This window comes from Pseudactinotalea sp. HY160, assembly GCF_009372055.1.
In the GTDB taxonomy this organism is placed as follows: Bacteria; Actinomycetota; Actinomycetes; order Actinomycetales; family Beutenbergiaceae; genus HY158.
Window position 1 is genome coordinate 1 of sequence record NZ_WHMT01000022.1, and the last position, 47,681, is coordinate 47,681.

Sequence of the window (47,681 nt, forward strand, 5' to 3'; positions counted from 1 at the left end):
CAACGGGCGCCTCGAACACCTCCGCGGCTCCGCCCTCGGCTTCCGCAACCTCACCAACTACATCGCCAGATCACTACTCGAGGCCGGCGGATTCAGACCCCAACTACACCCTGGATTGTGAAGAGCCGATAATGCCCGCCATACGATTCGATAGTCGACGAACCCGTACTCGTGGGCGACGACGTTGTGCATGCCCTTGATGTTCGCCCACTCGATCTCGGGATGGGCATCGATGAAGGCAGGGGAGTCTCGGTCGAGTCGAGCGACAGCCTCACCGAGGCGGTGGAGGAGCGCTTCGGCCACCAACTGCGTCGGCCGGTGAGCGTAGAAGTTCTGCTCGCCCAGCAGGGTGACGTACTGCTCGACCTCGGCCGCGAACTGCAGCATGTCGCCCAGTGTCCGCGCCGTGCTGTCGGCTCCACTCACAGCGGCACGACGCCCTGGATCCGCTCGACACCGCGGGCGCCGTCGGAGATGACATCGACCCGGACGCCGAGAAGAGTCTCCAAGGCCCGAGTCAGACCGACCTGGTCATAGAGGGTCGCATCGTCGGTGAAGTGGACAAGGAGGTCCAGATCGGAGTGGGTGTTGTCGGTTGCCGTGGCGACAGAGCCGAACACCCGAACATTCGTGGCGTGGTGTCGAGCCGCCAGCGCGACGATGTCGCCTCGCATCTCGGCAACGAGATGCGAGGGGTGATGCAGCCGCTGCCCGTAGTCCTCGAGCACGCCGAGGATGCCGTCGTGTTGCCACACGCGGTTGCGGCGGAAGCCCGTGCGTTCGGCGAGTACGCCGCGTTCGGTCAGTTGGCCCAGGGCGCGCTGCGCCGTCACCTCGTTCAGGCCGAGCCGGGTGACCAGGAACGTGCTGGTGACGACCGGATGGGCGATGAGATGGGGCAGTACCGACCAGGCGCTCGCGTTCGTGCGGAGTCCGGCGAGCATGTCACGGGCGGCGTCGATCTGTCCGGCGAGGTCGTCGATGAGGCGGGTGCCGGTGGTGGCCGCGTAGCGGCCAGCCAGGGCGAACCGTTCGACGATCGGCCGGGCATCGCCCTCCCGGAAGCTCGTGAGCGCGTCGAAGTAGCCGGCCGTGTCCGTGAGAAGGCCGGCCGAGATCGGCGCCGTCGTGCTCTGCAGGATCCCCGCGGCGCGCAGCATGGCGTGCACGAGGGCGCGTCCCGTGCGGCCGTTACCGTCGGTGAACGGGTGGATCGTCTCGAACTGCGCGTGGGCGATCGCCGCCTGGGCGATGACCGGCAGGTCGGCGCGATCGACGAAGTGCATGAGATCGGCGATCGCGCCGGGCACCAGCTCCGGCTGTGGCGCCACGTGCGCCGCGCCCCGCGGGCTGACCGAGGACGTGCCGATCCACACCAACTGGCGACGGAATCGTCCAGCGTGGTCCTCCCAGCCTGGTTGTCGCGCCATGAGCGCGGCATGCATTCGCAGGATGGCATCCACGTCGAGCCGGTCCGCGAGATCGAGAGCGGCCTCCATGGCCCGCACGTTCGCCACAACGAGCGCCGCATTGGCGCTGGTGGACTGGTCCACCTCCGCCATCGCCAACTGCCGGGCGCTCACAGTGAGGTTCTCGATCTGGGAGGAGAAGGACGATTCGCTGCGAAGGAGCACGGCACTCATCGGACCGAGCGTCGGACTCGATGCGCCGAGAGTGGCTGCGGCATACCTGTCGAACCGCGTGAGATCGGTGGCCGCCTCCTCGATTTCTGCGGTGAGATCAGCTGCGATCGCCGGACGATAGTCGATCAGAGAAGGCGGCACGCTCGATGAATAGAGGCCCGATCCCGCCCGTAGACGCGCCCGTGACGTCATCCCGTCCGGCTCCGCAAGCCACTCGTGCTCTTCGTCACCCGTGGCAGGGACCGGCAGCGGCTCGTCGGACGGACGCTTCAGCATGAGATCAGTTTACTTACACTTAAGGGCTAAGTGTAAGTATGTCGATCCTGTACTTCCAGTTCGCGCGCGACGCCTCGACCATCGGAGCGGCCGGGCGCGGCTCCTGGAGTGACGTTCCGATACGGGCCGGGACGTCGGCCCCCGGGCCCGCGGGTCGTCCTGCGGTCCGCAGGCGTCAGGCGTTCGCGACCGTGAAGCGGGCGTTGCGCACGGACGGCTCCTCGATCTCGTCCAGCACCGCGGCGGCCAGCGTCCCGGAACTGACGTAGTCGCCCACCGGCTCGTCGCCCCCGATGCGCCGCTCGGCGCTCGCCTCGCCCGGACCGATCTCGGGCGAAGGCGACACGATCACCCAATCGAGCCGGGCGCCGTCCGCACGATACAACTCGAGCACCTGCGAGGCCGTGCGCGACTCCTTGACGTACGCCTCGGGAAACCCGGGGGAGTCGACGAGGCGCGCACCGTCCTCACCGCGCAGGCTGCCCGCACCGCCGAGGACGACCAGCCGCGCCGAGGGCGCCGCCGCGATGATGCCCCGGTGGGCCTGCAGGTACGGCTCGTGCGGGCCGCCCGTGCGATCCGGCGGCACGGACACCACCACGACGTCACTGCCGGCCGCGCGCCGCACGAAGTCGCCGGTGTCGGCCAGGTCGCCGCGCTCGTACGTGACGCCCTCGACCGGATTCTCGGGCGCATGCCGCGAGACGCCGGTGACCGAGTGCCCCCGCCGCGCCGCCTCCCGGGTGATGTCCCGACCGATCATGCCGGTCGTTCCGTAGATGGTGATGGCGCTCATGCGTGTCTCCGCGTGTGGATGGATCGTTCACCCACACGAACAGGTCGACGCCGCGATTTCTTCCGGGCGCATGGGGTCAGCTCGACCGGGGCCTCGCCGGCCGGGGCGCGGTGGCGATGACCCGCACGGCCGGGTCGCACTCGACCCGAAGCGCCCGGTCGTCACCGCCTGCCGCCGTGAGGGTCAGGGCGCGGCCGCCGACGCGCAGGCCGGCCACGCGCGATGCCACGGCGCCGCCGTGGCCGCCGTGGCTGCCGACCATCCTGATGGTCCCGTGTGGCACGTCGGGCACGAGACCCCACGGCGCGGTCGCCAGCACCACCCCCGCGGCGGCCGCCCACGCCTGCGGGCGGCACGAGGCCGGGTACGGCACCGGCCGCCCTTCCCCCGAGAACAGCTCGGGAAGGCGGTAGTCGAAGGCGGGTGCGGCGCTCAGCAGCAGGGTCGCCAATTCCGCTGCATGCAGCGTGAAGCCGGCCCGGGACAGGTTCATCACCGCAATCGCCGTGTCGTGAGACCAGATGCTGCCGCCGTGATAGCTCAGTGGCCAGAAGCCCCCCTGCCCCTGCGCGAGGGTCCGCAGCCCGGTGGGAGCGGCCAGCTCCGGCCCGAGGAGCCGGTCGGCGACCGCCTGCTCGTCGGCCGGGCTCAGGATGCCGGTGCCGATGAGATGACCGATATTCGAGGTCAGGGAGTCGACGGGGCGCTTCGCGCCGTCGAGCGCGATGGCCGGGTAGCGCCCCCGGGCGTCCTCGACCCAGAACTGTTCGTTGAAACAGCGCCTCAATCCCTCGGCCCACGTGCGCCAACGGGTTCCGTCCCGCCCGAACGCCTCGAGCAACTGCGCCCCTCCGACGGCCGCCTCGTAGGCGTATCCCTGGACCTCGACGAGTGCGACGGCGCCGTCGGCGAGCGTGCCGTCCCGGAACCGCACCGAATCGGCGGAATCCTTCCACCCCTGGTTCGCCAGGCCGGTGCCGGACTCGTCGAAGTACTCCAGGAAGGAGTCGCCGTCCGCATCCCCGTGGTCGACCTGCCATGCCAGGGCCGCCTCGAGGTTTCCCAGTAGCGGCTCGATCTCCTCGCTCGGCATCCCCCAGCGCCACGCATCGACCAGCAGGTTGATCCACAGGCTCGTCGCGTCGATCGTTCCGTAGTACTCACTCGGCAGCTGCGCACCGGTGTCGAGGTGCTGGCTCGCCGCCCGGATCTCGTGCATGATCTTTCCCGGCTGCTCGGCCGTGGCCGGGTCGTCTCGCGTGCCCTGCCGGCGGGCGAGGGTCCGCAGCGTGCCCCCCGCCAATTCCGTGCCCAGCGGCAGCAGCATCCGGGCGGTCCAGAGGCTGTCGCGGCCGAAGAGGGTGAAGAACCATGGGGCGCCGGCGGCGACGAAGACGTCGTTCGGCGCGTCTCGGGTCGACATGACCAGCCCGGAGAGATCCTCGAGGGAGGTGCTCAGCAGTCGCGCCAGGCGGTGGTCCGGGCCCTCGACCGTGGCCGCGAGCGGCGGCATCCAGGCCGGCGCCGTCACGACGGATCGAGCATCGTCGGCGCGGACGGCCCACGTGATGCCCGTCTCGCCTCGCGCCGGTATCCGAACGCGCCACGTGGCCACCGCGCCGACCTCGGAGCGTTCGAGGGTGGCACCCGGGCAGTCGACGGCCACGATCAACCCGTCCCGCCGCCAGGCGACCTCGCCGTCGGTCGCGGGTTCCGGGCGAACCGGCGGGCCGCCCCGCCCCTGCTTGACCAGCGACATGTCGGCCAGGTCGGTGGCCAGGTGGATCGTGACCACGGCCTCGAGATCCTCCGGCAGCGCCGAGCTGAGCACGATCCGCTCCTCGACTGTTCGCCGTGAGACCGACCTGATGCGGTCGCATCGGACCTCGGGATCCGCTCCGGGACCGTCGATATTCCGTGGCACGTAGACGATCCGCGCCCGGTCGGCCCCCTCGATCGTCGAGAAGACGTGTTCGGGTTCCGCACCCACCCCGTCGGTGCCGATCTCGAGCCGGGCCTCGTTCAGGACCCGGGTGTCGGCGCAGTACACGCCGTCCACGTGCCCTCCCGGGCCGATCTGCCCGTCCGGACCCGACCACGCCTGCATCGGCGCCTCGAGCACCGCGAGCCGGTCGTGAAGAAGTGGTTGTAACGGCATGGGGCTCTCCTCTTGACAGTCGGTGGATCGGGTTCGGACCATAGAACTAGTTTGAGCGTTCAAACCGGCGACTGGCCATCGCAACGGCAGACGAAAACGACCCGCTCTCCCGACCCCACGGTCGGGGGGCGGTGTCCGGTTCGGCGACGGGCGAGCAAGGAGGCAGAGCATGGTTGCTCCACGCGTCACTGTGGCCACGGTCGCTGCTGCGGCGGGGGTCTCCCGTCAGACCGTGTCGAACACGCTCAACTGCCCCCAGGTGGTCCGGCCCGACACCCGCGATCGGGTGTTGGCCGCCGTCGAGCAGCTCGACTACCACCCCTCCCTCGCCGCTCGCCAGCTCAAGACGGGTCGATCCCGCGTCTTCGGGTACGGGCTGCGGACCACCCGGGCCTCGAGCCCGGACCCGATCGGGGACCGCTTCATTCACGCCCTCGCCTCCGCCGCCCAGGCCCACGGCTACCGGATCCTGCTGTTCGCGACCGTCGACGACCTGGATGAGATCGCCCACTATCGGAAGTTGCGCCTGCAGGCCGACCTCGACGGATTCGCCGTCACGAACACCCATCGAGACGATCCGCGCGGGAATTGGCTCTCGAAGTCCTCGACACCGTACGTCACCTTCGGCCGGGCATGGACGGACGCCGCATCCCCGCATCCGTGGGTCGATGTCGACGGCGCGGCGGGGGTCGCGCTCGCGGTCGGCCACCTGTGGGAACTGGGCCACCGGCGGATCGGCTTCCTGGGATGGCCCCAGGGCTCCGGGGTGGGTGACGACCGATTCCACGGATGGCGCTACGCCCTCCTCGCCCGCGGGGTCCGGCCCGGCGAGGCGTCACCCTGGCACCGCGCGTGCGAGAACGCGACCGATGCGGCAACGGCGGCCGCGCGCGATCTGCTATCGGCCGTGACGGCCGTCGTGTGCGTCTCCGACATCGTCGCCCTGGGAGCCATGACCGCACGATCCGAACTCGGGCTGTCGACGTCGATCGTCGGGTTCGACGACTCCCCGGTCGCCCACGCGATCGGCCTCACCTCGATCGCCCAGCCACTGACCCGGGTCGCGGACGCCGTCCTCGAACGGCTCATCCACCCGACGATGCCCAACGCGCTCATCGAACCCAGCCTCACCCGACGTTCGTCAACATCCCCGGTCCAGTCCGGCGGCTGAGCTATCACCCGAACGGAGAGAAAGATGAAGACACGAACATGGCTCTCGACCCTGACCCTCGTGAGCGCCGGCGCGCTCGCCCTGACCGCCTGCGGCGGCGGGGGAGGGTTCGACGACGACAACGGCGGCGGCGGTGCCACGGAGGGTTCGAGCGGCTCGGGCGGTGGCTCGCTCACGCTCCTCATCGGTTCATCCGGTGAGGCCGAGACGAAGGCCGTCAAGGACGCCGCGGCCACCTGGTCCAAGAGCTCCGGCGTGGATGTCACCGTGCAGGTGGCCGCCGACCTCAACCAGCAGCTGAGTCAGGGTTTCGCGGCAAGCTCGCCGCCCGACCTGTTCTACCTGAGCACCGACCAGGTCGCCGCCTATGCCAACAACGGCTCGCTCGCCGCGTACTTCGACAAGCTCGACAACACCGCGGACTTCTACCCGAACCTGGTCTCCGCGTTCACCGTCGGCGGCACGACCTACTGCGCTCCGAAGGACTTCTCCACTCTCGCGCTCGTGATCAACACGGACATGTGGAAGGACGCCGGGCTGACCGACAGCGACATCCCCACGACCTGGGACGACCTGTCGAACGTCGCGGCGAAGCTGACGACGAGTGATCACGCCGGCCTGAGTTTCACCCCCGAATGGGCGCGAATCGGCGCCTTCATGGCCGAGGCGGGCGGGTCCCTGGTCAACGACGACGGCACCAAGGCCACCGTCGATTCCCCCGAGAACCTCAAGGCCCTGAAGTACGTCCAGAGCCTGCTCGAGAGCGGCAACGCCAAGTTCGCGGCCGACCTCGGCGCCGGGTGGGGCGGTGAGGCGCTCGGAATCGGCAAGGCAGCGATGGTGATCGAGGGCAACTGGATCGTCGGCGCGATGGCCAGCGACTATCCCAAGATCAACTACAAGGTGGTCGAGCTCCCCGCCGGCCCGGCGGGGAAGGGCACGTTGCTGTTCACGAACTGCTGGGGCGTGGCGACGGGCGGTGACGTCGCCGATGCCACGAAGTTCGTCGAGTTCCTCACCAGCGCCGATCAACAGATGGCCTTCGCGAAGGCGTTCGGCGTCATGCCCTCGATCCAGTCGGTTCGCGACCAGTGGGCGAAGGAGTTCCCCGACCAGGCGGCCTTCATCGCCGGCGCTGACTACGCCGAGTCGGGTCCGGTGAACGAAGGCGCATCCGTCGTCATCTCCGACTTCAACTCGCAGCTGCAGGGACTTCCCGGCGCCGACCCCGCGCAGATCCTCAAGTCGGTGCAACAGAACCTGGCCGCGACACTGGATTAGCCATCCCCGGTTGCCGGGCCCCTCGGTGAGCCGATCGGCCCGGCCCGCAGCCTCGGCGCCGTGCGGATCGCGCGCACGGCAGGAAGGGGTCTCGACATGAGCGATGCGCATGGCTCCACGAGAAGCGGCAGGATCCGCACCCCGGGAGCGTGGTCGAAACGAAACCGGCCCCAGGCGATCTCCGGGTGGATCTTCATCGCCCCCGCGGTCGTGCTGCTGCTGCTGTTCCTCGTGCTGCCGATCATCATGGCCGCGTGGGTGAGCGTGTCCGACTGGAGCGGCCGCGGCAGCCCCTTCAGTTCGAACGTCTCGTTCGTCGGGGCCGACAACTACGCCACCCTGACGACGCAGGGAGGGCTCGCAGAGAAGGACTTCGCGGTCTCGCTGCGGAACAACGTCTACTACGTGATCCTCGTCGTGCCGATCCAGACGGCCCTGTCGCTGAGCCTGGCGGTCATGGTGAACCGGCGGCTGCTGCGCGCTCGCGGATTCTTCCGGACCGCGTTCTACTTCCCGTCGGTCACGAGCTCGGTGGCGATCACCGTCCTGTTCTTGTTCCTCTTCTCCCCGGAGGGCGCCGTGAACAAGGCGCTGTCGTACCTGAGCGTCGACGGCCCCAACTGGATGTCCGAACCGCGCGGCCTGGTGCACCTCCTCCTCGGGGCCTTCGGCGTCGATCACAGCCCCGCCGCCCTCCAGGCGAGTCCGCTGCTGGGTCTGTCGTGGTGGGAGTGGATCGCCGGGCCGAGCGTGGCGATGACGGTGTTCATCATCATGGCCATCTTCACGACCTCCGGCACGTTCATGCTGCTGTTCATCGCGGCGCTGCAGAGCATCGGGGAGGAGATCGATGACGCGTCGCGCGTCGATGGCGCCACGGCCTGGCAGCGCTTCAGCCGGGTCACGGTCCCGATGCTGCGCCCGACCCTGTTCACGGTGATCACGCTCGGCCTGATCGGCACGTGGCAGGTGTTCGACCAGATCTACACCGGCACGAAGGGTGCCCCCGCCAAGACCACGCTGACCCCCGCGTATCTCTCCTATGAGGCCTCCTTCGAGCGGCAGCACTGGGGCGAAGGCGCCGCGATCGCGTTCATCCTCTTCGCGATCATCGTCATCATGACGATCGTGCAACGCGCGACCCTGCGCGAGCACACCACCGTGCCCCGACGGCACCGGTTCGTGTTCGGCGACGGGACCACGATCGCCGACCGCAAGAAGCAGTCGAAGGCCCCCGGCACGGAGGAGGACGGTCATGTCTGACGTCGTTGCGCCTCGCTCGCACCAGCAGCAGCACGCGGGCTGGAGTCTGCGCCCGCATCTGGGCACCTATATCGCCACGCTCGTGCTCATCGTGCTCGCCGTGATCTACATCTATCCGTTCGTCGTCAACGTATTGACGTCGTTCAAGTCGCAGCCCGAGGCGGTGGCCAATCCACTCGGACTGCCCCACACGTGGACGGTCGCCGCCTATCAGCGACTCTTCTCCGCGTCCGACTTCCCGCTGTGGTTCAGGAACTCCGCGATCGTGGCCGTGGTCGTCACCGTGGGCCGGGTGTTCTTCGACGCCCTGGCCGGCTACGCGCTGGCACGGCTCCGCTTCCCCGGCCGGGGCACGGTGTTCGCCACGCTCGTGGCCATCATGGCCGTGCCGAGCGTGGTGCTCCTCATCCCGAAGTTCCTGGTGCTCAAGCAACTGAACATCTACAACACGTACGCGGCCCTCATCATCCCGCTGCTCGTGGACGCCGCGGGCATCTTCATCATCAAGAACTTCTTCGAGTCCATCCCCGTGAGCGTGGAGGAGGCCGCCCGCATCGACGGCGCCAGCACGTTTCGAATCTTCTGGTCGGTGGTCCTGCCGATGGCGCGGCCTGCGATCATCACCATCGTCATCCTCTCGTTCCAGGGGTCGTGGAACGAGTTGTCGCACTTCATCATCGCCTCCGACAGGCCGGACCTGTTCACTCTGACGAAAGGGGTCGCCCAACTCTCCTCGGGTGCGCTGTCCGCGGGCACGCAGTATCCGATCAAGCTCGCCGCCGCGGCCATCATGACCATTCCGGTGGCCGTCGCGTTCTTCGTCTTCCAGAAGCGGATCATGAACGTCTCGAGCGGGGCGGTCAAGGAATAGGCGGAATGGGTGGAATGGGCGGCCGCCCGGCTCACGCCCCGGGGGCGCGGGGTGGGTGGTCGCGGGCCGCTTCGGCATCGGCGGCCGCCTCGGCGTAGTGCGCCACGAATTGCCCGAGCAGCGAGGTGAAGTTCTCCCGGTCGGCCGGGTCGAACCGGGCGAGCGCCGCCTCGTAGGTGTCGAGCTGGTGCGAGATGGACCCGGTGAACGAGCGCAGCCCCGCATCGCTCGGCCGGACCTGCCGGGGGCGGATCTCGATCGACTCGACGAGGCCGTCGGCGGCGGCCCCGTTGACCTGCCGGTTGACCGTCGACTGTTCGAGCCCGAGCTCCTCGGCGATCTCCCGGAAGGTGCGTGGTCGCCCGTCGGCCAGCAGCCAGAGCAGGCGCCGCTCGGCCCGGGTGAGCGATGCCTGCCGCTCGACCACCCGCCGGGTGGCGTCGAGGCGGTGGAACTCCGCGGCGACGTGCCGGCCGGGGTGCGCGTCGAAGAGGGTCTGGGGCGTGGGCGTGCCGGGGCCCGCTCCGGCTGCGTTCGTGACCATCGTTCCTCCGTGTTGACGTGCGGCTTCGCGTGGGGCTACCTTATCCACGGTTCTATGTAGGTTACATACTGTAAGGATCTTCATGGGGTCACGCACCCAATCCGCCACCCGGCCCTCCTCCCTCGTCATCGCGGTCCTGTGCTTCGGCAGCATGGCCGGAGCGCTCATGCAGTCGCTCGTCATCCCGATCCAGTCGGAGCTGCCGGCACTGCTGTCGACGAGCGCGAGCAACGCCTCCTGGGTCGTGACCGTGACGCTGCTCGCGGGAGCCATCGCGATGCCCGTGGCCGGCCGCCTCGCCGACATGTACGGCAAGAAGCACGTGCTCGTGACCTCGGCGGCCGTCCTGCTCGTCGGCTCGCTCATCACGGCCCTCTCCTCGACCCTCGCGCCGGTGCTCGTGGGGCGAGCCCTCCAGGGGGCGGCGATGGGATACATCCCGGTGGCGATCTCGCTCGTGCGCGAGGTGGCCCCGCCGCACCTGCGCACCGGCGCGGTCGCCGCGGTGAGCGCCACCCTCGGCGTGGGCGGCGCGCTCGGGCTGCCGCTGGCGGCATGGATCGCCCAGTCGTATTCCTGGCACGGCCTCTTCTGGGTGTCGGCGGCCCTGGCGGTCCTCGTGCTCGCCTTCTCGTGGCTGCTGGTGCCCGCCACGGGCTCGGCCCGGTCGGGGCGTCTGGACGGCGTGGGGATCCTCGGTCTGAGCGTCGGCCTGGCCGTCCTGCTCGTCGGTGTGTCGAAGGGATCGGGATGGGGGTGGGGCTCTGCGACGACCTGGGGCTGCATCGGCGGCGGACTCGCCGTGCTCCTCGCGTGGGGCGTCTACGAGCTGCGACGGCGCAGCGCGCTGGTCGACTTGCGCACGATGGCGCTGCGGCCCGTGCTGTTCACCAACACCGCCGCCGTGCTCATCGGCTTCGGGATGATGGCCCAGAGCATCGTGGTGCCGCAGCTGCTGCAGGCGCCCGAGGCGACCGGCTATGGACTCGGCCAGAGCATCCTGGCCGTTGGGCTGTGGATGGCCCCCGGCGGCCTCATGATGATGGCCATGGCTCCGGTCTCGAGCCGAATGATCCGCCGATACGGCGCCCGGATCACGCTCGCGGTGGGGGCCGTGGTCCTCTCGGCGGGCTATTTCATGGCGCTGTTCCTCATGGGATCGCCGTGGCAGCTCATGCTCGCCACGATCGTCGCCTGTTCCGGGGTGGGGATCGGATACGCCGCGATGCCCACACTCATCCTCGACAACGTTCCCGCCGGCGAGGCGGGCTCGGGAGTCGGCGTCAACAGCCTCATGCGCGCGATCGGCACGACCACCGCGGGCGCCGTCATGGCGGCGCTGCTCACCAGCCAGTTGCAGGAGCTGGCCCCCGGCGGGCCGTCGATTCCGACGAGCGGCGCCTTCCAACTGTGCTTCCTCGTGGGCGCGGTCGCCGCGCTCGCCGGGGCGGCGATCACCCTGCTCGTTCCGCGCGAGGCCGGGCGACGGGCGGTCCCCGGTCCCGGCGCGGAACAGGAACTCCCCATCCGGAAAGCGGGCTCCCCGGAGCCCGCCCGCAGCTGACCATCCGCCGCGACGCCAACATCGCATGTCGACCTCGTGACGGTCTCGAGCGTAGCGGGCACTCCTCGGGTGGCCTCATTGCGGCGAGGTACGCCAAGCCCCTGGAGGACGGTGCGCAGTGCCGCGTTCACTTCCGTGATGTGAAGCCCTACTACGCGCCTGGCCAGCCGGATGATCTGCATGGGTGTAGGTGCCCACCGTCTCGTGGCACAGGCGACCGTTCTCGATCATGGGGCGGGTGATCTCCCACGTGTGTGGCCTGACCGCCGCGATGGTGCCATCGGGTAGCTCGACGGCGACTCGGGTGCCATGTTCATCGACGGACTCGCCGATAATCTGGGAGGGTGATCGCCACAACCAGGTGCGCAAGGGGGCGTAGCTGCATCGGTCGACGTTGGCTGCCGAACGCGGCATCAAGCCGCCGCCCGAGGGGTTCCGCATCGTGCTCCTGGACTCGAGCACCGACCCCGCGCGGCTCACCTTGACCTCCTCAGTCAGGTTGTCGAACTCCCCGCCGGTCATGCGGTCGGCGAGGTAACGACCATCGAAGTCGACGGAAAGCAGGTCAATTTCGTACTCGCAGGAGAGGAATGAGCCCGACTGCACCGTGTACGGGTTGCGCTTCTCACCGTGGCCACCCTCGGGGTGGCTCCTGGCGCAGCCGTGGTGGGAAGGAGCTCCGATGCTATCCGCCGGTGGGATCCTCGGTGGCCGAGGGGGAGGTCATGGCTGCAAGGCCGCGAGAGGGACCACTATGACGCCGTCATCCCGTTGATAGGCGAACTGGCCCGTCGTGACCACCACGAGCGCGGCCGGAGGGCGCTTGACGCGAGTGGATGCCAGCCGGAGCAGATTCGATGCCGCCGTATCGATCGCCGCGGGCCCGAGTTTGACTTCAAATCCAGCCCATGTGCCGTCTGCTTCCTCGACCACGAGATCACATTCGAGGTCGCCGTCGCGTTCACGGTAATGGCTCACGGTCGCGTCGCAGGCCTGGGCATAGACCCGCAGGTCGCGTGTGACCAACGACTCGAAGAGGAATCCAAGCGTCTCACCGTCGCGTTGCAGGCGGCCAGCGTCGGCTCCCAGAAGAGCGACCGCGAGCGAGGGGTCGGCCAAGTGGCGCTTGGGTAGGGAGAGCAGACGGGTGCGCGAGCGCAGATCGGGGCTCCACGCAGGTAGATCCTCGACGAGGAGGAGGCGCTCCGCCGCACTGCGATAGGAGTCGGCGGTGTCGCGCGCCATCTCCCCCTCCCCTCCGCGCACACGCCGTGCGATGGCGGCGAGCGTGGCGGTCTGCGAGGTGACCTGGGCGTAGGCGGTGAAGAAGCGACGCATGCGAGCGGGGTCACGCCGAGAGCCAGTGATCGCGGGAATGTCGACCTCGATGGCATCGCGCACATAATTGCGAACGAATCTCGCAGCCGTCTCGACCGAGGTAGCGCGGACCTGGGGCCAGCCGCCGCGCACGATTGCGTCCACGTAGTCCGTAATCGTGACGGGGCATCGCTCGGGCGTGAACTCGTCGTGCATCAGCCCTCGTAGACTGACTCCGCCGTGGCGGAACGACTCGAACAAGGTAAGTGTACGCATCGAGATGTGTCCGAATCGCCCCGATCCACTGTGCCTGCGCACGTCGTCCGTGGGTGTTGAGGATCCGGTCAGGATGAATTGTCCGGTTCGCCCGCGATCGTCCACCTCATGGCGCACGGCGTTCCAGAGTCCTGGAACCGTCTGCCACTCATCCAGAAGGTGAGGGGTCGGTCCGGGGAGAAGCAGCCGTGGGTCTGCGAGTCCCGCGGCGCGTGCTGAGACGTCCTGGTCCAGGTGGATCCAGGAGGCAGCCCGCTGGAGGGCTGTCGAGGTTTTTCCGCATGCCTTCGGCCCCTCGATGACGACGGCGCCCATCGTATCGAGTTCGGTGTCGAGTTCGCGGTCCACGATCCTCGCGACATACTCTGCGGGCATCGATTCCTTCACAATCTCTAGACGTGGTTGGCAGGGCTGCCACCAGCATAGATGGTCGATCGTGGACGATCCAGCTAGCAGATCGCGACCATTCCAGCTAGCAGATCGCGACCGTTCCAGATAGCAGATCGCGACCATTCCAGCTAGCAGATCGCGACCGTCTGTTCGAGCTCCGGGATCACGTCGGAGGACGCTTGAAACTGCCCTCGACCGGATACCACTCGGGTTCGAGATGGATCGCATGATCGGTGCCGATCACAGTGAGCCCGACTCCGACCGCGAGGGGCGACACGATGTCATGCACCGTCCCCAACGATCATGGTCTCGACGGGTAGCGCGCGGGCACTGGCCGACCCGGCCGGCACGGAGACCAGACCAGCCCGGAGGCCTCGACGATCGATGCGGTCCCACAAACGACCCTGCTGACGGTGTCGGACCTCGCGCATGGCACGCCGCCGTCGTGACCGTTGACGAGCGTGCGGCCCGCCCGCACCGCCGGGTGTGCCAGAGGGCCGATCAGTAGGGTTATCGCCTCCAGGCGATCGAGCGCGATAACTTGCTGCCATGCTGCCCTGGGCGGCGCCGATAGGCTCGCCCACAACCGGAAGCGATGGAGGCACCGTGCGGGAATCCGACTGGGAACAGCTCGCGCTCGAGCGGCTCGCCGAGGAGCACCTCGGCTGGCAGCCGCTCTCCGGGCGTGAGATCGCGCCCGGGGCGAGCAGCGCCGTCGGTCATCCCGGCTACGCGGCCCTCGGCGCACAGTCGCAGCGCGAGTCGTGGGCCGAGCTCGCGATCCCGTCGCGGCTGCGGTCGGCGCTGCGGCGGCTCAACCCCGAGGTTCCCCGCCAGTACCTCGACCAGGCCGCCGCCGAGATCCTGCGCGCCACCTCGGCCGATGCGATCGCCGAGAACGAGCGGATCCACCGCTACCTCACCGACGGCTACCGCCTCACGTATATCGACGAGGGCCGGGAGCGCTCGCCCTCGATACGGCTCATCGGATCCGCGCCGGGGCAGAACGAATGGCTCGCGGTCAACCAGGTCACGGTGATCTCGGGCGAGGTCGAGCGCCGGTTCGACCTCGTGCTCTACCTCAACGGCATGCCCGTGGTCGTGATGGAGCTGAAGAACGCGAGTGCCGGCGACGACATCGCCACCGCGCAGGCCCAGATCGCCACCTACGTCCGGGAGCTGCCGAGCGCCTTCCGGTTCTGCGTGCTCACGGTGGTCTCCGACGGTGTGACCGCCCGCTACGGCACCCCGTTCACCCCGCTCGAGCACTACGCCCCGTGGAATGTCGACGCGACCGGCGCGGTCGTCGCCCCCGGCGGCCCGCCCGATGCGAGCGAGGGCCTCGACGGACCGCAGCAACCACTCCTGCTCGATCTCGACGTCGACCGCGACACCGCCCTCGACGTGCTGATCGACGGCCTCTTCGACCACGCCCGCTTCCTCCAGCTCATGCGGTCCTTCGTCGCCTTCGACTCCGGCGAGGACGGCCTGACCAAGCGCATCGCCAAGGCCCATCAGTACTTCGCGGTGACCAAGGCGGTCGAGGCCACCGTGGCCGCCGTCGCCGGTGACGGCCGGGCCGGCGTCGTGTGGCACACGCAGGGCTCGGGCAAGTCGATGGAGATGGAGCTGTACGCCGCGCTCGTCGCCCGCCGTCCCGAACTCGAGAACCCGACGATCGTCGTGGTGACCGACCGCACCGAGCTCGACGGCCAGCTGTACGCGACGTTCGCCCGATCCCAGCTGCTGCCCGAGCAGCCGCGCCAGGTGCGGCGTCGCTCCGAGTTGCGCGAGGCCCTCGGTTCCCGGCGCACCGGCGGCATCTACTTCACCACCCTGCAGAAATTCGGTCTCACCCATGAGGAGCGGGACGCCGGCGCCGCCCATCCGATGCTCTCCTCACGCTCGAACATCCTCCTCATCGTCGACGAGGCGCACCGCAGCCACTACGACAACCTCGACGGCTACGCCTGGCACCTGAAGAACGCGCTGCCGAACGCGACCCTGCTCGCCTTCACCGGCACCCCGATCGACACCGCCGACCGGAACACCCGCGAGGTCTTCGGGGACGTCATCGACACCTACGACCTCACCCGCGCGGTCGAGGACGGCGCCACCGTGCCCGTCTACTTCGAGTCGCGGCTCGTCAAGGTCGGCCTGTCCGAGGACGTGACCGCCGAGGAGATCGACGCGACCGCCGACGAGGTCACGACCGGGCTCGACGACGCCGAACGCGAGCGTCTCGAACGCTCCGTCGCCGTGATCAACGCCGTCTACGGCGCCCCCACCCGCATGCGCGAACTCGCGGCCGACCTCGTGACCCACTGGGAGGCGCGACGTGACGCCGTTGCGGAACTGGTGCGGGCGTCGTCCACAAGCGAGGGAGCACCCGGCAAGGGCCTCATCGTGGCCGCCACCCGCGAGATCTGCGCGCGGCTCTACGAGCAGATCGTCACGCTGCGCCCGGACTGGCACCACGACGACCTCGACCGGGGCCGCATCAAGGTGGTCTACTCCGGCACGCCCGCCGACGCGCCGCCGATCTGCGAGCACGTGCGCCGCGAGTCCCAGAACGACGTGATCAAGCGGCGCCTCAAGGATCCGGACGACGAACTCGAGCTCGTAATCGTCAAGGACATGATGCTCACCGGCTTCGACGCGCCGCCGCTGCACACCCTCTACCTCGACCGGCCGATGCGCGGGGCGCTGCTCATGCAGACCCTCGCCCGGGTCAACCGCACCTTCCGCGGCAAGAACGCCGGGCTGCTCGTGGCATACGCACCGATCGCCGAGAACCTGCGGGACGCGCTCGCCGAGTACACCGAGCGCGACCGGGACTCCCGGCCGGTCGGGCGCACGGTCGAGGACGCCGCGGGGCTCGCGCGGGCGCTCGTGCTGCAGCTGCGCGACCTGCTCGGCGGCTCCGACTGGCGCGCCCAGCTCGAGCGGGTGGGCGTCGACGGGCGCGGCTACGCGAGCGCCGCACTCCAGGTCGTCGATTGGCTGCGCAGCCCGCGCACCCCGGGCAACCAGGTGCCCGCGGGGCAGGAGACCCGCCAGGAGCGGTTCCGCCGGCTCGCCGGGCGGCTCACCCGGGCGTGGGCGCTGTGCGGCCGCAGCGAGGGCCTGGCGGGTCTCGCGGCCGAGGCCCGCTTCTACGAGGAGGTGCGCGTGTGGATGGGCAAGGTCGACGCCGAGGACCGGCACGCGCGCGGTGAGCCGATTCCGGACGACGTCGCTCGCCTCCTCGCCGATCTCGCCGCCCGCTCCTTCACCTCGGGCGAGGTGCTCGACGTCTACGAGGCGGCCGGCCTCGGCGTGCAGCGCATCGACCAGCTCGACGCCACGTTCCTCGCCGGTGCCCAGCGAAGCGCCACCCCGCAGGTGACGATCGAACTGCTCCGGGCGCTGATCGAACGCGAGAGCCGGGCGGCCACCCGCGGGAACACCATCCGGGCGCGGGCCTTCTCCGATCGGCTCGAGGCGATCATGGTGCGCTACACGAACTCGAACCTCACCTCGGCGGAGGTCATCGCCGAACTCGTGCAGGTGGCGAACGAGGTGCGCGCCGAGAAGGACCGCGGCCGGCTCTTCGACCCGCCCCTGAACCCGGACGAGCTCGCGTTCTTCGACGCGGTGGCCACGAACGACGCGGCCCTGGAGCTGCAGGGGGAGGGGGTGCTGGCACAGATCGCCCGCGAACTCGTGCGGATCATGCGCCGGGACGTGAAGACGGACTGGGCGGTGCGCGACGACGTCCGCGCGACCCTGCGGCGCAACGTCAAGCGGCTGCTCATCAAGTACGACTATCCGCCGGACCGGCGCGAGGACGCCGTGGTGGTCGTGCTCGAGCAGATGGAGGCCCAGGCCCGGCGCCGGGCGGCGTGAGTGGGCGGGGTGGGACCGGTTCGAGCTACTGCGTCCAGCAGGGAAGCTCCATGAGGCCCGTGGACTTCAAGGGAGCGAGCCCGTCGTCCATGATCGGGCGAGAGGTCATGGCGTGGTGTCCTCGGGACGTTCGTCGTCCAGGTCGCTGAGATCGACGGAGACCATGGGTAGGTCTGCGGCGGACAGCCACGGTGGCCGAGGGGTCCGAGGGATGATTCCGGCGGCTGAGAGCTCATCGGTGGCCGCTTCGAGGCTGATTCCCCTGAGGGTCGCAATGGCCTGTGCGCTGATGACGCCTTCGCCGTAGCCGTTGATCGCGCGAGCGAGGAGCCGCTGCGGTGAGCGTAGCCGGTCGGCATCGTTCTGTAGCGAGGCGTATTGGTCGCTCCAGCCGAAGCACGTTGCCAGGTGGAGCGTCGACAGCGTCATCCATTCGTGCTTGGTGGATTCATCGATATAGCCGCAGCTCTGAAGAGCGATGGCTGCCATCGCCGGAGAGACCAAGAACGACTGGACGACGGTGGAGAGATCTCGTGCGGCTACGCTGTCGCGATCACCGAGGAGTTCCGCGACACCTTGAAGGGGTACGAGGAGGTGGCGCGCGAACGCGTCAGCCCGGACCTCTTGTGGTGACCGGCTCGTGAGGCTCGGCGTGCCGTCCCAATCATCGAAGACAACGTGGGCGAGCTCGTGGGCGAGGGTGCTGCGCTGCCGCATGGGATTGCGGGTGCGTGCGATGCCGATGAACGCGACGCCGCGAACCGGATCGCGCATGGTGAGGCCGTGCTCGTCGGGCGTCGCGTCGAGGATGGTGACGTCGTGTGGGGTGGCGCGCTCGATGAGCGCGACGAGATCCCCCAGGGGTTGGAAGCCGAGGTGGTGCTCGGCGCGGAAGGCGGCCGCTGCCGCTCGGCCCTGCTGTTCGCTTGTCATGGTCCCCCCGGGTCAGCGTGTCGTCGAGATCGCCTGGTCGTCCAGGTAGGCATCGAGTTCGATGAAGTGCAGCAGTCGTTGCCGCATGCCCTCCATGGTGGCCCCGTTGGTGGAACGGGCCGCGCACTGCACACGGTTCGCGACGGCCGTACCCGTCAGTTGCGTGACGGTACAGCCGGTGGCGGCGGCAATCTGGATCAACTCGGTCATCTTCGGCGCCCGTTTGCCGGTCAGGATGCGGTTGAGGGTCGATTGGGAGATGCCCGTGCGGTTCTCCAGGGCGCGCTGAGAGAGGCCGGCAGCCGTGCGGGCGCTTTCGATGGCTGCGTTCACGGTGCTCGTGTTCATGCGCTCCGCCTACTGAATCAAATTACGTAGAGCGATTCATTCTAGCGGCAGCGGGCGACGGGTTCCACCCTGGGTGTGGACATGATCGGCGAGATGGAGTACCGACAGATCGGGGGTGTCGCGGTCGACGCGTGCGTGTTACGGTACGTGGACCTTCTGACAACGCTGTCAAGCCACTGGCCGGGCAGCCGGCACGCTAGGACCCCCGTGATCTTCACCCGCACAGCCCATGCATCCGCGAGCCTCGTGCTCGCCGCCGCCCTCGTCTCCGGCGGGGCGATCTCGGCGAGCGCGGCGCCCGAACCGGCGATCACGCCCGCGGCCACCCCCGTGACCGACGTGACCTCGCTGGTCGACCCGTTCGTCTCGACCGAGGACGACTACGGCCAGGACCTCCCGGGCGCGCAGGCGCCGAACTCGCTCGTCAAGATCAACCCGATGACGACCCCCGATCGCTCGCACACCGGTTACGACTACGCCGAGGACCAGATCGCCGGGTTCACGCACACGAACCTCGACGGCGTCGGCGGCAGCGGCGCGGGCGGCGACCTGCTCGTCGTCCCGACCTACGTCGACTACACGCAGCGGCCCGACCGCGCCTCCTACGCGAAGACCTACTCCCACGACGCGGAGGAGGCCTCGCCCGGGTACTACCGGGTCGACCTGACCACGACCGAGGGAACCGACTCCGACGTCAGCGATGCCCCCGGCGCCGACCCGATCGTGGCCGAGGCGACGACGGACACCCGCGCCGGCTGGGATCGCTTCACCTTCCCGGAGGCGGGCACGGCCTCGCTCGTGCTCGACCTGGCCAACAACTTCACCGACCGGCGCGACGCGACCCTCGCGGTGACCGAGCTGCCCGATGGCCGGGCCGCGCTCTCGGGGGAGGTCGTCGGCTACTTCAACGGCTACGAGTACCGGCTCTTCTACTACGCGGAGTCGACCGCGCCCACGGCCGCCGTGCGCACGTGGGGCGGCAACCGGATGCTCAGCACGACCTCGAAGAACCGGGCCGGCACCGACATCGGCGCGATCCTCGACTTCGACGTCGAGGCCGGCGAGCAGGTGGGCCTGCAGGTGGCGATCTCGACGATCAGCGCCGAGCAGGCCGCCGTCGACTTCGGCGTCGAGATCGCCGATCGCACTTTCGGCCAGATCCGCACCGACACCCGCGCCGCCTGGGAGGACTTGCTCGGCCGGGTGGCGATCTCGACCAGCGCGACGAGCGACCCGGACGGCACGCTCGCCCGGCTGTTCTACACCCACCTCTACCGGATGCTGGCCACCCCCGTGAACGCCACGAGCACGAGCGGGACCTACCGCTCCCTCGACGGCACGATCCGCCAGGCGGAGGGGTACACCCACTACGACGGCTGGGGCTTCTGGGACGACTTCCGCAAGTACGGGGCGCTGGCGATCGCCTACCCCGACCTCTACGCCGACATGGCCCAATCGATCGTCGACCTGTTCGCGGGCCTCGGCGACAGCGGCGCGAGCAGGCTCGGGAGCCTGACCCACGCGGTGCCGACGGTGCGATTCGAGCGAGCCGCCGTCGTCCTCGCCGACGCGATCGCGAAGGGAGCGCAGCCGACCGGGCTCGCGCAGGCCTGGCCGGGGCTCGTGACCGAATCCCAGGGACGCTACGCGGACGAGTCGAACGTCGAGCTCGGGTACATCGCGAACGAGATGGACGAGACCCTCGGCACCGCCTACGACGACTGGGCGATGTCGACCATCGCCACGGCGCTCGGGTACACCGACGAGGCCCGCGCCTACCGCGACCGCGCGACGAACTGGGTCAACATCTTCTCCGAGAATGCGGTCGAACTGCCCGGCGGCACGACCGTGGGCCTCAACCTGCCCCGGCGCGCCGACGGCACCTTCGCGGACATCGACCCGGAACGGTTCCAGGCAGGCAACCTCTACCAGGGCACCGCCTGGCAGTACCACTGGTACATGGCCCCCGACATGGGCGGCCTCATCGACCTCATGGGCGGGCGGGAGAACACCCTCGCCGCGCTCAGCTACATGTTCGGCGAGCAGGCGCCCGACGACGGGTCGCGGATGCTCCACTCGAACGCCAACGAGATCGACCTGCAGGCCCCGTACCTGTTCAACTACGTGGGCGCGCCGTCGAAGACCCAGCACTGGGTGCGCAGCATCTACACGGAGAAGACCTGGAACCGGTACATCGCCACCGGGTCCACGAGCTACGCGCCCTCCTCCGGTGGCGAATTCACCCCGCCGGTCAAGACCCGGGTCTACTCGCTCGACCCGCAGGGCTTCCTGCCGACCATGGACAACGACACCGGCACGATGTCGTCGATGTTCGTCGCCGCCGGCCTCGGCCTCTTCCCGGTCAACCTCGGGTCGGACCAGTACCAGATCGGCAGCCCGTTCTTCGAGCGCACGACGATCACCTACCCCTCGGGCTCGAGCTTCACGATCTCGGCCGACGGCGTCTCCGCGGACTCCTACTATATCCAGTCGGCCCGGCTGAACGGCGCCGCCTTCGACCGCACGTGGGTGACCTACGACCAGCTCATGGCCGGCGGCGAGCTCGCGTTCACCATGGGCTCCGAGCCGTCCGACTGGGCGGCCGACGGCATCGCCCCGCCCTCGCTGAGCGATGTCGTGGACAGCTCGATCTACGAACCGGACTCCCCGGTGTCGCTCGACTCGCGCGAGTTCCACGAGGCGCCCGCCGGCGACGGGTCGATCGGCAACTCCCTCACCCTGAGCCTGGCGGACGGCGCGTTCGCGGGCGCGGACGGCGACGACCTCGCCGCCGGCGGGGCGATCGAGGCGAGCGGCGTCCCGGCCGGCCTCACCCTCTCGGCGATCCGGGTCGACGACCGCACGGTGCAGCTCTCCCTCACGGGCCGGGCCGCCGCCTCCACCCCGCTCGACAGCACCGACGACCTGCGTCTGAGTGTGACCGATGCGGCGTTCGCGCAGCGCCTGGACGACGCCCCGCCGGCCCTCGATCTGCGGGTCACCTTCGCCGGCGTCACCGTGAGCGCGGACCGGCTGACCATGCGGGCGGGCGCCGACGGCGCGCTGGAGGAGTCGGTCGTGCTCACGATGCACGGCGCCCGCTTCGCCGGCGCCGAGGGCCGCGATCTCGTGGCCGACGGCGACCTCACCCTGCCCGGATTGCCCGAGGGCCTCGAGGCCGCGGCCGAGAAGACCGGACCGAGCACCCTGGACCTGCGCGTGCACGGCACGATCGAGCGCGGCGCGAGCTTCGTGCTCCGCTTCGCCGACGGCGCGTTCGAAGCCACGCCGGCGCCGTCGATCAGCGGTGACGGCCTCGGGCTGCGCGCCTTCACCGTCGCCCTCGACCGGCAGTGGCACGCCCAGCTCGCCGACCTCTACGAACGGGTGCGCCTGATCGAGAAGGGCAACTACGCGTCGTCCACGTTCGCCGGCTTCGAGGCGGCGCGGACCGCCGCCCGAGACCTGCTCGCCGCCGAGGACGCGAGCGAGCAGGACCTGCGCAGCGCGTTCTACGACCTTCAGGGGGCCGTGGGGTCGCTGTCGATCGCGCAGTCGCCGCACCGCCGGCTGCAGGCCGAGAGCAGCGACGACTGGTCCGGCGGCGACCTCAAGGCCGAATCGAGCACCGACTCCAGCGGCGTCCCGCTCGGGAACCTCGGCGGGGTGCGCGACGGCAGCTGGATCGCCTACGGCGACCTGGACTTCGCAGGCGCCCCACCGGAGACGTTCACGATCCGCTACGTGAACAACAGCGGACGCGGCCCCGCCGACTCGCGCGTGGCGCTGCGCCTGGATGCCCCGGACGGCCCGCTCCTCGACGAGGTCGCCCTCCCGTCGTCGGGATCGAGCTGGAGCGACTACACCACGGTCGAGCACACGCTGACCGACCCGTCGCTGCTCGAGGGCTCCCACACGCTCTACCTGGTGTTCGAGGGTTCGACCACCGAGGCGCGGCCGTGGATCGGGAACATCGACTGGGCGCAGTTCTCGAGCCCGGGCGACGGCTCCGAGGCGCAGACCGCGCGCGTCGAGGCCGAGGCGTTCACGGACTCGAACGGGAACGGTCTCAAGACCGAGACGAGCACCGACGACGCCGGCAACACGATCGGCAACGTCGGCGGCACCTGGGACGGCGGCGTGCTCACCTACGACGACGTCGACCTGTCGGCCCGCGAGTTCAGCACCCTGTCGGTGCGGTACGCGAACAACTCCGGGCGCACCGGTCCGGGCGCGCTGATCGAGGTGCGACTGGACGACGCGGCGAACGACCCGATCGCGACGATCCCCCTGCCCACCACGGGAACGAGCTGGAGCGCCTACCGCACCGTGACCGCGGCCCTGCCCGCGGAGGTCACCGGCGTGCACACCCTCGTGATCACGATGCGCGCGCGCACCGACTCCGGGCATCCCTACGTGGCGAACTTCGACTGGTTCGAGTTCGGCGGGGCGGACCTGACGGAGCTGCGCCAGGCCGTCGAGGCCGCCCGCGACCTGCTGCCGCAGCGCGACAGGTACATCGCGGTGGACTTCGGGGTCTTCGAACGCGCCCTCCAGGACGCCCAGGTCACCCTCGAGGATCCGACCTCGCTCCAGCCGGAGGTCGACGACGCGCTCTGGGTGCTGAACGCGGCCCAGGAGCAGCTTGAATGGGTGGTCGTTCGGGAACTGGCCGAGGTCGTGGACGCGGCCGAATCGCTCGACACGACCGCGTACACGCGGGAGAGCGTCGAGGCGTTCGAGGACGCGCTCGCCCAGGCCCGGGGTCTTGCCGCCGGCGCGTCCCACGCGGACTACACGGCGGCCCTCGACGGTCTCGTCGCCGCGATCGACGGGCTCGTCGAGATGACCGTGCCGGCCCGGCCGGCCGCGCCGGCGGCCGAGCTGACGGCGCCGACGACGATCACCGTGCGCTGGTCCGGTGTGAGCGACGACGGCGGCTCCGCCGTGACCGGGTACCGCGTCTCGCTCTCCGGCGACGCCGATGCCGCGACCGTGACGGTCGACGCGGGAACGACCTCGGCGGACTTCACCGACCTCGTTCCCGGGGCCACGTACACGGCGACCGTCACGGCGCTCAACGCGCTCGGGGCCGGTGCCGAGTCGCCGGCCTCCGCGGCCGTGACGACCGAGGCGGCGCCCACCGATCCCACCGACCCGACGGATCCGGACCCGACGGACCCGACCGATCCGGACCCGACGGACCCGACGGACCCGGACCCGACGGATCCCACCGACCCGGGAACGACCGATCCGACCGATCCGACACCCGGCGGCCCGGGCGGCGATGCGGATCCGTCCGACTCGTCCGATCCGTCCGTGCAGCCGTCGGGCGATGCGGGTGATGGGGACGCGATGCCGGATACCGGCCTGCCCGCCGGGCCGCTCGGGATCGCGACGGCCGCGCTCGTGCTGGCGGGTGCCGTGCTGCTCACCATGCGGCGCCGGAGCCACCCCCGCGGCCGATAGGGCGGCACCGCGCCATCGCACCGGATGAGGTGAGGATCGCCCCCTCGAGGATCAATCCTCGAGGGGGCGTTCTTGTGAGCGGTTTGTGAGCGGCCGCTGGAAGAGTGGGCCGCTGCTGCGCCGGGCCCTGCCCGGAGTCGATGACGGCCCTGCCCGGAGTCGATCGCGAAGGCATCCGGCGCGGCCGCCGACCCCATTCAAGGAGAGCCACACATGACCGCAACCCGTCCACGACGCGCCGCCCTCGCGGGTGCCGGAGCCTGCGCCGTGCTCCTCGCCGGATCCGTGCCGACGGCCGCCGCCCCCGGTGATCCACTCCCGGACGGGCAGCGGATCACGGCCCTGACCCAGATCGTCATCGACACCGAGGGGGACGAACTCGAGCCCGCGGACGCGGTGACCCGGCTCTTCGACCTCGACTCCGTGACGGCGGCGTCCGTGGCCGCGGGCGGTCCGATCACGGGCTGGTCGAGCGGCGGCTGGGTGATCGGCGGGGGGCTCGACGTCGACGAGGACGGCCAGGGGTACGCGGTACTCCAATCCGCTCCGGTCGACGCGCCGGACGACCTTCTGACCACCCAGATGCTGGCGGCCGGCCCCGACGAACCGCCGACCGGCGACCCCGAGACCGACCTGTACCGAGCGCCGGCAGTCGTCCCGGTGGATGCCACCGACGGCACCTTCGGCACGCCCATCGCCATCGTGTACGACTCCGCGCTCGGCGACCGGGACGGCCTGCGGCTCGAGGGCTGCCTCGGTGCCGACTACACCGGCGGCCTGCTCCGCGCGATATGCATCGGGTACGGAACCCTGGACGATGGCGCCGACGTCGTGGAGATCGGTGTGATCGACCCCGTCACCGGCGAGTTCACGCCCGAGACCCGCGTCGCGAACCATCTCGGCTACGACTACACCTGGGTGCAGGACCTCTCGACGAGCCCCACCGGTGAGATGCAGCTGCTGTTCGTCGCCCTCGAGGAGGACGGCCAGGTCGAGTCCATCTCCCACAGGCTCGCACCGGTCGATCTCGGGGCCGACGAGGTCGCCACCTCGGGCCACCGAGAGATCCTTCAGGGCGACGAGGACTCCATGTTCGCGATCGAGGCGATCGACTTCGATGCGGCCGGCCAGTTGTGGGCGCTCGGATCCACGGTGGCCGGCGAGGTGGAGGTCCACACCGCGCTCGGCACCATCGACCCCGCGACCGGTGCCATGGAACTCGTCGACGACGTCTCCGGCCCCGCGGACCGGCCCGGCGACAGCTTCCTCGGCGTGAGCGTCTGGGGAGCCGAGCCCACCGACCCGGACCCGACCGAGACGGCCGACCCGGACCCGACGGAGACGTCCGACCCGGACCCGACCGAGACCACGGACCCGACCGAGCCCGACCCGGCGGAGACGACCGAGCCGGACCCGACCACGGACCCGGCGGAGACGACCGAGCCCGACCCGACCACGGACCCGGCGGAGTCGAGCGACCCGGACCCGACCGCGGCCACGCCGGACGAGGAACTGGCCCGGACGGGCAGCGAGCCTGCCCTGCCGGTCGCGCTGGCCCTCGCGGCGATCCTCGGCGGCGGGGCGATCCTCGCGGCGGTGCGGCGCCGGGCACGCGCGAACTGACGCACCCCGAGGTGGGTGACGGTCCGGCGCCGCTCGTGGACACCGCGCCGACGGCGGTGGGACGATCGTGGGTATGAGGCGCAGCGGGAGCGTGCCGGACCGACTCGTGCGCGATGTCGCGCGGGTCTGTGCCCGCGCGCAGGATCCGCTGGACCTGCTCGAGTGGGTGGCGGCCCGGATCCGCTCCGACGTGCCGTATGCCGCCGCGGGCTGGATCCTCGTCGACCCGGACACGATGCTCATGGACGGCGTCTACGGTGAGGGCGTCGACCGGCACACCCATCTCGAGCTCATCGAGGCGGAGATGAGCGAGACCGAGGACGTCAATCGGTTCGTCGAGATGGTCGATCGGGGAGTCCCGGCCGCCTCGCTCAGCCGTACGACCGGCGGCGACCTGAATGCGAGCCGCCGGTGGCGCCGCGTCTACCGGCCGCGCGGCTACGGCGACGAGCTGCGGGCCGTCTTCGCGTGCGGCTCGGACGCCTGGGGCCATGCGTGCCTCGTGCGGCGCCGCGACGAGCCCGACTTCACGGCGGCCGAGGTCGGGCTCCTCGCCCGCGTGGCCCCGCATGTCGCCGACGGAATCCGCACGGGCCTGGCCGTCGGGGCGGTCGAGGCGCCCGCCGACGGCACCCCGGAACTCATCGTGCTCCGGGACGACGGCTCGGTCGAGTCGATGACGCCGATGGTGTCCACGTGGTTCGGCGACCCGGAGGACGAATCCCTGCGGAGCACGATGGTGCTTCACCAGGTGGCGCGACGGGCCCGGGCGCTCGTCGGCGACGGCGCTGCCGGCCCCGACCCGGCAGCCGTCGATCCCGCCGGTCTCGACCCGGCCCGGGCGTGGGCCCGCACGGCGGCCGGGGAGTCCGTCATCGTGCGCGGCGCGCGGCTGGGTGGGGAGGGGCCGGGGCGTACCGTGCTCGTGCTCGACCCCGCCACGCGCGGCGACCTGGCACCGCTCGTGATGAGGCTGCATCAGCTCACCCGTCGGGAACGCGAGGTGACCCAGATGTTGCTCACGGGCAAGACCACCCGGGCCATCGCGGCCGACCTGTGGATCACTCCCGAGACGCTGCGGGGCCACGTGAAGAACGTGCTGGCGAAGCTGGCGGCGTCGAGCCGCGTCGAGCTCGTCGCGATGCTCTCTCCCGAGCCGCGATCTCGGATGCGGCCCGCCGAGCCAGCCGGCCGGCGTAGCCCGTGATCCCCGGCCTGGCGACGTAACCGACGAACCGCAGTCCCGGCGCGGATTCACGCCCGGTGCGTTCGACCGGTTCGCCCCGCTCGTCGAGCACGCCGAACCGGCCGACGAGCGGTTCGAGGCCGGTCCGGTACCCCGTCGCGGCGATGACGACGTCCGGGCGCAGTCGCCGCCCGTCCGCGAGTCGGGCGTGCTCGCCCTCGAGGGAGTCCACGGCCGGGACCACTCGGATCGCGCCGGACCGGATCGAGTCGACCACCGGTGGATCGACCACGGCCACCCCGATCCCGCCGCGGTCCCTCAGCCGGGTCATCGGGCCCGCCGACGCCTCGGGCAGGCCGTAGGGCGCGAGGTTGCCGACGACCCGGCGCTGCATCGGCCGGAGCAGGCGGTCCACCCAGGCCGGCGGCAGGTGCATCATGACCGGGACCGGGAGGTCGCCCGGCGCGCCGAGCATCATCCGGAACAGGATGGTCGGGGGCGTGCGGACCGAGAGCCAGACGGTCCCGGCGACGCCCACCAGCTCGTGGGCGATCTCCATCCCGGTCGATCCCGCGCCCACCACGAGTACCCGCTGTCCGGCGAGCGGGGCCGCGTTCCGGTAGTCGACGGCGTGCATCAGCCGGCCGCCGAACCGTTCCCGGCGGGCCCAGTCGGGCAGCACGGGAACGTTGAATCGCCCGCAGGCGACGACCACGTGCCGGGTCGTCAGGATTCCCGCCGGGGTCGTCACCCGCCACGTGCCACCCCGGCGGTCGAGCCGCTCGACGCGGGCGTGGGTCCGAACCCGCACGTGCCGGGACCGCGCGTACGCCGCGAGGTAGCCCACGTACTGGTCCCGGGTCGGGAACTGACCCCAGGCGCGCTCGAACGGCGCCCCGGGAAGGGCCGAGTGGAGCCGGCTCGTATTGAAGCGCAGGCCGTCGTAGCGGGCCGCCCACGCGGCGCCGATGCCCGCCCCCTGCTCGAGCACGACGGCGCCGACTCCCCGCCGGGTGAGCTCCGCGGCCGTGGCCAGCCCGGCCGGGCCGCTGCCGATCACCACCACGGGCTGGTCGTCTCCTTGGGTGAACGGGTCGGTGTTCATGTCGGCTCCTCGGTCCGGTCCACACAGCGTCCACCCGGCCCCGTCGGCCGGGAACCCCCCGGTCGGGGGGTCTTCCTGGCCGCCACCACGCGGGCAAGACGATCGTCCAAACCACTCTCATCCGAACGGCCCCGTCAGTAGATTGGACTCGTTGTAACGGGGCGACGCAGGAGAGTGCACATGTCCTTCCACACCGACGGCGCGCGGATCCGCGATTCCCACGGCCGCCACCGCGTGTTTCACGGGATCAACCTCGTGGCCAAGGGCGGTCACGCGACCACCGGGAGCTACGTCGAGCGCGGCTTCCTCGGCCCCTGGAGCCCGGCCGACATCGACGACCTCGCGGCCCGCGGGTTCACCCTCGTGCGCCTCGGCCTCATCTGGGCCGCCGTCGAACCGGCCCCGGGAGACTACGACGAGGACTACCTCGACTGGATCGCCACCCAGCTCGACCTCCTCCACTCCGCCGGCATCGTCGTGCTCCTCGACTCCCACCAGGACCTGTACTCACAGGCGTTCGGGGATGGCGCCCCCGCCTGGGCCACCCTGACCGAGCAGCCGTTCGACGCCACGGAGCTGTGGAGCGACGCCTACCTGACCAGCCCCGCCCTGCACGAGGCCCTCGACCGGTTCTGGGCGAACGCCCTCGGCCCCGGCGGAATCGGGCTGCAGGACCGGTTCGCGGCAATGTGGGCCCACGTCGCCGAACGCTTCGCCGGTCATCCGGGCCTGCTCGGCTACGACCTGCTGAACGAGCCCGCCCCCGGCAGCGGGGCGCCGGAGACCTTCGGCGCGCTCATCGGCGCGTTCGCCGCCGCGACCGGGCAGGACCTCGAGCAGGTGCTCGCTGACTTCGCCGACCCCGCGGCGAAGTTCGCCCAGCTCGCCCAACTCGATAGCGAGAGCGTGCACCGGCAGGTGGGCGACGCCGTCCATCCGCTCGTATCGGCCTTCGAGAACGAGGCCGTGGCGCCGTTCATGGCGAAGGTGACGGCCGCCGTCCGTACGCGTGACGGCCGCGGCCTCATCGCCCGCGAGCACTCCTATTTCGCGAACACGGGCGTGCCCTCGGGACAGCCGCCGCTCGCCGACGACGCGTGGCTGTACTCCCCGCACGGGTACGACCTGACCGTGGACACGCCGGCGATCGCGCTCTCGAGCAACACCCGGGCGGGCACGATCTTCGCCCGCCACGCGGAGACCGCCGAGCGGCTCGGCGTGCCCGTGCTCGTGGGGGAGTGGGGCGCGCTCGACCTCGGCCCCGGGGTGGGCGAGCACGCCCGCTTCCTGCAGGACCTGTTCGATGCCCACGGTTGGTCGTGGACCTATTGGTGCTGGCAGGAGGGCTTCGCCGGGTCCGAGGCGGCCGCCGCCCTGACCCGCCCCCGCCCGGCCGCCTTCGCCGGCGACGGCCTGGACTGGCGGGTCGCGGGCGGCACGCTGCGCGCGCGCTGGCGCGGCACCGGCGCGGGCGGCCCCTCGCTGTTCTACCTGCCCGGGGGAGAATGTACGGTCACGCGGGACGGCGCGCCCGCCGCGTGCGAGCGGGACGGTGCCTGGGTGCGGGTCCCGCCGGGGGAGGGCGCCTACGAACTGACCGGGCGCTGAGGCCCGGGACAGGGCCGGAACAGTGCCGGCGCGCATGACGGGTTCGACGATGAACACGACCGATCGGAGCGGGCGATGGCCCTGACCTTTCGCCAGAAGGCACTGCTGGCCACGCCGCTGCCGGCCACGTGGATGTCGACGGTGCTCATCCACAACGTGTACATCAAGTTCTACACGGACGTGATCGGGCTCGATCCGGCGTACGTGGGCTGGGTGTACCTGGCGTTCAACATCTGGAACGTGGTCAACGACCCGATCTTCGGGTTCATGCTCGACAAGATGCGCTACCGGCCCGGGCGCGGCAAGTTCCTGCTCGTCATGCGGCGGACGATCCCGTTCATGCTGCTCGGGCTCGTGGCGATGGCGTGGACGAGCCCGGACTGGTCGCAGGCGGCGATCCTGTGGGTGTTCCTGCTCGAGTTGTTCCTGTTCGATGTGGCCTCCACCTTCTATCTCATCGCGGCGACGAGCTATGTCTACCTCGCGGCGCCGACACGCGAGGATCGCATCGACGTCGAGGTGGGCAAGTCGTGGATCGGGAACGTCTCCTCGGCGGTCGCCACGGTCGTGGCCACCCAGCTGCTCGTGGGCGAGGCGATCACGAGCCGCGCCACGATCGCGACGCTGCTCATGGGGGTCGTGGCGGTCAACGGGCTCCTCTACCTCGTCCCGGCGCTGGCGCTCAAAGATCCGCCCGAGCTGTACGAGCGCGGCGACGCCGGCGACCAGGCGCTCACCTGGGCCCAGTTCCGGGCCGATGCCCGCTCGATCATGCGGATGCGGGCGTTCTGGGCCTGGTTCGCCTACGGCACCACGGCGCTCGCGCCCATGGGCATGTACTTCACCGCGTTCCTGTACTTCATGGATCACGTGATCCGCAGCACCGGCACGCAGGCCACGATCACCGACACCGGGTCGATGATCCTCGTGCTGGCGGCGCTGCCGCTGTTCGCCCGGATGATCAAGCGGGTGGGGTCGCGCGCGTCGATCTTCGCCGGAATGGTGCCCTATATCGGCGGCCTCGCGGGGCTGTTCTGGGCGAGCGAGTGGTGGCACGTGCTGCTGTGCTATTTCGTGCTCATGAGCGGGCGATACATCATGAGCACCGCCGCGATCGCGCTCGAGGCCGCGCTCATCGACGACAACGAACGCCTCACCGGCACCCGCAAGACCGGCTCGTTCACGTCGCTCAAGGCGATCATGTCGGCCCCGCTCATCGGCACCCAGACGACCATCTTCATGTTCATCATCGCCGCCGCCGGCTACGACCAGCACGCCGAACTTCAGAGCGCCTCCGCCCAGGCCGGCATCCGGTTCGCGACCGCGGGCGTGCCGATCCTGTTCGCCGTGCTCGGGATCGTGGCGCTGTGCTTCCTGCCGTACACGCGCTCGGTGGAGGCGGAGCTGAGCGAGTACTCGCGGGCGCGCCGCGGGTCCGCGTTCGACGTGGTGGGGCCTATGGACGGCGCAGCTCGCCCGGGCGAGCCGGGCCGGGAGGGCGTAGCGCTCGAGGAGGATCCCCTCGGGAACTGAGTCCGGGGGTCGGATCGCCGGCGTGGTGGTGTTGCGCACAGACGGCACGCCCGCGATTGTTCGCGGCCGGGGCGCCGGGGTAGACATGTCCGGGGCGGGGCCGGTTCGCGCCGCCCGCCCGCCGGCCTCGGTCCGGGCGCCTCACGACGAAACGGGATCCATGTCAGCGTTGCGGCAGGCCGCCCCCGAACACTCGCCTGCTCGGGCGCGACCGGCGGGCGGCGACCCTGCCGGGGCCGCCGAGCTGCCGGGCCGCTCCGCCCGCGGTGGCCGGTTCGGCGGGCTGCTGCTCGCCGCCGGCCTGCTGCTGATCGGGCTGAACCTGCGCATCGGGGTGGCCTCGGTGGGGCCGGTGCTCGACGACATCCGGGCGAGCCTGGGCCTGTCGGCCACCGCGGCGAGCCTGCTGACCACGATCCCGGTCATCGCCTTCGGCGCGTTCGCGTTCCTCACCCCGGCCCTGACGCGCCGGTTCGGCATGCACCGGCTGCTCGGGGCGACGATGATCGCGCTCGCGGCCGGGATCGTGCTGCGGCTGCACCCGAGCATGTCGGCGCTGTTCGCCGGAACGGTCGTCGTGGGGGCCGCGATCGCGATCGGGAACGTCGTGATGCCGGCCGCGATCAAGCGCGACTTCTCCCATCGGGCGGGGCTCATGATGGGGCTGTACTCCACGGCGCTGTTCGTCGGCGCCGCGCTGGCCTCGGGCCTGACGGTGCCGTTGCTGCCCCTGGCGGGCGGGGCGTGGCAGGCGGCGCTCGCGCTGTGGGCGATCCCGGCGGTGGCCGCCGTGCTCCTGTGGATCCCGCAGCTGCGTCGCTCATCGGGGCGGGTGGCTCGCGCTCGCTCTGCCGACGGATCCGGCGGGCGGGGTGGGCAGGCCGCTCCCGCGCTCCGGGCGATCCTGCGGGATCCGGTCGCGCTCGCGGTCACGGCGCTCATGGGCCTGCAGAGCATGAGCTATTACGCGGCGCTCACGTGGGTCCCCTCGATCCTCTCGAGCGCGGGCATGGGTGCCGATGAGGCCGGCTGGATGCTGTCGTTCTCGGCGTTCCCCGGGATCGCGGCGTCGCTGGTGACCCCGGCCCTGGCCCGGCGGGCACGTCCCGCCTGGCTGCCGATCGTGCTCGCCGCCGGGGTGAGCGGGGTCGCGTTCGCCGGGCTGGCCCTCGCCCCGACGGCCGCGCCGTACGTGTGGATGACGCTGCTCGGACTGGGGCAGGGCGCGGCGATCAGCCTGGCGTTGAGCTATATCGTGTGGCGCTCGCCGGACGCCCATCACACCGGGCAGGTGTCCACGATGGCGCAGGGTTTCGGGTACCTGCTCGCGGGCCTCGGGCCGATCGGGCTCGGTGCCCTCCGGTCGGCCACCGGTGGCTGGACGGTCCCGATCGCGGCGCTCGGGGTCATGCTCGTGGCGCAGCTGATCGCCGGGGTCGCGGCGAGCCGGCCGCGACTGGTGGGAGCACGCGGACAGGATGCGACGGTGTCCGCGGACGCCTGATCGACCCACTCGGGTGGAGTTCGTGCGTGGGACGTTCGGACTACGCCTCCTGGGACGTTCGCCCTACGAGGCCACCCGGATCGGCGTGGATCCTTGAGTCATGAGAGTCCTCGTTGCCACCGCCTCGAACTACGGTTCGACTCGTGAATTCGGTGCCGTCGTGGGTTCTGTGCTGAGCGGGCACGGACATGAGGTGCGCACCGCCGACGTCGCACAGGTGACGGACCTCGATTACGACGCCGTGATCGTGGGTACGGCGATCTACATCGGCCGCCCGCTCACGGCCGCGCGCAAGTTCACCGCCCGCCTCGAACGGGAGGCACCGCAGCTGCCCGTGTGGGTGTTCGCCTCCGGCCTGAAGAACATCACGGGCAATCCGCTCGCGCCCCCGTTCACCCATCCCGCGGCACGCCCCTACCTGGGCAGTCGCTACCCGATCTTCCTCGGTAGGGTCGACCCGGACGTCCTCACCGACGCCGAGCGGGCGCTCATCTCGATGACGCGCGCGAACCTCGAGGATCGTCGGGATTTCGAATTGGTTTCCGCCTGGGCCGACGAGGTCGCCTCCGTCCTGGGCGCACAGACGGCCGCATCACTCCCCTGATTGCGGCCCGTCGGGGAGGGGCAGGTCCGGGTCCCAGGTACAGCCCGGAACTGGCCCTCCCCGACACCACTTCGTCGCGCTGCCTTGCCTGGGCCTCCCGCACCCCGGTTCAGCCTCGCCGATGCATCGCCGAATGCGGGATTCCGTCGAGGCCCGGGCCCGCGACCTGCACGGAATGCCGCGTTCGGCGCACCCGTGTCGCTCACGCCGGCAGCAGGAACGCCCGCACGCGCGGAAATGACGGCGACACCGGTTCCCCTCGGCGTCCTCATCAGCGCCGCGATCTAGCGCCGGCGGGCGGCGCTCACGGCCAGACCTCCGAGAGCGCCGCCCACCCCGACCACGATCAGACCGGCCGCAAGCACACCGCCCCCGGCCACGGCCAGAATGAGTCCGAGGGCGAGCGAGAAGCCCGCGATGATCCACAGCGCGGCTAGTGCCTGTGCGGGCCTCGCTGCTGCCCGCCGTGCTGCCACAATCTGCCGCTGTCTGACCACGGCCGTACGCCGCTGCTCAATATCCAAACCGGCAGGGTACGGCCGTGACTACGCAGCCGTTGCGGTGGCCCATCCCCGCACGCGAGGAGACGACGTGGTCTGTCGTATCTCGATCGTCGGGATCGGGGGCTCATCCCCGCACGCGGGGAGGCGACTTGCTACTCGGTGCGCTGCGCCTGCGACTCGTTCGAGTCGAGCTGCGCAAACAGGATCTGCTCGAGCAGCTTGCGCTGCGCGATGGCGTTGCGGCGCATGTCGAGCGCCCACAGCAGGATAGCGACCAGCGCGGCGATGGTGATGATGGCCATGCGCTCACCGTAGCGCGCCCAGCGCCCACTCGGCATAGCTGGCCCCATCTTCGAGCATCGCCACGACGACCGAGTGCACCTCCTCGCCGCGCAGGTCGCCGGCGGGGAGGCTCATCCCCGCACGCGGGGAGACGACGCGGGAGAGTTCAAACATGCCGAACGCGGGATTCCGTCGAGGTCCGGGCCGCCCGCGATCTGCACGGAATGCCGCACCCGGCGCACCCGCCGCACTCACGCCGGCAGAAGCATGACCTTGCCGGTGGTCATCCGGGCCTCGAGGGCCTCGTGGGCGTAGCGCGCGTGCTCGAGGGGGTAGGTCGCCCCGATGGTCACGGCCAGGTCGCCGCGGGAGGCGGCCTCGCTCACCTCGGCCCAGCGGCGCTGCAACTCGGCCGGGTCGGACACGTAGTGCCACACGGTCGGGCGCGTGACGAACAGTGAGCCGGCTCGGTTGAGGCGTTGGAGGTCGAACGGGGGAACCTGCCCCGACGCGCCCCCGAACAGCACGACGAGGCCGCGCATCCGGGTCGAGGCGATCGCGGCGTCGAAGGTCGCCCGGCCGAGCCCGTCGTAGAACACGTCGACGCCGCGGCCACCGGTGTGCCCGCGCAGCCACTCGGTCAGCGCCGCGACCGGCTCCTCGCCGTCGGGCACGAACACGTCCTCGGCCCCGGCCGTGCGCGCGGCCTCCGCCTTCGCCTCCGTGCCGACCATCGTGAGCACGCGGGCGCCGGCCGCCCGGGCGAGCTGGATGAACAGCTGCCCCACTCCGCCGGCCCCGGCCGTGATGAAGGCCGTGTGCTGATCGGTGCCGGGTCCGCCGAGGTGAGCGACGCCGTCCACAAGCATCTGGGCCGTGAGGCCCTGCAGCGGCAGCGCCGCGGCCGTCACGAGATCGAGCCCCGGCGGCACGGGCAGGGCGGCCTCGGCGTCGAGCAGCACCTGCTCGGCGTAGGACCCGCTGACCGATCCCGTCCAGGCGACCCGGTCCCCGTGGGCGAGTCCGGTCACGCCCGGGCCCACGGCGATCACCTCACCGGCGCCCTCCGACCCGGGCCGCAGTGGGAAGTCGGCCGGGTACACGCCGCCGCGCACGTAGGTGTCGTAGAAGTTGACGCCGATGCCGCGGGGGTGCACCACGATCTGGCCTGGTCCCGGCTCGAGTTCGGGAACGGGGACGAATTCCAATGTGTCGGCCCCGCCGGGGGCGTCGATCTCGATCGCGTGCATCACCCCAAGTTACGCCGCGGACCGTCGGCCGGGGAGGATCGACCAGCCGCGGGGGTGTGAACGGTCTCCACCCGAACCGCAGAGCGAGCGGCGCCCCGAACACTCAGCGGGCCGGCGGCGCGTCCGGGTAGGTCGGGGCCGCCTTGCCGAGCTCGGCGGCGAGCTCGGTGCGCCGCTCGAGCACCTCCTCGCGCAGGTCGGCCATGTCGGCCAGCACCCGCTTGCGCTCGCGCTTGGAGATGAGGTCGATGTAGAGCCGGCCGCCGAGATGATCGGTCTCGTGCTGGAGGCAGCGCGCGAAGTATCCCTCGCCGGTGATGGTCACCGGTTCGCCGTAGACGTCCACGCCCGTGACGGTCGCCCGCGAGCCCCGGAAGAGCTCGGCCCCCGGCCCTGGCACCGACAGGCATCCCTCCTCGGACTCCTCCGTGCCGGCCTCCTCCTCGATCACGACCACGGGGTTGAGCACGTGCCCCACGTGGCGCACCTCGGCGTGGGTGAGGTCGTAGACGAACAGCCGCAGGTCCACGCCCACCTGGTTCGCCGCGAGCCCGACCCCCTCCGCGACGGCCATCGTGGCGAACATGTCGTCGATGAGCGTGTGCAGCTCCGGGGTGTCGAATTCGGTGATCGTGCGGCACGGCTCGTGCAGCACCCCCTCGCCCACCTCGGTCACGCGCAGCGCCGTGCCGCGGGCCGCCTCGGGTGGCAGGAGGGGATAGTCGTCGACCTCGTCACCCTGGACGATCGTTCGGATACTCATGCGGGATATTCTTCCAGTCCGCCCACACTGCTCGAGACTGTGTATAGTTATGCAGATGACTGTAAACGTGGCTGTTGCCGGGGCCAGTGGTTACGCCGGCGGCGAGATCCTGCGGCTGCTCACCGCCCACCCACAGGTGCGGCTCGGGGCACTCACCGCCCATTCCAACGCCGGCGAGCCGGTCCGCGCGACCCAGCCGCATCTGCTCGGCCTCGCGGACCGCACCTTCACGGCCACGACGGCCGAGCACCTCGCCGGTCACGACGTCGTGTTCCTCGCCCTCCCGCACGGCGCCTCCGCCGCGATCGCGGCCGAACTCGAGACCCTCAGCCCACACACCCTCGTGCTCGACTGCGGCGCGGATCACCGCCTCGCCGACGCCGGCGAGTGGACGGCGTTCTACGGCTCCGAGCATGCCGGCACCTGGCCGTACGGCCTGCCCGAGCTGATTGTGGACGGCGGAGCTCGCCAACGCGATCGCCTCGCCGGTGTCACGCGGGTCGCCGTGCCGGGCTGCAACGTGACCGCGGTGACCCTCGGGATCCAGCCGGGCGTGGCCGCCGGGGTCGTCGATCCGACCGGCCTCGTGGCCGTGCTCGCCAACGGCTACTCCGGCGCCGGCAAGAGCCTGCGCACCCACCTGCTCGCGAGCGAGGGCCTCGGCAGCGCCGTGCCCTACGCCGTCGGCGGCGTGCACCGGCACATCCCCGAGATCGAACAGAACCTGCGCGCGGCCGGCGCCGATGCCGGCGTGGAGCGGGTGCAGATCTCCTTCACCCCCACGCTCGTGCCGATGTCGCGGGGGATCCTCGCCACGATCAGCGCGCCCGTCACTGCCGGCACCACCGCCGCCTCGCTGCGGGCGGCCTGGGAGGAGGCCTATGCCCGGGAGCCGTTCGTGCACCTGCTGCCGGACGGCGCCTGGCCCTCGACCGCGATGACCCTGGGCGCCAACACCGCGCTCATGCAGGTCGCCCTCGACGAGCGGGCCGGCCGGGCCGTCGTCGTGTGCGCGATCGACAACCTCGTCAAGGGCACCGCCGGAGCGGCCGTGCAGTCGATGAACCTCGCGCTCGGCCTCGCCGAGACCGCCGGGCTCCCGATCGAGGGGGTCGCGCCGTGAGCATCACCGCCCCCCGGGGCTTCCGGGCCACCGGCGTCACCGCGGGCCTCAAGCCCTCCGGCAAGTCCGACCTCGCGCTCGTGGTCAACGATGGCCCCGACTCGGTGGCCGCCGGGGTGTTCACCACGAACCGCGTGGTCGGCGCGCCGGTCACCTGGTCCCGCGCCCGCCTCGCGGAGTCCGGCGGCACGTCGATCCGGGCCGTCGTGCTCAATTCCGGCGGCGCGAACGTGTGCACCGGCCCGCGCGGCGACGCGGACGTCGTGGCCACGGCCGAGCGCGTCGGCGCGGCGCTCGGGATGCCCGCCGCCGGGGTGCTCGTCTGCTCGACCGGGCTCATCGGGGAACACCTGCCGATGGCGGTGCTCCTGCCCGGGGTCGACGCCGCCGCGGCCGCGCTCGCCCCCGACGGCGGGGCGGACGCCGCCGAGGCGATCCTCACCACCGACACCGTGGCGAAGGAGGCCGTGGCCACCGGCTCCGGCTACAGCGTGGGCGGGATGGCCAAGGGCGCCGGGATGCTCGCCCCCGCGATGGCCACGATGCTCGCGGTGGTCACCACCGACGCCGTCCTCACCCCCGAACTCGCGCACGAGGCGCTCGCGGGCGCCGTGCGCGCGACCTTCAACCGGGTCGACTCCGACGGCTGCATGTCGACCTCCGACACGGTCGCCCTGCTCGCCTCCGGGGCGAGCGGCGTCACGCCCGACCGGGGCGAGTTCACCGCCGCACTCACCTCCGTGTGCGCCGACCTGTCCCGGGCGCTCGTGGCCGACGCCGAGGGCGCGAGCCACGACATCGCCGTCGAGGTCGTCGGGGCCCATTCGACCGACGCGGCCGAGGCCGTCGGCCGCGCCGTGGCCCGCTCCGCCCTGTTCAAGACCGCGATCTACGGCAACGACCCGAACTGGGGCCGGGTGCTCGCGCAGGTGGGCACCGTGCCCGTCGAGGTCGCCCGCTTCGAGGCCGACGACCTCGACGTGAGCGTCAACGGCGTCATGGTCTGCCGCGGCGGGGGAGCGCACCGGCCGCGGACCGAGGTCGACCTGGCCTCGGCCCGGGACGTACACGTGCTCATCGACCTGCACGCCGGCACCGACTCCGCCACCATCTGGACCAACGACCTCACCCACGACTACGTCCACGAGAACAGCGCCTACTCCACATGACCCCTTCCCAGCAGGGCCCCGCCGCGGACCCGACCGACGTGACCGACGTGACCGACGTGACCGACACGGCTGAGATCCGCATCGCGCGCACCCTTCGACCCGAGCAGAAGGCCGGGGCGCTGATCGAGGCACTGCCGTGGCTCGAACGCTTCTCCGGCAAGGTCGTCGTGATCAAGTTCGGCGGCAACGCGATGGTCGACCCGGAGCTCGAACGCGCCTTCGCCGACGACATCCGCTTCTTCCGGCAGGCGGGCCTCCTGCCCGTCGTGGTGCACGGCGGCGGCCCGCAGATCTCCTCGATGCTCGGCCGGCTCGACATCACGAGCGAGTTCCGGGGCGGGCTGCGGGTGACCACGCCGGAGACGATGGACGTCGTGCGGATGGTGCTCACCGGCCAGGTGCAGCGCACCCTGGTCAACCGTCTCAACGTGCGCCAGGGCCTGGCCGTGGGGATCTCGGGGGAGGACGCCGGGCTCTTCGGCGCCCGCCGCCGCCACGCCACCGTCGACGGCGAGCGCGTGGACGTCGGCCTCGTGGGCGACGTCGTGCGGGTCAACCCCGCGATCGTGCGCGGGCTGCTCGACTCGGGCCGGATCCCCGTGGTCTCCACGATCGCGCCGGACGTCGACCACCCCGGGGACGTGCTCAACGTCAACGCCGACACCGCCGCGGCCGCGCTCGCGGTGGCCCTCGGCGCCGAGAAGCTCGTGGTGCTCACCGACGTCGAGGGGCTCTACGGGGACTGGCCCGACCGCTCCTCCCTCATCCGGCGGATGTCCCCCGATGCGCTCGAGGCGCTGCTCCCGCGGCTCGAATCGGGGATGGTGCCCAAGATGGAGGCGTGCCTGCGGGCCGTGCGGGGCGGGGTCCGCGGTGCCCACGTCGTGGACGGGCGGGTGGCGCACTCGCTGCTGCTGGAAATCTTCACCACCGACGGGGTGGGAACAATGATCGAACCGGAGGATGGCTTCAGATGAGCGACCTCATCGCAGGCACGACCCAGGCGGCCACCGCCGCGCAGTGGCAGGAGCGCTATGCCGGCGCCCTGATGAACACGTTCGGCGCGCCCCAGCGCGTGCTCGTGCGCGGGGAGGGGGCCTACGTGTGGGACGCCGACGGCCGCCGCTACCTCGACCTGCTCGCCGGGATCGCGGTCAACTGCCTCGGCCACACCCACCCGACGCTCACCGGCGCGATCGCCGCCCAGTTCAACACGCTCGGGCACGTGTCGAACTTCTTCGCCACCCCCACCCAGATCGCGCTCGCCGAGCGGCTGCTGGCCCTCGCCGAGCCGGGCGGCGCGCCGGCCGGGTCGAAGGTGTTCTTCACGAACTCCGGCACCGAGGCGATCGAGGCCGCGTTCAAGCTCGCGCGCAAGCACGGCGGGCAGCGGCGGCCCCGGGTCCTCGCCGCCGAGGGGGCCTTCCACGGCCGCAGCATGGGCGCCCTCGCCCTCACCTACAAGAGCGCCTACAAGGACCCGTTCGGGTCGCTGCCGGGCGGCGTGACCCACGTGCCCTTCGGCGACGCCGAGGCGATCGGGCGCGAGCTGGCCGCCGGCGACGTGGCCGCGGTCGTGCTCGAACCCATCCAGGGGGAGGCGGGCGTGCGCCTGCCGCCCCCGGGCTACCTGGCGCAGGTGCGCGAGCTCACGCGCGCCGCCGGGGCCCTGCTCATCCTCGACGAGGTGCAGACCGGCATGGGCCGGTGCGGCGCCTGGATGGCCCATCACCTGCCCGAGATCGGCGGCGGCATCGTGCCGGACGCGATCGCGCTGGCCAAGGGCCTCGGCGGCGGCTTCCCCGTCGGCGCGCTCGTCACGCTCGGCGCGGACGTCTCCGGGGTGTTCACCCCGGGCAACCACGGCACGACCTTCGGCGGCAACCCGATGGCGGCCGCCGCCGGCCTCGCCACGATCCACGTGATCGAACGCGACGACCTGCTCGCGGCCGTCCGCGAGCGGGGCGAGCAGCTGCGCGCCGGCATCACCGCCCTGCCGCAGGCCTCCGGGGAGCACGCCCTCATCCGCGGCGTCCGCGGCGAGGGGCTCCTGCTCGGGGTCGAGCTCACGGCACCGATCGGCCCGGCGGTCGTGACCGCCGCGCTCGAGGCCGGCTTCATCGTCAACGCCGCCGCGCCGACCGTGGTGCGGCTCGCGCCCCCGTTCATCCTCTCCGCCGCGCAGGCCCAGGACTTCATCGACGCGCTGCCGGCGATCCTCGCCGCGGCCGAGCGCGCCACCGGGGACGCCCAGTCGAACGGGGGCGCGGCATGACCCGCCACCTCCTCGCCGACGACGACCTGACCAGCGCCGAGCAGCGCGAGGTGCTCACCCGCGCCGCCGCCCTCAAGGCCGACCGGTTCGCCGATCGCAGCCTCGCCGGCCCGCGGTCCGTGGCGGTCATCTTCGACAAGCCGACGCTGCGCACCCAGCTCTCGTTCACGGTCGGCATCAGCGAACTCGGCGGCTACCCGGTCATGGTCGACGGCGGCCTCGCCCAGATCGGCACCCGGGAGTCGATCGCCGACGTCACCCGCGTGCTCACCCGGCAGGTCGCCGCGATCGTCTGGCGCACGTACGGGCAGGACCGCATCGAGGAGATGGCCGGCGCCGCCACCGTGCCGGTCGTCAACGCCCTGACCGACGACTTCCACCCGTGCCAGATCCTCGCCGACCTGCTCACGATCGCCGAGCACACCGGTGGGCTCGCCGGGGGTGTGGACGGCGCGGGGCCCGCCCTCGCCGGGCGCACCCTGGCCTACCTCGGCGACGGCGGCAACAACATGGCCCACTCCTACCTCCTCGGCGGCGCGCTCGCGGGCCTGGACGTGCGCATCGGCGCCCCCGCCGGCTACCGGCCCCGGGCCGACCTGCTCGCCCGCGCCGAGGCGATCGCCGCGACGACCGGCGGCTCGATCACCGTGACCGACGACCCCGGCGCCGCCGTGTCCGGGGCCGACGCGGTGGCCACGGACACGTGGGTGTCGATGGGCCAGGAGGACGAGGCCTCCGAACGGCTCGCGCCGTTTCGACCCTTCCAGCTCGACGGCGACGTGCTCGCCCTGGCGGCACCGGCCGCCGTCGTGCTGCACTGCCTGCCCGCCTACCGGGGCAAGGAGATCACGGCCGAGGTCCTCGACGGGCCCCGATCCGTGGTCTGGGACGAGGCGGAGAACCGGCTGCACGCCCAGAAGGCGGTGCTCTCGTTCCTCCTCGACCACACGGGCGGACCCGGGGCGCGGCTGTGAGCGTTCCCGCCACGAAGACCGCCCGGCACGCGCTCATCCGCCGGCTCATCGCCGGTCACGCCGTGCGCTCCCAGGCGGAGCTGCGCGACCTGCTCGCGGGCGCGGGGGTGACCTCCACGCAGGCGACCGTCTCCCGCGACCTGGAGGAGCTGCGCGCCTATAAGGTGCGGGCCGGCGACGGGCAGCGCTACGCCGTCCCGGCCGAGGGGAGCCCCGCGCCGGGCGCCGACCCGGACGCCGAGCACCTCGCGGCCCGGCTGGCCCGGCTCCTGGGCGACCTGCTCGTCTCCGCCGAGCCGTCGGCGAACCTCGTGGTGCTGCGCACCCCGCCCGGGGCCGCCCAGTTCCTCGCCTCGGCGATCGACACCTCCATCCTGCCCAGCGTGCTGGGCACCATCGCGGGCGACGACACGGTGCTCGTGATCACCGCCGAGCCCGACGGGGGGCGCGCGACCGCCGCCCGATTCCTCGAACTCGCTCATCCCAACGCTCGAATCCTCGATCAGAAAGTGCAGGAAGCATGACCAAAGACCGCGTAGTTCTCGCATACTCCGGAGGTTTGGACACCTCGGTGGCCATCGGCTGGATCGGTGAAGCCACGGGCGCCGAGGTCGTGGCCGTGGCCGTCGACGTGGGCCAGGGCGGGGAGGACCTCGAGGTCATCCGGCAGCGGGCCCTCGACTGCGGCGCCGTCGAGGCCTACGTGGCCGACGCCCGCGACGAGTTCGCGAACGAGTACTGCATGCCGGCGCTCAAGGCGAACGCCCTGTACATGGACGCCTACCCGCTCGTGTCGGCGATCTCCCGCCCCGTCATCGTCAAGCACCTCGTGCGCGCCGCCCGCCAGTTCGGTGCGACGACCGTGGCGCACGGCTGCACCGGCAAGGGCAACGATCAGGTGCGCTTCGAGGTCGGCATCACCTCGCTCGCCCCCGACCTGTCGTGCATCGCCCCCGTGCGTGACCTCGCCCTCACGCGCGAGAAGGCCATCGCGTACGCCGAGCAGCACAGCCTTCCCATCGAGACCACCAAGTCGAACCCGTTCTCGATCGACCAGAACGTCTGGGGCCGGGCCATCGAGACCGGCTTCCTCGAGGACATCTGGAACGGCCCCACCAAGGACGTGTACAGCTACACCGACGACCCCGGCTTCCCGCCGGTCGAGGACGAGGTGGTCATCACCTTCGCCCGCGGCATCCCGGTCGCGATCGACGGCCGGGCCGTCACCCCGCTCCAGGCGATCCAGGAGCTCAACCGCCGCGGCGGCGCCCAGGGCGTCGGCCGGATCGACATCGTCGAGGACCGGCTCGTGGGCATCAAGTCCCGCGAGATCTACGAGGCCCCCGGCGCCATGGTGCTGCTCGCCGCCCACAAGGAGCTCGAGAACGTCACCCTCGAACGGGAGCAGGCCCGCTTCAAGCGCACGATCTCCGACCGGTGGACCGACACGGTCTACGAGGGCCAGTGGTTCTCCCCGCTGAAGAAGTCCCTCGACGCCTTCATCGAGGACACCCAGGCCTACGTCTCCGGCGACGTCCGCCTCAGCCTGCACGGCGGCCGCGCCACCGTGACCGGCCGGCGCAGCGAGCAGGGCCTGTACGACTTCAACCTCGCCACCTACGACGAGGGCGACAGCTTCGACCAGTCCCACGCCCGCGGCTTCATCGAGCTGTTCGGCCTCACCTCCAAGCTCGCCGCCGCCCGCGACGAGAAGTTCGGCAACGCCGTGGACCTCGGCACCGGCGACCTGGCCGAGGGCGAGTCCTCGAATGGCTGAGGACTCCTCCCTCAGCCTGTGGGGCGGGCGGTTCACGGGCGGGCCGGCCGACGCCCTCGCGGCGCTGAGCAAGTCCACGCACTTCGACTGGCGGCTCGCCCGGCACGACATCGCCGGCTCCCGTGCCCACGCCCGCGTGCTCGCCGCGGCCGGCCTCCTCGACGAGCACGAGCTGGCCGGGATGATCGCGGCGCTCGACACCCTCGAGGCCGACGTCCGCAGCGGTGCCTTCGCCCCGGCCGAGGCGGACGAGGACGTGCACACCGCGCTCGAGCGGGGCCTGCTCGAGCGCGCCGGGGTCGACCTCGGCGGCAAGCTCCGCGCCGGGCGCTCCCGCAACGACCAGATCGCCACCCTCGTGCGGATGTACCTGCGGGAGGAGGCCCGCCTCATCGCCGGTCTCGTCGGCGACGTCGCGCAGGCGCTGATCGACCAGGCCGCCGCCCATCCGGACGCCCCGATGCCGGGGCGCACCCATCTGCAACACGCCCAGCCCGTGCTGCTGGCCCACCACCTGCTCGCGCACGCCTGGCCGCTGCTGCGCGACATCGAGCGGCTGCGGGACTGGGACGCACGGGCCGCGTACTCCCCGTACGGCTCCGGTGCACTGGCCGGCTCCTCCCTCGGGCTCGACCCGGCGGCCGTCGCCGCCGACCTGGGCTTCGACGGGCCGGTGGAGAACTCGATCGACGGCACGGCGGCACGCGACGTCGTGGCCGAGTTCGCGTTCGTGACCACGATGATCGGGATCGACCTGTCCCGGCTGAGCGAGGAGATCATCGTGTGGGCCACGAAGGAGTTCTCCTTCGTCACCCTCGACGACGCGTTCTCCACCGGCTCCTCGATCATGCCGCAGAAGAAGAACCCCGACGTGGCCGAACTGACCCGCGGCAAGGCCGGCCGGCTCATCGGGGACCTCACCGGGCTGCTCGCCACGCTCAAGGCCCTCCCGCTCGCGTACAACCGCGACCTGCAGGAGGACAAGGAGCCGGTCTTCGACGCGGTCGACACCCTCGAGGTCGTGCTGCCCGCGGTCGCCGGGATGGTCGCCACGCTGCGCTTCCACACCGACCGGATGGCCGAGCTCGCCCCGCAGGGATTCGCGCTCGCGACCGACATCGCCGAATGGCTCGTGCGGCAGGGAACCCCGTTCCGGGTCGCGCACGAGGTGGCGGGCGCGTGCGTGCGCGTCTGCGAGGAGCGCGGGATCGAGCTGTGGGACCTGAGCGCGGACGACCTGGCCGAGATCTCCCCGGACCTGACCGCGCAGGTGCACTCCGTGCTCTCGGTCGAGGGCTCGCTCGCCTCGCGCGATGCCACCGGGGGCACCGCGCCCGCGCGCGTGGCCGAGCAGCTCGAGGCCGCCCGGGCCCGGCTGGCCGGCGACCGCCGATGGGCGCAGCGCTGATCGATCCGGCCGCGGCGGCCGTCCTGAGACGAGCCGCCGCGGCCGGCCCGCGCTGCGGGAGCACGACGGTCGTGGCGATCGACGGCGCGGCCGGCTCGGGCAAGACGACGCTCGCGGGCGCCGTCCACAGGCTCGCGCAGGGGAGCCGTGCGGGGGGCGAGGGGGCCGGCGCCGCCCACCTCCTGCACATGGACGACCTCTATCCGGGCTGGTCCGGGCTGCGGGCCGGGGGCGAGCTGCTCGCCGCCCGCGTGCTCGCGCCGCTCTCCCGGGACCTGCCCGGCAGCTACGAACGCTACGACTGGCTCGCCGGCGCCTACGCCGAGACCCACGAGGTGCCCACCGGCGGGCTGCTCGTGGTCGAGGGCGTCGGGTCGGTGCGCGCTGAGTACGCGCACCTGCTCTCGGTCGTCGTCGAGGTGAACGAACCCGATGCGGCGCTCCGGCTGCGGCGCTGGCGCGACCGCGACGGGGCGGACTCGGCCGCGCACGCCGCCGACTGGACGGCGCAGGAGGCCGCGCTGCACGCCGAGGTCGGCCTGTCGGCGCGGGCCACGATCCGGGTGGACGGCCACGGCCGGCTCATCGGCGGGCAGTGACGTGGCCGCATCGATCGACCTGAGCCGGCGCAGCACCGAACTCGCCCCGGAACTGCTCGGGGCCGAGCTCGTCTCCACGCTCGGGGGAGCGCGGGTGCGGCTGCGGATCACCGAGGTCGAGGCCTACGAGGGCCTCGACGATCCCGCCTCCCACGCCTTCCGCGGGCCCACGAACCGCAACCGGGTCATGTTCGGCCCGCCCGCGCACCTGTACGTGTACCGCCACCTCGGGCTGCACCACTGCGCGAACCTCGTGGTCGGCCCGGCCGGGACCGCCTCGGCCGTGCTGCTGCGCGCCGGGGAGATCCTCGACGGGGCCGAGACGGCCTGGCAGCGCCGAAACGACGCCGGCGTGTGCCGCCGGCCCGTCGACCTGGCGCGCGGACCCGCCCGGCTCACCGTGGCGCTCGGGATCCGCGCCGAACACGACGGCATCGCCGTCTCGCTCGAGGACGACGCAGCTCCCCTCCGGCTCGAGCGCACCGGTCGCGTCCGGCCCGCCGACGTGCGCACCGGCCCGCGGGTCGGGGTGTCCGGCGCGGGGGCCGACCCGCAGGCGTACCCGTGGCGGTACTGGCTCGCCGGCGACGAGCACGTGTCCGCCTACCGGATAGGCTCGCCCCGACGCTGACCCGGGGCAATGCCCGAAGCGCGCTCGCGCTCACGACCAGCCGAACGACAACGAAGGACGAGACATCGTGACCGACATCCTCGAGGAGCTGCGCTGGCGCGGCCTCATCGCCCAATCGACCGACGCCGAGGCACTCGCCGAGGCGTTCGCGGCCGGGCCGGTCACCTACTATTGCGGCTTCGATCCGACCGCGGCGAGCCTGCACCACGGCCACCTCGTGCAACTCGTGCTGCTGCGCCACCTGCAGCGCGCGGGCCACCGGGCCATCGCCCTCGTCGGCGGCGCGACCGGGATGATCGGCGATCCGCGCCAGTCCGGGGAGCGCGTGCTCAACGACAAGGAGACCGTGGAGCGGTGGACGACCGGGCTGCGCGAGCAGATCTCCACCTTCCTCGACTTCGAGGGCGACAACCCGGCGCTGCTGGTCAACAACCTCGACTGGACGGCGCAGCTGGGCGCGATCGACTTCCTGCGGGAGATCGGCAAGCACTTCCGGCTCGGCACGATGCTCGCCAAGGACACCGTCGCCCGGCGGCTGGCCTCGGACGAGGGCATCTCCTTCACCGAGTTCAGCTATCAGATCCTCCAGGGGATGGACTACCTCGAACTGTTCCGGCGCTACGGCTGCACCCTGCAGACCGGCGGCAACGACCAATGGGGCAACCTCGTCTCCGGGGTCGACCTCATCCGCCGGGTCGAGGGCGCGGGCGTGCACGTGCTCACCACGCCCCTCATCACCAAGGCCGACGGCACGAAGTTCGGCAAGACCGAGGGCGGGGCGGTGTGGCTCTCGCCCGAGCTCATGAGCCCCTACGCCTTCTACCAGTTCTGGATCAATACCGACGACGCGGACGTCGTGGGCTACCTCAAGGTGTTCACCTTCCTCGAGCGGGCCGAGATCGAGGAACTCGCCGCGCAGGTCGCGGAGCGGCCGGCGGCGCGCGAGGCGCAGCGGGCCCTCGCCCGCGCCGTGACGACCCTCGTGCACGGGGCGAACGCCTGCGAACGGGTCGAGGCGGCCTCCCAGGCGCTCTTCGGCCGGGGGAGCGGGCTCGACCTCGCGGACCTCGACGCCGGCACACTCGCCGATGCCGTGGCCGAGGTGCCCCGGGGGGTGGGGGAGGTCGGCGCCGACACGATCCTCGACCTGCTGCAGTCCACCGGCCTGTGCCGTAGCCGGAACGAGGCGCGGCGGGCGGTGAGCGACGGGGGCGCCTACCTGAACAACGTCAAGGTGACCGATCCCGATCGGGTGCTCACCGATGCCGACCTGCTCGCGGGCGGGGTGGCGCTCGTGCGTCGGGGTCGGCGGAGTCTTGCCGTGGTGACGACCGGGGGCGCTTGAGCCGCCGGATCTAGCCGTGTCCGGGTTCGTGGATGCTTGTGAGTACGGTCACGAATCGGGCCGGGCGCCCCGGATTCCGGCCCGGATTGGGCGGGGTTCGGGGTGTTTGTGCTGGTCAGGGCGTTGTGGGGGTGGGTGTGTGGGGGTGGGGGTGGGATTTGACGTGGGGGGTGGGGGTGCGTAATGTTCTATCTCGTCGCCCCGAGCGGGAGGAACGGCCGCTGAGTGTGG

Annotated in this window: 37 protein-coding genes and 2 pseudogenes; 24 read left to right on the forward strand and 15 right to left on the reverse strand. The window is 71.3% G+C overall.

Annotation, left to right across the window (positions count from 1 at the left end; genetic code table 11):
* Positions 1 to 138: 138 nt before the first annotated feature.
* The 4 genes and pseudogenes from GCG21_RS16825 to GCG21_RS14255 form a co-directional block, all read right to left on the reverse strand.
* Positions 139 to 387, reverse strand: a pseudogene (locus tag GCG21_RS16825) (DUF86 domain-containing protein); the annotation flags it as partial.
* A 35-nt stretch (positions 388 to 422) separates the two neighbouring features.
* A complete protein-coding gene (locus GCG21_RS14245; RefSeq protein ID WP_227993880.1) occupies positions 423 to 1,643 on the reverse strand; it encodes a Fic family protein in 1,221 nt (406 codons plus the stop codon).
* 451 nt (positions 1,644 to 2,094) lie between these two features.
* Positions 2,095 to 2,715: an NAD(P)-dependent oxidoreductase gene (locus tag GCG21_RS14250; protein WP_152910346.1), complete on the reverse strand. Its 621-nt coding sequence runs from the start codon at positions 2,713 to 2,715 to the stop codon at positions 2,095 to 2,097.
* A 76-nt stretch (positions 2,716 to 2,791) separates the two neighbouring features.
* A complete protein-coding gene (locus GCG21_RS14255) occupies positions 2,792 to 4,873 on the reverse strand; it encodes a glycogen debranching N-terminal domain-containing protein (protein ID WP_152910347.1) in 2,082 nt (693 codons plus the stop codon).
* A gap of 169 nt (positions 4,874 to 5,042) precedes the next feature.
* Between GCG21_RS14255 and GCG21_RS14260 the strand changes: the two genes are divergently transcribed.
* From GCG21_RS14260 to GCG21_RS14275, 4 genes are all read left to right on the forward strand, one after another.
* Positions 5,043 to 6,044: a LacI family DNA-binding transcriptional regulator gene (locus tag GCG21_RS14260; protein ID WP_152910348.1), complete on the forward strand. Its 1,002-nt coding sequence runs from the start codon at positions 5,043 to 5,045 to the stop codon at positions 6,042 to 6,044.
* Positions 6,045 to 6,068: 24 nt separating this feature from the next.
* Positions 6,069 to 7,325, forward strand: a complete 1,257-nt coding sequence (locus GCG21_RS14265; protein ID WP_152910349.1) for an extracellular solute-binding protein — start codon at positions 6,069 to 6,071, stop codon at positions 7,323 to 7,325.
* A 96-nt stretch (positions 7,326 to 7,421) separates the two neighbouring features.
* Positions 7,422 to 8,588: a carbohydrate ABC transporter permease gene (locus tag GCG21_RS14270; RefSeq protein ID WP_152910350.1), complete on the forward strand. Its 1,167-nt coding sequence runs from the start codon at positions 7,422 to 7,424 to the stop codon at positions 8,586 to 8,588.
* The gene (locus GCG21_RS14275) at positions 8,581 to 9,459 is read left to right on the forward strand and encodes a carbohydrate ABC transporter permease (RefSeq protein ID WP_152910351.1); all 879 of its coding nucleotides are present in this window, start codon (positions 8,581 to 8,583) and stop codon (positions 9,457 to 9,459) included. Before GCG21_RS14270 ends, GCG21_RS14275 begins: the two co-directional genes overlap by 8 nt.
* Before the next feature lie 31 nt (positions 9,460 to 9,490).
* On the opposite strand, the gene GCG21_RS14280 is transcribed toward GCG21_RS14275, so the two are convergent.
* Positions 9,491 to 10,003 (reverse strand): MarR family winged helix-turn-helix transcriptional regulator, encoded by a 513-nt coding sequence (locus GCG21_RS14280; RefSeq protein WP_152910352.1) that lies wholly within the window; start codon positions 10,001 to 10,003, stop codon positions 9,491 to 9,493.
* 82 nt (positions 10,004 to 10,085) lie between these two features.
* On the opposite strand from GCG21_RS14280, the gene GCG21_RS14285 reads away from it, so the two are divergent.
* Positions 10,086 to 11,567 carry an MFS transporter gene (locus GCG21_RS14285; protein WP_152910353.1) on the forward strand — a complete coding sequence of 494 codons (1,482 nt, stop codon included), beginning with the start codon at positions 10,086 to 10,088 and terminating at the stop codon, positions 11,565 to 11,567.
* A 75-nt stretch (positions 11,568 to 11,642) separates the two neighbouring features.
* On the opposite strand, the gene GCG21_RS14290 is transcribed toward GCG21_RS14285, so the two are convergent.
* Both GCG21_RS14290 and GCG21_RS14295 read right to left on the reverse strand, forming a co-directional pair.
* Positions 11,643 to 12,173, reverse strand: a complete 531-nt coding sequence (locus GCG21_RS14290; protein ID WP_152910354.1) for a hypothetical protein — start codon at positions 12,171 to 12,173, stop codon at positions 11,643 to 11,645.
* 117 nt (positions 12,174 to 12,290) lie between these two features.
* Positions 12,291 to 13,535: an ATP-binding protein gene (locus GCG21_RS14295; RefSeq protein ID WP_152910355.1), complete on the reverse strand. Its 1,245-nt coding sequence runs from the start codon at positions 13,533 to 13,535 to the stop codon at positions 12,291 to 12,293.
* A gap of 564 nt (positions 13,536 to 14,099) precedes the next feature.
* Here GCG21_RS14295 and GCG21_RS14300 point away from each other — a divergent pair.
* Positions 14,100 to 17,438, forward strand: coding sequence for a type I restriction endonuclease subunit R (locus tag GCG21_RS14300; protein WP_152910356.1), 3,339 nt, complete (start codon positions 14,100 to 14,102; stop codon positions 17,436 to 17,438).
* Between the two features lie 105 nt (positions 17,439 to 17,543).
* Here the strand turns inward: GCG21_RS14300 and GCG21_RS14305 are convergent, their stop codons facing one another.
* Both GCG21_RS14305 and GCG21_RS14310 read right to left on the reverse strand, forming a co-directional pair.
* Positions 17,544 to 18,371 carry an ImmA/IrrE family metallo-endopeptidase gene (locus tag GCG21_RS14305; protein WP_152910357.1) on the reverse strand — a complete coding sequence of 276 codons (828 nt, stop codon included), beginning with the start codon at positions 18,369 to 18,371 and terminating at the stop codon, positions 17,544 to 17,546.
* A 12-nt stretch (positions 18,372 to 18,383) separates the two neighbouring features.
* The gene (locus GCG21_RS14310) at positions 18,384 to 18,719 is read right to left on the reverse strand and encodes a helix-turn-helix transcriptional regulator (RefSeq protein ID WP_152910358.1); all 336 of its coding nucleotides are present in this window, start codon (positions 18,717 to 18,719) and stop codon (positions 18,384 to 18,386) included.
* 207 nt (positions 18,720 to 18,926) lie between these two features.
* Between GCG21_RS14310 and GCG21_RS14315 the strand changes: the two genes are divergently transcribed.
* The 3 genes and pseudogenes from GCG21_RS14315 to GCG21_RS17030 all read left to right on the forward strand — a co-directional run.
* Positions 18,927 to 24,188: a glycoside hydrolase domain-containing protein gene (locus GCG21_RS14315; protein ID WP_152910359.1), complete on the forward strand. Its 5,262-nt coding sequence runs from the start codon at positions 18,927 to 18,929 to the stop codon at positions 24,186 to 24,188.
* A 213-nt stretch (positions 24,189 to 24,401) separates the two neighbouring features.
* Positions 24,402 to 25,811 (forward strand): hypothetical protein, encoded by a 1,410-nt coding sequence (locus GCG21_RS14320; RefSeq protein ID WP_152910360.1) that lies wholly within the window; start codon positions 24,402 to 24,404, stop codon positions 25,809 to 25,811.
* A gap of 1,012 nt (positions 25,812 to 26,823) precedes the next feature.
* Positions 26,824 to 26,895 (forward strand): annotated as a pseudogene (locus GCG21_RS17030) (hypothetical protein); the annotation flags it as partial.
* Here GCG21_RS17030 and GCG21_RS14330 read toward each other — a convergent pair.
* Positions 26,873 to 28,102: an NAD(P)/FAD-dependent oxidoreductase gene (locus GCG21_RS14330; protein WP_152910362.1), complete on the reverse strand. Its 1,230-nt coding sequence runs from the start codon at positions 28,100 to 28,102 to the stop codon at positions 26,873 to 26,875. The pseudogene GCG21_RS17030 and the gene GCG21_RS14330 sit on opposite strands and share 23 nt — an antisense overlap.
* Positions 28,103 to 28,282: 180 nt before the next feature.
* Between GCG21_RS14330 and GCG21_RS14335 the strand changes: the two genes are divergently transcribed.
* The 4 genes from GCG21_RS14335 (at position 28,283) to GCG21_RS14350 (ending at position 33,351) form a co-directional block, all read left to right on the forward strand.
* Entirely contained in the window at positions 28,283 to 29,710 is a 1,428-nt protein-coding gene (locus GCG21_RS14335; RefSeq protein WP_152910363.1) for a glycoside hydrolase family 5 protein, read from the forward strand.
* A gap of 75 nt (positions 29,711 to 29,785) precedes the next feature.
* Positions 29,786 to 31,243 (forward strand): MFS transporter, encoded by a 1,458-nt coding sequence (locus GCG21_RS14340; RefSeq protein ID WP_152910364.1) that lies wholly within the window; start codon positions 29,786 to 29,788, stop codon positions 31,241 to 31,243.
* Positions 31,244 to 31,403: 160 nt separating this feature from the next.
* The gene (locus tag GCG21_RS14345) at positions 31,404 to 32,747 is read left to right on the forward strand and encodes an MFS transporter (RefSeq protein WP_152910365.1); all 1,344 of its coding nucleotides are present in this window, start codon (positions 31,404 to 31,406) and stop codon (positions 32,745 to 32,747) included.
* Positions 32,748 to 32,847: 100 nt separating this feature from the next.
* Positions 32,848 to 33,351, forward strand: a complete 504-nt coding sequence (locus GCG21_RS14350; protein WP_152910366.1) for a flavodoxin domain-containing protein — start codon at positions 32,848 to 32,850, stop codon at positions 33,349 to 33,351.
* A 284-nt stretch (positions 33,352 to 33,635) separates the two neighbouring features.
* Here GCG21_RS14350 and GCG21_RS14355 read toward each other — a convergent pair whose 3' ends face one another.
* From GCG21_RS14355 to def, 5 genes are all read right to left on the reverse strand, one after another.
* Positions 33,636 to 33,827, reverse strand: coding sequence for a hypothetical protein (locus tag GCG21_RS14355; protein ID WP_152910367.1), 192 nt, complete (start codon positions 33,825 to 33,827; stop codon positions 33,636 to 33,638).
* A 179-nt stretch (positions 33,828 to 34,006) separates the two neighbouring features.
* Positions 34,007 to 34,156 carry a hypothetical protein gene (locus GCG21_RS16395; protein WP_194165116.1) on the reverse strand — a complete coding sequence of 50 codons (150 nt, stop codon included), beginning with the start codon at positions 34,154 to 34,156 and terminating at the stop codon, positions 34,007 to 34,009.
* 4 nt (positions 34,157 to 34,160) lie between these two features.
* Positions 34,161 to 34,310: a hypothetical protein gene (locus GCG21_RS16400; protein ID WP_194165117.1), complete on the reverse strand. Its 150-nt coding sequence runs from the start codon at positions 34,308 to 34,310 to the stop codon at positions 34,161 to 34,163.
* A gap of 77 nt (positions 34,311 to 34,387) precedes the next feature.
* Positions 34,388 to 35,386 carry a quinone oxidoreductase gene (locus GCG21_RS14360; RefSeq protein ID WP_152910368.1) on the reverse strand — a complete coding sequence of 333 codons (999 nt, stop codon included), beginning with the start codon at positions 35,384 to 35,386 and terminating at the stop codon, positions 34,388 to 34,390.
* A gap of 103 nt (positions 35,387 to 35,489) precedes the next feature.
* On the reverse strand, positions 35,490 to 36,149 hold the full coding sequence (def, locus tag GCG21_RS14365; protein ID WP_152910369.1) for a peptide deformylase: 660 nt from the start codon (positions 36,147 to 36,149) through the stop codon (positions 35,490 to 35,492).
* Between the two features lie 55 nt (positions 36,150 to 36,204).
* On the opposite strand from def, the gene argC reads away from it, so the two are divergent.
* The 11 genes from argC (at position 36,205) to tyrS (ending at position 47,450) form a co-directional block, all read left to right on the forward strand.
* On the forward strand, positions 36,205 to 37,272 hold the full coding sequence (gene argC, locus GCG21_RS14370; protein WP_152910370.1) for an N-acetyl-gamma-glutamyl-phosphate reductase: 1,068 nt from the start codon (positions 36,205 to 36,207) through the stop codon (positions 37,270 to 37,272).
* Positions 37,269 to 38,441 (forward strand): bifunctional glutamate N-acetyltransferase/amino-acid acetyltransferase ArgJ, encoded by a 1,173-nt coding sequence (gene argJ / locus GCG21_RS14375; RefSeq protein ID WP_153877717.1) that lies wholly within the window; start codon positions 37,269 to 37,271, stop codon positions 38,439 to 38,441. The genes argC and argJ overlap by 4 nt, the downstream gene beginning before the upstream one ends.
* Positions 38,438 to 39,418 carry an acetylglutamate kinase gene (gene argB, locus GCG21_RS14380; RefSeq protein ID WP_152910371.1) on the forward strand — a complete coding sequence of 327 codons (981 nt, stop codon included), beginning with the start codon at positions 38,438 to 38,440 and terminating at the stop codon, positions 39,416 to 39,418. Before argJ ends, argB begins: the two co-directional genes overlap by 4 nt.
* A complete protein-coding gene (locus tag GCG21_RS14385) occupies positions 39,415 to 40,716 on the forward strand; it encodes an acetylornithine transaminase (protein ID WP_152910372.1) in 1,302 nt (433 codons plus the stop codon). Before argB ends, GCG21_RS14385 begins: the two co-directional genes overlap by 4 nt.
* Entirely contained in the window at positions 40,713 to 41,690 is a 978-nt protein-coding gene (gene argF, locus GCG21_RS14390; RefSeq protein WP_152910373.1) for an ornithine carbamoyltransferase, read from the forward strand. Before GCG21_RS14385 ends, argF begins: the two co-directional genes overlap by 4 nt.
* On the forward strand, positions 41,687 to 42,214 hold the full coding sequence (locus GCG21_RS14395; protein WP_153877719.1) for an arginine repressor: 528 nt from the start codon (positions 41,687 to 41,689) through the stop codon (positions 42,212 to 42,214). Before argF ends, GCG21_RS14395 begins: the two co-directional genes overlap by 4 nt.
* Positions 42,211 to 43,467: an argininosuccinate synthase gene (locus GCG21_RS14400; RefSeq protein ID WP_152910374.1), complete on the forward strand. Its 1,257-nt coding sequence runs from the start codon at positions 42,211 to 42,213 to the stop codon at positions 43,465 to 43,467. Before GCG21_RS14395 ends, GCG21_RS14400 begins: the two co-directional genes overlap by 4 nt.
* Positions 43,460 to 44,875, forward strand: a complete 1,416-nt coding sequence (argH, locus tag GCG21_RS14405; RefSeq protein ID WP_152910375.1) for an argininosuccinate lyase — start codon at positions 43,460 to 43,462, stop codon at positions 44,873 to 44,875. The genes GCG21_RS14400 and argH overlap by 8 nt, the downstream gene beginning before the upstream one ends.
* Positions 44,860 to 45,474 (forward strand): uridine kinase, encoded by a 615-nt coding sequence (locus GCG21_RS16835; protein ID WP_227993883.1) that lies wholly within the window; start codon positions 44,860 to 44,862, stop codon positions 45,472 to 45,474. Before argH ends, GCG21_RS16835 begins: the two co-directional genes overlap by 16 nt.
* Position 45,475: 1 nt before the next feature.
* Positions 45,476 to 46,105 (forward strand): DNA-3-methyladenine glycosylase, encoded by a 630-nt coding sequence (locus GCG21_RS14410; protein ID WP_228760132.1) that lies wholly within the window; start codon positions 45,476 to 45,478, stop codon positions 46,103 to 46,105.
* Between the two features lie 67 nt (positions 46,106 to 46,172).
* The gene (gene tyrS / locus GCG21_RS14415) at positions 46,173 to 47,450 is read left to right on the forward strand and encodes a tyrosine--tRNA ligase (protein WP_370517535.1); all 1,278 of its coding nucleotides are present in this window, start codon (positions 46,173 to 46,175) and stop codon (positions 47,448 to 47,450) included.
* Positions 47,451 to 47,681 lie beyond the last annotated feature (231 nt).

Excerpts from the sequence above, each read along its gene's own strand:
- argC (WP_152910370.1), top strand. The coding sequence starts at position 36,205 with ATGACTGTAAACGTGGCTGTTGCCGGGGCCAGTGGTTACGCCGGCGGC.
- argH (WP_152910375.1), top strand. The coding sequence starts at position 43,460 with ATGGCTGAGGACTCCTCCCTCAGCCTGTGGGGCGGGCGGTTCACGGGC.
- GCG21_RS14300 (WP_152910356.1), top strand. The coding sequence starts at position 14,100 with ATGCTGCCCTGGGCGGCGCCGATAGGCTCGCCCACAACCGGAAGCGAT.
- GCG21_RS14400 (WP_152910374.1), top strand. The coding sequence starts at position 42,211 with ATGACCAAAGACCGCGTAGTTCTCGCATACTCCGGAGGTTTGGACACC.
- GCG21_RS14260 (WP_152910348.1), top strand. The coding sequence starts at position 5,043 with ATGGTTGCTCCACGCGTCACTGTGGCCACGGTCGCTGCTGCGGCGGGG.
- GCG21_RS16400 (WP_194165117.1), bottom strand. The coding sequence starts at position 34,310 with ATGTTTGAACTCTCCCGCGTCGTCTCCCCGCGTGCGGGGATGAGCCTC.
- GCG21_RS14245 (WP_227993880.1), bottom strand. The coding sequence starts at position 1,643 with ATGAGTGCCGTGCTCCTTCGCAGCGAATCGTCCTTCTCCTCCCAGATC.
- GCG21_RS16835 (WP_227993883.1), top strand. The coding sequence starts at position 44,860 with ATGGGCGCAGCGCTGATCGATCCGGCCGCGGCGGCCGTCCTGAGACGA.
- GCG21_RS14280 (WP_152910352.1), bottom strand. The coding sequence starts at position 10,003 with ATGGTCACGAACGCAGCCGGAGCGGGCCCCGGCACGCCCACGCCCCAG.
- GCG21_RS14360 (WP_152910368.1), bottom strand. The coding sequence starts at position 35,386 with ATGCACGCGATCGAGATCGACGCCCCCGGCGGGGCCGACACATTGGAA.
- def (WP_152910369.1), bottom strand. The coding sequence starts at position 36,149 with ATGAGTATCCGAACGATCGTCCAGGGTGACGAGGTCGACGACTATCCC.
- GCG21_RS14330 (WP_152910362.1), bottom strand. The coding sequence starts at position 28,102 with ATGAACACCGACCCGTTCACCCAAGGAGACGACCAGCCCGTGGTGGTG.
- GCG21_RS14250 (WP_152910346.1), bottom strand. The coding sequence starts at position 2,715 with ATGAGCGCCATCACCATCTACGGAACGACCGGCATGATCGGTCGGGAC.
- GCG21_RS14295 (WP_152910355.1), bottom strand. The coding sequence starts at position 13,535 with ATGCCCGCAGAGTATGTCGCGAGGATCGTGGACCGCGAACTCGACACC.
- GCG21_RS14305 (WP_152910357.1), bottom strand. The coding sequence starts at position 18,371 with ATGACAAGCGAACAGCAGGGCCGAGCGGCAGCGGCCGCCTTCCGCGCC.
- argF (WP_152910373.1), top strand. The coding sequence starts at position 40,713 with ATGACCCGCCACCTCCTCGCCGACGACGACCTGACCAGCGCCGAGCAG.
- GCG21_RS14385 (WP_152910372.1), top strand. The coding sequence starts at position 39,415 with ATGAGCGACCTCATCGCAGGCACGACCCAGGCGGCCACCGCCGCGCAG.
- GCG21_RS14350 (WP_152910366.1), top strand. The coding sequence starts at position 32,848 with ATGAGAGTCCTCGTTGCCACCGCCTCGAACTACGGTTCGACTCGTGAA.
- GCG21_RS14270 (WP_152910350.1), top strand. The coding sequence starts at position 7,422 with ATGAGCGATGCGCATGGCTCCACGAGAAGCGGCAGGATCCGCACCCCG.
- GCG21_RS14285 (WP_152910353.1), top strand. The coding sequence starts at position 10,086 with ATGGGGTCACGCACCCAATCCGCCACCCGGCCCTCCTCCCTCGTCATC.
- GCG21_RS14275 (WP_152910351.1), top strand. The coding sequence starts at position 8,581 with ATGTCTGACGTCGTTGCGCCTCGCTCGCACCAGCAGCAGCACGCGGGC.
- argB (WP_152910371.1), top strand. The coding sequence starts at position 38,438 with ATGACCCCTTCCCAGCAGGGCCCCGCCGCGGACCCGACCGACGTGACC.
- GCG21_RS16395 (WP_194165116.1), bottom strand. The coding sequence starts at position 34,156 with ATGGCCATCATCACCATCGCCGCGCTGGTCGCTATCCTGCTGTGGGCG.
- GCG21_RS14335 (WP_152910363.1), top strand. The coding sequence starts at position 28,283 with ATGTCCTTCCACACCGACGGCGCGCGGATCCGCGATTCCCACGGCCGC.
- GCG21_RS14320 (WP_152910360.1), top strand. The coding sequence starts at position 24,402 with ATGACCGCAACCCGTCCACGACGCGCCGCCCTCGCGGGTGCCGGAGCC.
- GCG21_RS14265 (WP_152910349.1), top strand. The coding sequence starts at position 6,069 with ATGAAGACACGAACATGGCTCTCGACCCTGACCCTCGTGAGCGCCGGC.
- GCG21_RS14310 (WP_152910358.1), bottom strand. The coding sequence starts at position 18,719 with ATGAACACGAGCACCGTGAACGCAGCCATCGAAAGCGCCCGCACGGCT.
- GCG21_RS14340 (WP_152910364.1), top strand. The coding sequence starts at position 29,786 with ATGGCCCTGACCTTTCGCCAGAAGGCACTGCTGGCCACGCCGCTGCCG.
- GCG21_RS14345 (WP_152910365.1), top strand. The coding sequence starts at position 31,404 with ATGTCAGCGTTGCGGCAGGCCGCCCCCGAACACTCGCCTGCTCGGGCG.
- GCG21_RS14255 (WP_152910347.1), bottom strand. The coding sequence starts at position 4,873 with ATGCCGTTACAACCACTTCTTCACGACCGGCTCGCGGTGCTCGAGGCG.